The organism is Puia dinghuensis (genome assembly GCF_014642875.1).
Taxonomy (GTDB): Bacteria; Bacteroidota; Bacteroidia; order Chitinophagales; family Chitinophagaceae; genus Puia; species Puia dinghuensis.
The window spans coordinates 456,071-512,585 of sequence record NZ_BMJC01000002.1 but is presented as its reverse complement, the minus strand read 5'-3'; the positions used below and the strand labels follow the sequence as shown (position 1 = coordinate 512,585).

Below are 56,515 nucleotides of genomic sequence, written 5' to 3'. Positions count from 1 at the left end.
GGTCCTCGAACCCGGCACCCTGTTGGCCCTCCGCAGCGAACTGGAAGCCATTAAACCCATGAAAGCCGTTTTCGACAAGTCCTACATACAGAACCTCGACGGTACGCATACCAAACAGGGGGCTACAAAAATGGCGCTGGCAAAGGCCCTCATGGACGACATCATCAGCTTCCGGGATACCCGCGGCTGCGATCGTCTCGTCATGGTCTGGTGTGGCAGCACGGAAAAATATACCGAAGTGGCCGATGTGCACGAGTCCCTTGCCGCCTTCGAAAAAGGCCTGAAAGAGAATGATCCGCGCATTGCCCCCAGCATGATCTACGCCTATGCTGCCCTCAAATTGGGCGTACCCTTCCTCAATGGTGCACCCAACCTGACGGTGGATATACCCGCTTTGGTCGAATTGGCCGCCCAGACCCGGACACCCATCGGCGGCAAGGACTTCAAAACCGGTCAGACCCTGATGAAGACCATCCTGGCCCCCGGCCTACAGGCCCGCGCCCTCGGTGTAAAAGGCTGGTTCTCTACCAATATCCTCGGCAACAGGGACGGGTATGTCCTCGACCAGCCGGACAACTTCCGTACAAAGGAAGTCTCCAAGCTCAGCGTCCTCGAAGACATCCTGAGGCCCGACCTCAGCCCCGAACTCTACAACGACCTCTATCATAAAATCCGCATAGAATACTATCCCCCCCACCGCGATAACAAGGAAAGCTGGGATAATATCGACATCTTCGGCTGGCTCGGTTATTCCATGCAGATAAAGATCAATTTTCTCTGTCGTGACTCCATCCTGGCCGCTCCCCTCGTGCTCGATCTCGCCCTCTTTGGCGACCTCGCAAAAAGGGCCGGCCTCAGCGGGGTACAGGAATGGCTGTCCTTTTATTTTAAATCACCTCAAACCGCACCCGGCTTCCGGCCCGAGCATGACATCTTCAAGCAATTGACCGTCCTGCAAAATGCCCTCCGTAAGCTGATGGGTGAAGAGTTGGTGAATCCGGAAGGTCTCACCTACGCGGAAGAAGAAATTACGGCCTGATGGGGTTGGTCCATAGACTCATTTCCACTTGCCTGGGAATAGGCTATACTCCAAAAGGCGGAGGATCACTGGCCGCTGCCCTCTGTTGTATAGTCTGGTATTTTGCCTGGCCAGGTGGAAATGAACATTTTAGAAATGGAGTATTCCAGGTGCTGGTCACAGCCTTCATCCTGGTCATCGGGGCCTGGAGCGCTGGAAAAATGGAAAGGGAATGGGGGGAAGACAGCTACCGGATTGTCATAGATGAAATAGCCGGCATGAGTCTGACCCTCTGTTTCGTACCCCATCGCTGGCAATATATGGTGATAGGCTTTCTGCTTTTTAGATTTTTTGACATTGCGAAGCCATTAGGCATCCGAAAGATGGAAGGATTGGGCGGCGGCTGGGGCGTCATGATGGACGATATGCTGGCAGGAGTATACTCCAGCCTGCTGCTTCAGATAGTCGTATTGATCAAGCCATGGTAGTTATGATTACGTTCACGAAAGCACAGATATCGTCCCTTTTGGCCACCGGAGTCGACTTCCTGGTAACCTTCCTGCTGATCAGGCTGGCAGGTGTACCCATCGTAGCCGGTGGTGCAACGGGAACCATCTGCGGCGGTGTAACCCATTTCATGGTCAGCCGCAATTGGGTATTCAACGCACAGGAAGGCAAATGGGCGGCACAACTCAACCGGTATGTGCTGGTCTGGATCGGCAACTTCCTACTCAACGTATCCGGCCTTTGGCTGATCACCCATTACACCGGGATCACAGGGATGCTTGCCAAGGTTATCGTCGCCGTGACGGTAGCCGTTTGTTATAACTATGTACTACAGAAGAGATTTGTTTTTAAATAATAGCAAGGATGATACAGACTGGATGTAGATTAAAAGGATGGATTTTACTTTTATTGATCATGGCCGTCAGTTGGCGAAGCCGGGCACAGGATATTACCTTACATGGGATTGTCAAAGACTCTGCAACACAGGCGCCCATCGGCAACGCCAGCATTGCCATAAATGGGCTGCGGGGCGGCGCCCGCTCCAACAGCGAAGGCCGTTTCCGCATACCCGCCACCCAACATGCGGTGACCATCACCGTTACCAGCGTTGGCTACAACGCGCAGACAGTGCACCTTGATTCCGTTCCCGGCTACGAGATTACCTTTACCCTCAGCCGGCAATACAAACAATTGCAAAAGGCCCTGGTCCTCAACAAAAAGCAGCGCTACCGCAACAAGGGCAACCCCGCGGTCGAACTCATCCGGCAGGTGATCGAGCACAAGGACTCCAACCGGATGGAAGCATACACCTATGCCACCTACCAGAAATATGAGAAGCTGGTGGTTTCCGTCGATAAGGTGAATGACAAGATCTCGAAGAACGGTATCCTCCGGCCATATCACTTTCTCATCGAGAACAGTGATACGACCAAGCTGGAAGGTCGTAGGCTTTCCCCGGTGTACCTCGAAGAGACCTATTCCGATAACTATTATCGCAAGAGCCCGGAGAAGACCAAATCCATCGTCACCGGCAAACGCGCCGTGGACTATGGCGAACTCATCGACATGAAGGGGATCAGCATCTACCTCAACCGGCTGTACCAGGACTTCAATGTTTACGACAATAATATCTCCGTCTTCACCAACCTCTTTCTCAGCCCTATTGCCCCTTCGGCGCCCACCTTTTACATGTACTTCATCGACGATACCACAATGGTGGACAGCCAGAAGCTCGTCCGGCTCAGCTTCCGCCCCCGCAATCCCGAAGACCTGCTTTTTCGCGGAACAATGTGGATCACCCTCGATGGCCACTATGCTATCCAGAAACTGCGCCTGCTGGTGAGTAAGAGCATCAACTTCAACTTCGTCCGCTCGATGAATATCAACCAGGACTTTACCCGGCAGGCCGACGGCCGCTACCTGTTGACAAAAAGCGATGTGCTGGGGGATTTCGGCATCACGCAGCAGGGGACGGGCCTCTATGGCGAACGCGAGGTCTCCTTTGTCAATTTTTCCACTAATAAGCCCCTGCCGGACAGCCTTTTCAAAGGACCGTCCACTGAGATACTCGACAGCGCTGAAAGCCAGAATGATTCCTTCTGGGTGGCCCATCGCGTCGATACGCTGACGAATTTCGAATCCAAGGTCTATGCCAACGTGGACAGCCTGCGGCGCATGAAATCCTTCCGCCGCCTCATGGACTGGAGCACCTTCCTCATTGCAGGGTATAAACAGGCCGGTCCGTTCGAATTGGGCCCCGCGAGCACCTTCTACAGCTTCAACCCTGTCGAAGGCTTCCGGCTTCGCTTCGGCGGGAGGACCACCGTCCATTTCAGTAAGCGCTATTACACGGAAGCCTATGCCGCGTATGGATTTAAGGACAAACAATGGAAGTATTTCTTAAGTGGGACTTATTCCCTAAATAATAAATCTATCTATGGCTTCCCGCAGCACTATGTCCGCGTATCCTATCAGCGGGAGACCCAGATCCCCGGTCAGCAGTTGCAATTCGTCCAGGAAGATAACTTCCTACTTTCCTTCAAGCGCGGCAACAATGACAAGTGGCTTTACAACAACAACTTTCGCATCCAATATGTAAGGGAGTTGCGCGATCACCTGTCCTATGACTTTGGATTCCGTTGGTGGAAACAGTTCCCGGCGGGTACGATATCGTATATCGCGGGTAATGGCACCGACACTATCCGGAGCATCACCACCAGCGAGATCTCGGGTGGCATCCGCTGGGCGCCCCACGAACAGTTCTATATCGGGAAGCTCTACCGCGTACCCATTTTCAATAAATATCCCATCATCGCGCTGCAGTGGACGGCCGGTTTCAAGAACCTGTTCGGTGGCCAGTACAATTACCAAAACATCGATCTCAATTTCTTCAAACGCTTCTACGAATCCTTTTTAGGGTACACCGACATCACCACCGACTTCGGCTATATCATCGGCAAAGTGCCCTTCCCCCTCCTGGATGTTCATCACGCCAACCAGACCTTTGCCTACCAGATGGAGTCTTATAACCTCATGAACTTCCTGGAATTTGTCAGCGACCATTATGCAGCGGTCAATATCGACCACTATTTCAACGGATTCTTCTTCAATAAGATACCGCTGATGAAGAAATTGAAATGGCGGGAGGTGATCGAGGCCAAGATCCTGTTCGGCGGCATCCGCAATGAGAACAACCCGGTGATCCACCCCGAACTGATCAAATATCCCCTCACCAACGGCCAGACCGAGACCTTCTCCCTTAGTAATACCCCTTACGTGGAAGCAGGCTTTGGCATTGCCAATATCTTCAAAATTATACGCGTGGATTTCATCAAGCGGTTTACCTATCTTAACCACCCGGATATCCCCACATGGGGCATTCGGGCGCGGACCAAATTCGATTTTTAAGTAAATTTGAAAAATGTGTCGCAACTAAGAGGAGCCACGATCTATGAGCACACGAAAAAAACTACAACTCGGCATTTATAAGGTCATCAATCCCCTGGTGAGATTGCTGATCCGGATGGGGCTGACACCCAACATGGTCACCACTATCGGGCTGATCCTTAACATCGGCGTCGCCATCATCTTCATAAGCGGGGCCGAAGAAGGCCGCCGGGGCGATCTCTCTTATATCGGCTGGGCCGGCGCCCTCATCCTATTTGCCGGACTCTTCGATATGCTCGACGGCCAGGTGGCCCGGCTCGGCAACATGAGCTCTACCTTCGGCGCGCTCTATGACTCCGTGCTCGATCGCTACAGCGAACTCATCCTCTTCCTCGGCATTTGCTATTACCTCGTCGCGCATCACTATTTCATCAGCAGCCTCTTCGCCTTTATTGCGCTCATCGGCAGCATAATGGTCAGCTATACACGCGCCCGCGCCGAAGGTCTCGGCATCGAATGTAAGGATGGCCTCATGCAGCGGCCCGAACGTGTCATCGTCATTGGTGTCTCCGCCCTCGCCTGTGGCATCGCTTCGCGGTGGATGGGCGGCGACTATAAGATACCCTGGCCCAATGCCCGCTTCCCTATCTTCGAAACAATTTCGATTTTCACCATCCCGCTTACCATCCTGGCCTTTCTTGCCAACATCACGGCTATCGGCCGTTTACGGGATGCAAAAAAGGCCCTCGAAGCAAGAGCTGCCGCAGCCGCTGCACCCGCGGCGGGCAGCGCCGCCGCCCCTCATGATGGCATGGCTACTCCCACCGGCGCCACTACGGCTATCCCGGCTCAGAAAAAATCTTCACTTCCCGGCGCAACGGTGGTGGTTATTCTTATCGTTTCACTCATCGGCTTGCCGGGCAGTGCACAACCTGCATCGGCCACGGCATCTGTCCCGGCGGCGCCGGCGATCGCATCGGCCACTCCGAACACCGCAGGTGTCGTTCACCCCAGACCCGCCGTCATCAACGACCCGGTCGACACCTTCCCGGTACCGCCCGTCAACGCCAACTCCTTGTTTTATCTGCAACGTACGCCCAATACGAATACTATCATTTGCGAGCTCAATCAAAAAGACGGGGTCCTCGACAAGGATGAGCCTGTTCGGGTCTTGTGGCTCCGCTACACCGAACAAGGGCAGCGGCAGGATCTCAACTGGATCCAGCGTCACTTCGCCTATGGACTTAAAGAACGCGACCTCGGCAATGGCATATACGAGCTGCGTTTCGTTTCCTACAAAAAAATACCGATGTATCTGATGCGATCGCCCGTCGACAATAAACGCCACGTCTATGCCACCATCGACGGCCGGCAGGCGATACTCAAGCGTGTCTATATCCGCATCGACCCCGGTGGAACCTTCTGGTCTCCCAATGTAAAATACCTGGAGCTAAAAGGCACTGATCCACAAACCGGCAAAGAACTCATCCAACGGTTTAATGTCTAGTGCTCATGGACACCACAATGGACTCTCCTGGCCCCCGGCCGCTCACCGGCACCCCGCTTACGCTTCGCACCGCACTGACAGCCGTTGGCATCTCTGTGCTCTACCTTGTTCTTGCTGCTTCGTTGCTCGGATTCAAAACCGATCAACTCATCCTGGTCGGATTATTTAATATCCTCTTCTTTCTGTCCGACCCCACTCGCCGCTTTATTCTTGGTTTCACCGTTTTCATCATATTCTGGGTGCTTTTCGATTCCATGAAACTCTTTCCCAATTACAGGTACAATACCGTCCACATTGAAGACCTCTACCATCTCGAAAAGAGCCTCTTCGGCATAAAAGGCGCTGACGGCGCCATCCGTACGCCAAACGAATTTTGGTATCTGCACCGCCAGACCTTTCCCGACATCCTCGCCGGCTGTTTCTATCTCTGCTGGATACCCCTGCCATTGGCCTTCGCCGGCTATCTGTTCTATAAGAACAAGGAAGCCTTTTTCCAATTTGCACTAAGCTTTCTCATCGTCAACTTCGTTGGCTTCATCGTTTATTATGTCTGTCCGGCGGCGCCACCCTGGTATGTTCAGCAATACGGTTTTGCCTTCAACGCCCATACCCCCGGAAATACCGCGGGGCTTGGCCGCTGGGACGACTACTTCCATGTTCACGTCTTTTCGGGGCTCTACGCAAAAAGTTCGAATGTCTTTGCAGCCATGCCGTCCTTGCACGCCGCCTACCCACTCACCGTATTGTATTATGGGATAAAATATCGCTTGCGATGGGCAAACGCCCTTTTCGCCGTGATCATGACCGGCATCTGGTTCGCAGCCGTCTATACCAGCCACCATTATGTGCTCGACGTCCTCGCAGGCGTCACCTGTGGGATCATCGGCATCGGCCTCTTTCAGTATATGTATAGGAAGATCGGGTGGTTCACCCGAATGGTAAAGCGATGGATATTGGCTGTTACTCCCCGCTCTGCCGGGACTCCAGAAGCTAGCGCTTCCCAATCCCCTCGACCATGATGTCTACTATGGAATCTATCTGCAGGTCAAGCTGTGGGCTCCGGTTCTGCCCTACCATCAGCGGTACGGCAAGCCCCCGGAAACTGCTTACCATCAAGTAAGCGATGAGTTCGATATTGTCTTCGTTGATCTTCTTGAATTCGCCGTTAGAGACCCCTTCCGCCAGTATCTCTTTTACCAGCTCTACATGCGTGGTGTCGAACTTACTTTTCATTTCAACCATAACGCAATGCAATTCAGCAATTTCACTCTTCAATGCATCGCTTAGGTTACACAGTTGGCTCAGCTTTTCCAGGCGGCACCGGCAATAAGCCTTTAGCTTCTCCTTACTGGTGCTGGCTTCGCGTAGCGATTGTTGGATTTCGTCCAGCAATTCGTCCATTTCAGCATAGATCACTGCCTCGAAAATATCCTCCTTGCTCGGATAATAATAGTAAAGCGAACTCTTCGCCTTGCCCAAGCTACGGGCAATGTCGCCCATGGTCGTTTTCTTGAACCCCGATTTCTTGAAAAGGACCCTGGCCGTATCGACGATCTCCCGCACTATGATCTCATCCCGTTGAAGCGTTTCAGCCATAATGGCAAATTTACACGTTTTACTTCCCCGATTCGGTTAATGGCTCGTGAATCTTGGATTGCTGCGAGACAATATTTACATTTGTCTCACCCTGCACCCTGGATAAGACAACCGCTTCATTCTTCCATTCAACCCCTGTAAAACATGAGCATTCAACTTAACTGCATTCTTCTCATCGATGACGATGAACCAACCAACTTTCTGAATAAGCTGACCCTGGAACAAGCTGGCTGTGCACGCCAGATCCACGTCGCCCAAAGCGGCCAGGAAGCACTCGACTACCTGCGGAACGCCAATCCCCGGCCCGATCTCATTTTCCTGGATATCAATATGCCGGCCATGGATGGCTGGGAGTTTCTGGAAAGATATCGTAACCTGCCGGCTGCAAAGAAGGCCGACATCGTCCTGATCATGCTCACGACATCACTCAACCCCGACGATGAAATACGTACCCGCTCGATCCCCGAAGTCTCGGGCTTCGAGAACAAGCCACTGAGCCACGATCAGCTCGGCAACCTCCTGAAAAAATATTTCAGCAAAAACTAACCGGTCTGGCTATGCGCGTCAGATGCCTGAATGCAAATAGTCCTTCAGATGGGTTATGGTCTCCTCATGGGTCAGTATGGTCTCTCGCACCACATCGTTGATGGAAACGATGCCACATAACACATCCTTCTCAAACACCGGCAGATACCGGATGTTTTTGTCGGACATTAATTGCATACAGAATTCCACCGTGTCGCTTGGCTTGACGGCAGGGAAATCCTTTGACATGATCTCCGACACCGGCGTGTCGGTGGAGGACTTGCCTTTCAGGATCACCTTCCGGGAATAATCTCTCTCGGTCATGATCCCAAGGTATTCGTTCCCCTCCAGCACCAGCACCGATCCGATGTTCTGGTCGGCCATGATCCGCAGGGCTTCCAGAACGGTAGTTTGGGGGCCTACAGAAGTGATGCGGGCTCCCTTGTGAGAAAGTATATCAGCGACTTTTTTCATACAGCCTGATTTTTGGTGAGGAATCTTTTTATCGTTTTTTTCAATTTAACAAAAAAAGACATAAGATTCGCCAGTTTCATAACATTTTATTCTACGGGACCCTCGTCCCTGGCCCATTCACCTATATTTGCAGCTTCAACCATCCTCAATGCGCACCGTCCTTCTCATTACCCTCCTGGCTCTCAATCTTGTACCCGCTTCGCTCCCGGCCCAGACCCCGCCGCCCGCCATCGTACTCGATCAACTGGGCTTCTATCCCGACGCTCCCAAATACGCCGTTGTCACGGGTGTCGCCGCGAAAGATGTATTTTATATCGTCTCGGTTGCCAATAATACCCCTTCCTGGCAAGGGCGTGTCGACACCGTGTTCTTTGGCCGGCTAGGCCCGTCGACACCTTCCGCCAATTCTTCGATGATCACCCGGCTTGCGGACTTCAGCGCTTTCCATCGTCCCGGCGTCTATCGGGTCATCGTCCCGGGCTTCCCTAATTCCTATCCCTTCACCATCGGCCCGAATGTTTTCACCCAGCTGACCGCGGCCGCGTTAAAAGGTTATTACTACCAGCGATCGGCCATGACCCTTACTCCTGGCTATGCAGGGCTCTGGAGCCGGCCCGCCGGTCACCCCGATACAGTGGTGCTTGTTCATCCTTCCGCCGCATCGACGCTGCGGCCTGCCGGCACTGTCATCTCTTGCCCGGGCGGCTGGTATGATGCCGGCGATTACAACAAATACATCGTCAACTCCGGCATCACCATGGGCACCCTCTTCGATGCATGGGAAGACTTCCCGGAATACTTTGATACCCTTCATTCCAACATCCCGCCCCTCCCAATGCCGCCCAACGCCGCAGGCGCCCGCGACGCCCATGACTCCCGTGACGCCACCTCCCGCCTCCCCGATCTCCTCAACGAGTCTATTTATAACCTGCGCTGGATGCTGACTATGCAGGACCCGGCCGATGGCGGCGTCTATCACAAATGCACAAACGCAGCTTTCGATAGCATGGTCATGCCGGGTGTCACAAAAACTCCGCGTTATGTAGTGCAGAAAAGCACCGCCGCCACCCTCGACTTTGCCGCCGTCACCGCACAGGCTGCCCGCATTTTTGCAAAGTATCGCCGTCAACTGCCCGGCCTGGCCGACTCCTGTCGCCGCGCTGCCATAGCGGCCTGGCAATGGGCGCACCAACACCCCGATGTCCTCTATGACCAGGATGCGATGAATAAGAACTTTACGCCTGCTGTCACCACCGGAGCCTATGGTGACCGTCACCTGGAAGATGAATGGTTTTGGGCCGCGGCCGAACTGCTCGTCACAACGTCCGACGCCCAGTACCTTCTTGCCGTTCGCGGCCAGCTCAACACTCCCTTGTCCCTGCCTTCCTGGTCCAACGTCGCCATGATGGGCGACTATTCCTTGCTGCATCATCGGGCTACGCTTCCAAATACCCTGCAGCCGGCTCTCGACAGCATAAAACAACAATTGCTGCAAATGGCAGATGCATATGTGAACCGACTGCCTGCCACCGCTTTTCATACCGTGATGGGCGAGAAAGTCAGCGATTTTGTCTGGGGAAGTAATTCAGTGGCTGCCAACCAGGGCATGTTGCTCATCAACGCGTGGTTGCAGCAACACGACCGCAAGTATCTTGATGCAGCGCTCACCAATCTCGACTATATCCTCGGGCGCAATGCCCTCAACGAATGCTTCGTCACTGGCCTAGGCAGCCATTCTACCATGCATCCGCATCACCGTCCTTCCGTCGCCGACGGCATCGACGCGCCCGTACCCGGCCTCCTTGCCGGTGGACCCAACCCCGGCCGGCAGGACCATCAAACGTACGCTTACACCGAACCTGAAACTGCTTATACCGACCAGAGCGGCGCCTTCGCCTCCAACGAGATCGCCATCAACTGGAATGCCCCACTGGTCTATCTCGCCGGAGCTATCGAAGCCCTGCAGGCAAATTTCCTCAGGTGATAATCATTATCTTCGCTTAACATAAACCTCGCTCCTATGCTCAAGAACTTCATCACCATCGCCTGGCGCAACATCCGGAAGCACAAGGCCTATGCCGCCATCAACATTCTCGGTCTTTCCCTCGGCGTCGCCTGCAGCATCCTCATTTTTGTTCTGGTTCATTACCATCTCAGCTTCGACACCTTCCACGCAAACAAAGATCGCATCTACCGCATCGTAACCGAATTCCACGACGAAGTCGCCGACTATTCCCAGGGCACACCCACACCCCTCGGCAAAGCCTTCCGCAAGGACTACGACTATGCCGAAAAGACCGCCCGTGTCATCAATTATGGCGACGCACTCGTCACTTTCCAAAACGCCGGCGTCACAAAAAAATTCCTCGAACAGCCAGGCATCTCTTATGCAGAACCCGACTATTTCGACATCTTCAACTTTCCACTCGTTGAAGGGGATAAGGCTACGGTCCTGCACGCTCCTGGTGAGGCCCTCATCACCGAAAAGCTCGCAAAAAAATACTTCGGTGATGCAAACACCGCGATGGGAAAGACCATCCGTATAAATAACGGCGCCGATTTTCACATCACCGGCATCCTGCGGGATATCCCTGTCAATACCGATAGGCGGGAAGAGATATACCTTTCCTATGACAACCTGAAAGACCGCAGCGCCAAACTCGCCGGTGACAGCAGCTGGGGAAGCGTCTACAGCCAGGCCATGTGCTTCACGCGGCTTAGGCCAACCGTCACCGCGGCTCAGGTGAACCGGGGGCTTGCCGTCGTGGGTAAAAAATACCAGAAGGGTAGGGACGCCCAGACCACTATTTTCCGGCTGCAACCCCTTGCCGACATTCACTTCAACCCCACCTTCGACGGAACAGCGGATAAAAAATATCTCTGGGCCCTGTCCTTTATCGGCCTGTTCATCCTCATCACCGCTTGTGTCAACTTCATCAATCTTGCTACCGCCCAGGCCCTGAACCGCAGCACCGAGGTCGGTATCCGTAAAGTGCTCGGTGGCCTGCGCAGCCAGCTCTTCTGGCAGTTCATCGCCGAGACGGCCCTCATCGCCCTCTTCGCCGTGGTCATCGGTTATGCCCTTGCAGGCGCTATCCTTCCCGCCCTCAACGATCTATTCAAAACTACGATCGATCTCACCTTCCTCACCGACCCGGCTGCCATCGGCTTCTGTGTTGCATTGCTGCTTGTCGTCATCTTCCTGTCGGGCTCCTATCCCGGTCTCGTCCTGTCGCGTTTTCAGCCGGTGCAGGCGCTAAAAAGCCGCCTCTTGCAGCATCAGGTTGGCGGCTTTTCTCTCCGCCGCATCCTCGTCGTTACCCAGTTCGCCATCTCCCAGATGCTGATCATCGGGGTCATCGTCGTCGCCGGTCAGTTGCATTACGTACAGACCACGGATCTCGGCTTCAATAAGGAAGCCATTGTCCTGCTTCCCGTGCCTGTCAATGACGCGGTGAAGATCAATACCCTGCGTACTCGTATCCGCGAAACAGCGGGTGTCGATAAGCTCTCTTTCTGCGCCAATCCACCGGCTACCGAATCCAACAGCTCGACAAATATTCATTTTGACAATCGAAAAGAAGACGAACACTGGGAAGTAAGCAAAAAACCCGCCGATATCGATTATCTGTCTACCTTTGGTTTGCACCTTGTGGCCGGTCGCAATTTTTTCCCTGCCGACTCGAATCGCGAATACCTGGTCAACGAAACCATGGTCAGAAGGTTGAACCTTTCTTCTCCATCCGAGGCCGTCGGAAAACAAATGAGCATTCAAGGAAAACCCGGCCCCATCGTTGGTGTCGTCAGGGATTTCAATAACTTCTCCCTGCATTCCGACATCCTCCCCATTTGCATCTTCCCAAGCGCCCGCGACTACGCCACCTGTGCGGTGAAGCTCGACCCCGCGCATATCCATACCGATCTTATTGCCATGGAAAAGATATGGAACGAAACCTTCCCTGACTATCTGTATTCCTATACCTTCCTCGACGACAAAATCGCTAAATTTTATGAGAGCGATATCTCCCTTCTGCGGATGATCGAAGGCTTCGCGGCCATCGCGGTCTTCATCGGCTGTCTAGGGTTATACGGTCTCACCTCTTTTATGGCCGTGCGCAAGACAAAGGAGATCGGGGTTCGCAAGGTGCTCGGTGCAGGCATCCCTGGTATCCTCTGGCTCTTTGGCCGCGAATTCACCCGGCTCGTCATCATCGCCTTTGTCATAGCCGCACCGGCCGCTTGGTGGGTGATGCACAATTACCTGCAGGATTTTAAATACCGGATACCGATAGGCCCTGGAATCTTCCTGCTCTCCATTGCAGCGACTGCGACGATCGTCGTATTCACCGTCAGCTACCAGTCTATCCGCACTGCTCTGGCCAACCCCGTGAGGGCTTTACGTAGCGAATAGAGGACCACGGGCCAAAACAAAAAAGCCCCTGCCGAAGCAGGGGCCTTTCAACTATTTACAGCAGCAGCGGCTACAGCGGCCGCACCCAGATATTTCTGAAACTGATGGGCTCACTCTTATCTCCATGCGCCTGCAACTTGATAGGAGAGGGGCCGTGAGCCTTATAATAGGGCTTTCCGATATAGCGTGTCTGGCCCTTCAGCTCAAAATGGTTCTGCACCAGCACGCCATTGAGAAAGGCTGTCACTTTCGCTGGTGAAGCAAGGCTGCCATCGGCATTGAAGACCGGCGCTGTCCACACCACGTCATAACTCTGCCATTCCCCGGGCTTCCGGCAGGGATTGGCCAGCGGGATGCTCTGCTTATAGACAGCACCTACTTGTCCATTCGTATAGGTCTTGTTATTGTAGTTATCCAATATCTGCAACTCATAACCCTCATCGCCTTTACCTGTCGACGCCAGGAAAAGCCCGCTGTTACCCCTCGCCTGGTCTTCTCCCGTAATATCGCTGGGAATGCGGTACTCCAGATGCAGCTGATAATTGGTAAAAGCCTGTTTGGTCTGGATATTGCCCGCCTTTTTATTGACGGTGAGGATACCTTTGTCAACGATCCAGTCGGCAGGGGCTCCATCGGAGACCCGCACCCAGGCATCTTCATTTTTCCCGTCGAAGAGGATAACGGCATCGGAAGGCGGCGCCCCCACGGTCGTAGCAGGAGTCACGACGGGCGGGACAGGACTGTAAACTTCCGTGGCACGGTGATCAGTAGAGTCGTACTGTGCCATCACCAGGGTGCTACCGACCAGCAGGCTCATCGGCAAAAGGACGAGCGCTTTTGTAAAGGAGGGAGAAGCAAAATGGGTCATAAAGCAAATAATGTTAAGAATGAACGGCCAATTTAGGATAAATTTTTAATTTACAGGTACAATAAAACCTTCCCTCACATGCAACGGCTTGTCATGCTTTCCCTCTCCCTGCTGGCTATGTCCTCCTTTCTTACTATCGCGGCTCAATCTCCGGCTCCCCGTGTCAAGGTCGCAAACGGCATCCTCGAGGGCGTCACAGAAGCCAGCGGCGTCCGATCTTTCAAAGGCATCCCCTTTGCCGCTCCGCCCGTCGGCAATCTGAGATGGCGGGAGCCCCAACCCGCCGCCAACTGGGAAGGCGTGCGCAGAGCCGATCATTTCGCCGCCAGGGGTATGCAACTGCCCGTCTTTGCCGACATGCAATTCCGTTCAGCAGGAATGAGTGAAGATTGTCTCTATTTGAATGTGTGGATGCCTGCCGATGCCGGCGCCGGGAAGAAATTACTTCCCGTGCTGGTCTATTTCTTTGGCGGTGGCTTTGTCGGCGGCGACGGCTCGGAATACCGGTATGACGGTGAGAGCATGGCGACAAAAGGCATCGTCGCCATCACCGTTACGTATCGCCTTGGCATCTTTGGCTTTTTTGCCCATCCCGAACTCACCAGGGAATCCCCGCATCACGCCTCCGGCAACTATGCTCTTCTCGACCAGGCCGCAGCCCTGAAATGGGTGCAACAAAATATAAAGGCCTTTGGCGGCGATCCAAAAAGAGTGACCATTGCCGGCGAGTCCGCAGGTTCTATTGCCGTTTCTGCTCAAATGGCCTCGCCCTTGTCGAAAGACCTTATCGCCGGGGCGATAGGGGAGAGCGGCTCCATTCTCGGAGCGTTGTCGGCGATCCCCCTCGATCGTGCCGAACAAAACGGTGAGGCGTTCGCAAAAGCCTGCGGCGCAAATTCCCTGGCCGACCTGCGGGCGATGACCGCAGAACAAGTGCTCGATGCAGTAAAAAAAGGAAACCCCTTCCGCTTCCCGCCTGATATCGATGGTTACTTCTTCCCACAAGGCCCCTATGCTATTTATGCAGCAGGCATGCAGGCGCATGTGCCCTTACTGGTCGGCTGGAATTCCGAAGAGTCAAATTATCGGGCAATAATCGGCAACGATGCACCCACCCTCGATAACTACGATAAAGCGATAAAGAAATTGTATGGCACAGGCGCCGATTCCGTCCTGCAGGTCTATCATCCCGCATCCGACGACGAGGTACAGGCCGTCGCGACAGCCCTCGCCTCCGATCGCTTCATCGCCTTCAGCACCTGGAAATGGGCCGATCTACAGATAAAGACGGGGGGCGGCAAATCCGTCTATCGGTATTTCTACGAGCGGCCGCGCCCCGGGGCAACAGGCGCCTCCCACTCCGCCGAGATCGAATATGCCATGGGCAACCTCCCCACAAACAAAGTCTATGCGTGGACTCCGGACGACTATAAGGTCTCGGCTACCATGCAAGCCTATTTCGCCAGCTTCATAAAAACGGGCAACCCCAATGGCCCCGGCCTCCCCGAATGGCCAGCAGCCAATACTTCAGGCGACCCCGTCATGCACATCAACGTCGACAGCAAAGCCCAGCCCGCAGTGCATCAGGATCGCTATTTGTTCATGGACAGTCGTGTAAAAAGGGAATAAAATATACGGTCGGAGCCGGCTTGGCGGATGGCCGGGGCCTGAGCGCCCGCGGTTGGCGGTTATTCGTCAAATGTATTGCCCCAACCTGCATCCTTCAGCTTCTCTGCCTTACCCAGCACCTCTTGCTCCATCTGTTTCTTATACGCGGAAACCCGGAAACTCACCTCGGGATCAAAAGCGCCAATGATCGAACCGGCGAGAATACCCGCATTCTTCGCTCCATTCAGCGCAACCGTAGCCACCGGCACACCGCTGGGCATCTGCAGCATCGACAATATCGAATCCCATCCGTCGATGGAGTTGGAGGACTTCACCGGTACCCCGATCACCGGCAGCGTTGTCAGCGAGGCGATCATTCCCGGCAGATGGGCCGCGCCACCGGCTCCCGCAATGATCACCTTTAATCCGCGCTCTGCTGCCCGGGTGGCATATTGCACCATCCGCAATGGTGTCCGGTGCGCCGACACCACTGTCAGCTCAAAAGGAATGCTAAGCTCTTCCATAATATCGGCAGCGCCCTTCATCACCGTCAGATCGCTGTCGCTGCCCATTATAATTCCTACCAAAGGTTTACTCATATTCGTTTTTGTTAATGGCCCCCGCTCGTCATTGCCGCGGCATCCCGGGCATCCCGCGCATCTTCCGCCCTTTTCTCCACCGCTAACTGTGCCGCAGCGTCCTTACTGATCACCTTCAACGTATGCTTTATCTTGTGCGCTTTATAAACGAGGTCTTGCTTCTCCTTGCTGATGATCGTAACATGTCCCATTTTCCTGCCGGCCTTTGTCTCTTTCTTCCCATAGATATGCACAAACACATTATCCATCTGCAACACCTCATCGAGCCCCTCATAATGCACCTCACCTTCGCATCCATCCGCACCTATCAGGTTGACGATGGCGCCAGGCAGGATAGCCTCCGTATTGCCGAGCGGATAACCCAATATCACCCGCCAGAGCATATCGAACTGTGAACTGTAATTTGCTTCTATCGTATGATGCCCGCTATTATGCACCCGCGGTGCGGTCTCATTGATATAGACCTCTCCTTGTTTGGTCACCAGCAGCTCAACGGCGAAGATCCCCGGACTCTTCAGCTCCTTCACGGCCCTCAGCGAGATGGCTTCCACCTTCCATAATATGCCTTGCTGCAAGTCTGCCGGGCTTATCTGGTAATCCAACAAATTCAACCGCTGGTCGAAGACCATGTCCACCGGCGGATAGATCGCCGTTTCACCCTTATCGCTGATGGCGATGATCTGTGCGATCTCCTTGTCGACAGCGATCATCTTCTCCAATACCCCCGGCTGATCGAAACCCTTCTCCACATCCTCTTTTGTTTGGATCACCTGTACCCCCTTGCCATCATAACCACCCTTCCCGACTTTGTGCACAGCCGGAAGAAAGTCCAGCCTGCTCCTGACTCCATCAAGGTTTTGGGTGATGATATATTCCGCCGTCGGAATACTATGCTCCGTATAAAATTGCTTTTGGGTGATCTTGTTCTTTATCGTTCGCAAAGCCGAGGGCCTTGGATAGATCTTCACCCCCTCTACTTCCAGCTTTTCAAGCGCATCTTCGTTCACCGATTCGATCTCGATCGTCAGCGCATCTAACCCTTTCCCAAATTGGTAAACATCGTCGAAACTGCGGATATCGCCTTTTATAAAATGATGGCAAAGATGGGCTGCCGGGCAATCCTCATCATTCTCCATGACGTAGGTCTCGACAGGGTAGTTGGCCGCTGCCTGCAACAACATCCTTCCCAATTGGCCTCCGCCTAAGATACCTACTTTAATCATGTGTGATTTTTGTGATTATTTCGTCGAAGATAGACAAAACTCAATTCCCAATACCTAAAACCCTTCCCCTTAGCGTAAAAACACTCGCAGTCCATCGAAAAAATACGGTTTTTTGCTTCGTCGATGGTTCGATGTCTAATGGTAAACACGGATTTGCCTGAAAATTAATCCCTTTTGAATCTTTCCTTGTCCGCAAAATTTCCGGCTTCATCCAACCCCGTTGACAAATGTCAAAATTAGTTCTAACTTTACTTGCAATAATCATGCGCCCTGACTATTCGCATAAAATTTTCGGCGACAAGCGATTGCATCATTTCTTCCTGAGAGAAGCGCTTACCCGCACCCGCCCCTGACTAACCCACGCCCCCCATGCTCTGCTCCTGAACCGATGTCTAACCTTATCTATATTTCTTAATTATCATAAAATAAGTTTTACCATGTCTATTGCACCCGCTACAGACGCCCGCAAGCCGGCTGCAACATCGGATTTCCTGCCTCTCCAGGGCACCGACTATGTTGAATTCTATGTAGGCAACGCCAAACAAGCCGCACATTATTATAAATCCGCTTTTGGGTTCCAGTCCATCGCTTATAGCGGCCCGGAAACCGGTAATAAGGATAAGGTCAGCTATGTCGTCCGCCAGAACAAGCTCACCTTTGTCTTTACGACGGCCCTCCGGCCGGGACATCCCGTTGCGGAACACACCAACTTGCACGGTGACGGGGTAAAAGTGATCGCCCTGCGCGTCGATGATGCCACCAGCGCCTGGCGTGAGACAACATCCCGTGGAGGGAAAAGTTGTATGGAGCCCACGACCATCGCCGATAAATGGGGGGATGTAACCCTCAGCGGCATTCACACCTATGGTGACACCGTCCACCTGTTTATCGAACGCAAGAATTACCGCGGCGCCTTTATGCCGGGGTTCCGCGAGTGGCGTACCCACTACAATCCTGCTTCCACCGGTCTGCTCTATGTCGACCACTGCGTCGGCAACGTCGGTTGGAACCAGATGAACCCCTGGGTCAGCTTCTATGAGAAAGTGATGGGCTTCACCAACATCCTTTCTTTTGACGACAAGGACATCTCAACGGAATACTCCGCCCTCATGAGTAAGGTGATGAGCAACGGCAATGGCTTTGTAAAATTCCCGATCAACGAGCCGGCTGAAGGGAAAAAGAAATCCCAGGTCGAAGAATACCTCGAGTTCTATAAAGGGGAAGGCGTACAACATGTCGCACTGGCCACCGCCGATATCGTGGATACCGTCACTCAACTGCGGGATAGAGGCGTGGAATTCCTGCAGGTTCCCACCAGCTACTATGACGAACTGCCCGGCCGGGTCGGCGCCATCGACGAAGACCTCGAACCCCTGAAACAGCTCGGCATCCTGGTCGATCGTGACGAGGAAGGCTATCTGCTACAGATATTTACAAAGCCCGTGGAAGACCGGCCTACTGTGTTCTTCGAGATCATCCAGCGCAAGGGCGCCAAAAGCTTCGGCAAGGGCAATTTCAAAGCCTTGTTCGAAGCCATCGAGCGCGAACAGTCTGCAAGAGGAAACCTGTAGCCGGCTGCCCGGATTATTTGGATTTTTGTCAATACGAAAACCTATATAAACGTTAATAAAGACCTGCTCATATTATAAAATATGGCAGGTTTTTTGTTTATTGTGATAGCTTTGCAGAGGACAAAAATCCCATAACCCGGGACAAAACCGTGGCGGACCCAATTTTTACCCTATTGTATGTATGTAAAAAATCACTTTGTCGCGCTGGTTCTGGTGGCTCTCGCAGGTTTACTGTCTGCCCGCAAGCTTTCCGCTCAAAACTCCGCTTCACAGGTTCATTTTATTGACTACCAAAGGTCGATTCCTAAGGTAGGGGAGATGCTTCGCCGTAAGGAAGACACCCTCATGAAGCAGTTCAGGGAAAAAGGCCTCGCCTGGCCCGCCCGCTTCGTCTATATCCGCAGCTTCAAGTATGATAGTCAGCTGGAGGTATGGGTCAAGAATTCCAAGGAAGAAAAATACCGGTTATTCAAGTCGTATAAGATTTGCGCCATGGCCGGAACCCTGGGGCCTAAACGATATTCCGGTGATTATCAGGTTCCTGAGGGATTCTATTATATAAATGAGTTTAACCCGAAGAGTGAATATCATTTATCGCTGGGACTTAATTACCCGAATGCTTCGGATAGGATTCTTAGTGATTCCCTTCAGCCAGGTAAGGATATCTATATCCATGGCAGCTGCGTGACCACCGGCTGTATCCCTATCACTGACGGCCAAATTGAGGAGCTGTATATCCTGGCCGCTCATGCCAAAGACCTGGGTGAGGATTTCATCCCCGTCCACATCTTCCCGGTGAACTTCAACAACTCCCACAGCGTCGACTATCTCAACAAATACTTACAAACCTTCTCCGAATACACCCCCTTCGCCAAGAGCATGCGCAACGCCTTCCTCTACTTCGAGAAATACCGCGAGGTTCCCTTCGTTATGGTCAACGGGAAAGGCGAATATGTCACCGAGGAAGTGGCTCCTAACGAGGCCGAGGTAAAGATCGCCGATGTAGAGCCCGTGGCCGCCGCCGCCAAAAAGAGACCGGCTGCCACCCGGCCGCAGCGCATCAACCCCATCCCGGACGACCAGATCGCCCGATCGGTTGACCACCTGCCCGTCTACCCCGGCGGCAACGATGCCTTCCAGGACTTTCTCAACCGGCTGGGTAAAGAAGAAGTAAAGGACCTCACCCAGGGCCAGACAAAGGCCTTTATCATGGTCGAATATGTTATCGACTCCGTCGGTAAACCCGTCTATGCAAAGGTGATCCGCGGCGGCAACGACGATCTCAACACCAAGGTCGAAGACGCTTTCCTCGGTATGCCCCAATGGGCCCCCGCCGCCCACCTCGGCGCCCGCGTCCCCATCCGCCTCAAACAGACTGTCATGATTGGGGCGAATTAAGGCCTGCTCTCCTGCCTCCGGGGGGCCATCAGCGCATTAGCACTTGAACAGTCTCCCACGTCTGCTGACGCAACACTTCCTGCCGATGGGCCGTCAGGCGCTGCAACACATCTGCATTATAATGTCGTATCGTCAATAGCGTAAGTCCCCGTTCGACCTGTACTTCAAAAAGATCGGCAGCCGCCAACGCCAACCGCTCGATACGCGCCGGCCGGTCGTCAAGGCACACCTGGATGCTTACCGCTCCGCTCTGGATAAGATTGGGCTTCACCCGCACCTGACCCAAAAGGTCGTACAACCGCGCCATGCCCGTCTCGCCGACAAAGGAGAAATCAGTTGAATGCAGCTGTACCAGCACCTGGTCGTGCTTTAGCACGATGATGGGCGGCAACCCATGCACCGACTTATTATGAATGACAGTGCCAGGCAGGCTAGCGTCGAGAAAGCATTTGACATACAACGGGATACCCTTGTTCTGCAACGGCTTTATCGTCTTGGGGTGAATCACCTGTGCCCCATAATAGGCCATTTCGATCACCTCGTCATAGTTGAGTTCGGGCAGGATGACGGCGTCGGGGAACTGCTTGGGATCGGCATTCATCACTCCTACCACATCCTTCCAGATGGTTTGGCCCTCCGCATCCACCAGGTTGGCGAATACCGCTGCCGTATAGTCACTGCCTTCCCGGCCCAGCGTTGTGCTTTCATTATCCGAGGTGGCGCCGATGAATCCCTGGGTCACGATGAGATCATCCTCCCCGAACAACGGTAACACTTCCTCCTTCACCTTCCTTCCCGTCACTTCCCAGTCGATGACCGCATCACGGAAATTGGCGTCCGTCCGGAAAATGTCACGCACATCGATCCATTGATTGCCGATGCCCGACTCGGCCAGATAGGCGCTGACGATGGAAGTAGACAATAACTCCCCAATGCATACCACCTGATCGTAATAATAATCAAAATCCCGCACCGGTTTATCGTGCAACAGCCACTCCGCCTCCGTAAAGAAATCCCGCAGCTGCGCTTCCAGCGCCAGATAGTTCTGTACTAACAAGTATTTCGCTGTCGTCAGATGGCTATCCTTCACCTGCTGAAAGAGCCGCAGTGCTTCTTCCTTATGCCCTTCGTAAAAGGCCTCCGCCACTTTCTCCAGGGCATTGGTCGTCTTGCCCATCGCGGAGACAACTACCAGTATTTTTTCACCAGGGTATTGGCGGAGGATGGCCGGCAGCTGCCGGATACGGTCGACACTATTGACGCTGGCCCCGCCGAATTTGAAAATTTTCATTGCGCAAATATAAGGGATTGGCAGTCCATGGGTTCGTCGGCTGACCTCCGGCATCGTTGTCGTAGATTCCGGCCCTCAAATTTGCTAAAACGCGCTAAATATCGATCGCCCCCCTTACTTTTGCGGGATAAACCCGTTGCCATCATGAACGTAAACAGAAAAGTACTCACCCTCGACGAATTCACCCTCCAGCAACTGCGCAACTTTCCCAACGCCACCGGCGAATTGAGCAACCTTCTCCGGGATATCGGCCTTGCCGCCAAACGCATCAATGTAGAGGTGAACAAAGCCGGACTGGTGGATATCCTGGGGGACGCCGGCACGGTCAACGTTCAGGGCGAAGACGTGAAAAAGCTCGACGTCTATGCGAACGATCAGTTTATGGGAGTGCTGCGGCATGGCATCAGCTGCGCCGGTATCGGCAGCGAGGAACTGGATGACAGCGTCATCTTCGATGACGAGATCAGCAACAACTCCAAATACGTTTGTCTTTTCGATCCCCTCGACGGCAGCGGCAACATCGACGTCAACGTCTCCATCGGCACCATCTTTGGCGTCTACCGCCGCATCAGCGAGAAAGGCAAACCCTGTACAAAGGCCGACTTCCTCCAACCGGGCCGCAACCAGGTGGCGGCGGGGTATATTGTATATGGATCTTCCACGATGATGGTGTATGCAACGCGCAGGGGAGTCAATGGATTTACGCTTGATCCCTCTATCGGAGAATTTACCCTCAGCCATCCGAATATCAAATGCCCCGAGTCCGGCAAGATATATTCCGTCAACCACGGCAACTTCTTCCAATATGACGAGCGTGTACAGGGGTATATCGACTGCTGCCAGAAAAAGAACAAGGATAACGGTGGACCATATACGCAGCGCTACATCGGCAGTATGGTCTCCGACGTACACCGCAACCTGATCAAAGGCGGCATCTTCATGTATCCCGGGACGGCATCCCGGCCGGGCGGCAAGCTCCGGCTGTTGTATGAATGCAACCCTTTCGCTTTTATCACCGAAGTAGCCGGCGGAAAGGCTACGGACGGTAAACAGCGTATCCTCGACGTTCAGCCCACCACGCTGCACCAGCGCAGTCCCTTCTTTGTCGGCAGCCGCCTGATGATGGAAGAGTTGGAGACTTACCTCAGTGGGGAGGTTCCCAGCCCTTTTTCACCCGCCAGAAAGTGATGTCCCTTCGGTGGCGGAAGCCAAGGTGTTCGTATAAGCGCAGCGCCCTGCTGTTGGCCTTCGACACATGTAGAAAGGGAGTGATACCCGCGGCCCGCTGCCGGCGGCAGAGATGCGCCATCAACTGCTGTGCATAACCGCGACCTGTATATTCGGGCAGTGTGCATACCGCGCTCAATTCGCTAAAGGCGGTGAGGCGCATGCGTTCGCCCGCCATGGCCACCAGCCGGCCTTCCTGGCGGATGCCATAGTACTCGCCAAGCTGCCGGCTGTCGGGATGATAGTAGCCGGGTTGTACACGGGTGATCAGTTGGAACATTTCAGTCTTGTCAGCCTCGCCCAACAGGACGATCTCTTCTTGTGTGGCGGGAGAGATAGTCAGATTCTCCGGTGCGATGAGTTGTGCGCAGGGAAGCTCTACCTCGAGGGTCCAGTGGGTGGGCAATACGGGCAGATCACCGATGAGATAGAAGGATTCGCCTTGCGTGATCAGCGGATCGAGGTCAGATGCTTCGCGGCCCGGAGCGAGGGCCGCAAAGGGCAGGATGTTGCGCCGGTATCGTTTTGCTTCTCCTGTTCCCAATGCGAACGGGGATTGCTCCGTGGTCAGTGCCGACCATGCGGGGTTGTCCAATAGTGATCCCACGTACTTATTGTTTTGTTATCTTGTCGAGCAACGGGCTAAAATTGAGGGTTTTGACTACATCAGGCGGCAGGCCGTATCGTTCGCCAAGCCACGCGGCATCGTTATACGTAAGCCAGACGGTGGCATTGTCGTGTGTCCAGGCCAGCAGCTTCAGCGGCAGATCGAGAGCGGCGAGGGGATACACCTGCATGACGGGTGTGCCGGCCAGCGGGTTACCGAAGATGAGCAGTTCGGTTGGTGACAGATCGAGGCCCACTTTCCGGGCTTCCGCCTGCTGATCGATTCGCGCAAAGACATGCACGTTTTTGGCGGCCAGCAGCTCCTGAAACTTGTCAAGCGACTCTTTGACGCTGTACAGGCTTTGCCTGGTGATGACACCATTGCTTTTCTCCATGGAGGGTTGCGTTTTTGCAAAGATGGCATTATTTCTGCTTTTTCCTGGACATGTTCGCTTTGTCTCCTTTCCGGTTATTGTTCGGGGCTGTAGTTGTCTTTTTTATCACCGCCTTTCGGCCGGCGCCCCATTCCGCTTCGATGTCTGCCGATATCTTACGGCTTGTCAATCAACACCGGCGTTCGATCGGGCTGCGGCCCCTGGAAGCCAACTCCTACATGTCTTCCGTTGCGCTGGAGCACAGCCGCGACATGTTGTCGGGCAGGACGCCTTTTGGTCACGACGGCTTTCGCAACCGCGTCGATCGCATACGCAAAAAACTGGGCCCGGTGTCGCTGGCGGGGGAAAATGTCGCCTCCGGTCCCATGTCGGCCCGTGAAGTGGTTGACGGCTGGTTGCACAGTCCCGGTCACCGCCGCAATATCGAAGGTGATTTCCGATACACCGGCATCGGCCTCGCTTTTGGCCGTGACGGCAATATCTTCTTTACGCAGATTTTTGCCAAATAAGCAAATAATGTAACTTGCCGGACATGGCAAGCAAAACGATCATTTCTGTTAATAATCTCACAAAAAAATATGGTGACTTCGAAGCTGTCAAAGGCATCAGCTTCGAAGTAAAGGAAGGCGAGATCTTTGGGTTGCTTGGGCCCAACGGCGCCGGGAAGTCCACCACGCTGGAGATCATCGAGACCCTGCGCGACAAGACTAGTGGAAAGGTCATCGTCGACGGTTTCGATCTGGACAAGGACCCTGGCGAGATAAAGAAGATCATCGGCGTACAACTGCAGACCTCCGGCTATTATCCCGGCCTCAACCTCAGTGAATTGATCGAGCTGTTTGGCGGGTTGTACAACCAGGAAGTTCATCCGCTCGAACTGCTCGATCTCGTGAACCTGCGCGACAAGGCCAAGGCAAAATTCAAGGAGCTGAGCGGCGGTCAGAAACAGCGGTTTTCCATCGCTACCACACTCATCAACCGGCCCCGCATCATCTTCCTCGACGAACCGACGACAGGCCTAGATCCGCAGGCCCGCCGCAATCTCTGGGAGCTGGTAAAGGAGATTCGCGCCAAGGGGACGACGGTGATCATCACGACGCACTATATGGATGAGGCCGAGATTCTCTGCGACCGCGTCGCCATCATCGACTCGGGGAAGATCATTGCGCTCGAGACTCCCGACAGGCTCATCGACAATCTCGTCGCGGGTGGTTTTGAACGACCAAAGGAGGTGAAGAAGGCCAACCTGGAGGATGTTTTTATCCATCTCACCGGTCATACGCTGCGGCCGGAGAACTGAAATCAATTTTTAGCATATGAGCACCACTACAGCTGACTTGCGTTATCCGATAGGGCATTATCAACCCAAGCCCTACTCCGAGCACCAGAAACAGGAATGGCTCAACGACATCAAATTCCTGCCCCAGGCGCTGGAAAATGCCATTCACAACCTCGACGAAGCCCAGTTGCAGACGCCTTACCGCGATGGGGGCTGGACGGTGCAACAGTTGGTGCATCACGTGGCCGACAGCCATATGAATGCCTTTTGCCGGTTCAGGCTTGGACTGACGGAGGAGAAACCCGCCATCCGCCCCTACAATGAAAAGGCCTGGGTGATGCTTAATGATGTACAGATTATCCCGATCAATGTTTCCATCACGCTGCTCTATGCGCTGCACACCCGCTGGTATGCAACGATCAGCGATCTGACGATAAAGGAGTGGGAAAGGGAAGTCTACCACCCCGAGGCCGATAAGGTGATGACGCTTTGGTACCTGCTTGGCAGCTATGCCTGGCATTCCCGGCATCATGTTGCTCATATCACTGCCCTGCGCGAACGGAATAATTGGTAAACAGGCCCTATGAAAGATCTCAGTTGGAAGACGCTATCCTCGGAATATCTCTTTAAAGAATCCTGGTTCACTTTACGCAGCGATACCTGCGAGACGCAGGAAGGGAAGATTATTTCCCCTTATTATGTCTACGAATTCCCTACCTGGGTCATCGCCGTTGCGCTGACGGCCGATGGGCGCTTCATCCTGGAGCGGCAATACCGGCATGCCCTCGATGTCACCGACTTCGAGCTGCCGGGGGGCTGTGTGGACGACACCGACGCCACGCTGGAAGCCGCCCTCCGACGGGAGTTGCTCGAAGAGACGGGCTACGGCTTTGACGCTGTCGAATACCTGGGCAAGACCTCGGCCAACCCATCGACCAACAACAACTGGGCGCATTTCTTTCTCGCCACCGGCGGGCAGAAGGTGCAGGAGCAGCACCTGGATTTCAACGAAGAAATAGAAGTATATCTTTATACATTGGATGAGCTGAAGCAGCTGCTCAGCAATAACGGTCTCGTACAGAGTATGCATGTTACGGCGCTGTTTTATGCGCTGATGCGATTGGGGCATTTGCAATGGTGAACGAATATTTTCGTGCATTGATTGTTCGGAAATGGACACTGGGGTCACGGGTATGGATATTTAGGTATTGATTATCAATGGACTGGCATTCCGGCATTCTCTTGGCAGTCAAAACCAAAACCAATGCTATGCTCCGGCACTATATCCGCATCGCTCTCCGCAACCTGGCCAAACAAAAGATCCTGACGTTCGTCAATGTCGCCGGTCTTTCGCTCGGTATGGCCTGTTTCAGTCTTATCCTTCTTTTCGCTGTCAGCGAATTCAGCTTTGATAAATTCAACAAACGCGCCGGGCAGATCTATCGCGTGGAGGAAAGATATACCCGGGATGACGGGCGGGAGGCGGGTATTGGCGAGCTCGGTGTGGCGCTGGCCCCCGCGATGAAAAAAGCCTTCCCCGACGTGGAGGAGGCCGTCCGGCTTTCGAACGGTCGCAAAATGTACATGGGAGGGTATAACGACGTCGTTCAGCTGAATATGGTCTATGCGGACCCAGGTTTTTTATCGATGTTCTCCTTCCCCTTGTTGTATGGGAATAAGAAAGCGTTGCAGGACCCCTATGCCGTCGTCATCACCCGTAGCAGGGCCCGGCAATTATTCGGGACGGAGGATGCAGTGGGCAAGACCCTCCCAATAAAGACGGACAGCGAATTCCATCTGTTTTCCGTCACAGCCGTCGCCGAAGACATGCCGCTGAATACCAGCATCTCCTTTGATGTGCTGGGCAACTATCAATATTTGGAGATAACCGATACCGATCGCGTCACGTCATCCGCCCACTGGACCAGGACCTACGGCGATCAGACCTTTGTCCTGTTGCGGCCCGGCAGCCGCCTGCCGCAGCAGCGTGAAAGCCTGTTGAAATTCCGCTTGCCGCATTTCCCCGAAGAAGTGGACGCCTGGCGCAAGACGAAAAGGATGCCCGCCCGCTATGTGTTGCAACCGTTGCTGAGTCTTCACACCGACACCAGCGTCGACGGGGGATCCGATACGGTCGATCCAAAGAATATCTGGATCTTGCTCGGCATCGCCGCGGGTATCGTGCTCATCGCCTCCATCAATTTTACTACGCTGGCTATCGCCCGCAGCGCCGGTCGCGCCCGGGAAGTGGGAGTGCGCAAGGTCGTGGGCGGACTGCGGCGGCAATTGATCGCCCAATTCCTGACGGAGTCGGTGTTGCTGAGTGTCCTTTCCTCCTTCCTGGGCTGGCTGCTGGCGTCCGCCCTGCTGCCCTGGTTTAGCCAGTTGGCCGGGCGGCCCCTGGAGTTTACGACCAGCCTGTTCCCGCAGCTCAGCTGGATGCTCGCGGGGCTGACCCTGCTGGTGGGCGTGTTGGCGGGTTCCTACCCAGCGCTGGTGTTGTCGGGGTTCAACACGGTGGAAGTGTTGAAGGCAAAGATCAGGCTTGGCGGCTCCAACCTTTTTACCCGTAGCCTGGTGACGGTTCAGTTTGTGTTGTCCATCGGGCTGATCATCGCCACCGTCGTCATGCTCCGGCAGGTGAACTATCTGCGAACAAAAGATCTGGGGCTTATTAAAGAGAATACTATCGTCGTGCACACGAGGAATATCGACGCCACTGCTGCCTATCCCTTGTTCCGTCAGACGCTGGCTTCCCGGAATGAAGTGCTGGGCGTCGCCGCTTCGGCCATCGGGCTTGGCGAAGGCCAGGGTCAGATGGGAGGCATGTATGACTTCAGCGGGAAATTAGCCGGGGTGATCGAATATCCCGTCGATGAAAACTTTCTGCCGGTGATGGGGTTGCAATTGATCGCAGGGAGGAATTTCGATCGCAGCATTACGTCAGATACGGTGAGCAATATCATCGTCAATGAGACCTTGGTGCATGCCGATCTGGGACTGGAGCCGCAACAGGCCATCGGGCAGCAGATAAAGACGGGGGTACCACCGGGATCGCATGCTCCCTTGCAATACAAGACTATCATCGGTGTCGTCCGGGATTTCAATTTCGAGCCGCTCAACAAAAAAGTACGGGCACAGCTCTTCGAGATGCCTGTCCGATTCAAGCCGGCGTGTTTCTTTGTCCATCTGCGGGCCGGTGATCCGACGCCGGTGCTGGACAAGATGGCGGCCACCTGGAAGACCATCAGCCCGGATATCCCGTTTAGTTATAGTTTCCTCGATGAGGACCTTGACCGCTTCTACAAGTCGGAAACGCGTTGGGGGAATATCATCGCCTGTGCGGGCGGCATCTCCATCTTTCTTGCGTGTATGGGCCTCTTTGGGCTGGCTTCCCTTTCCGCCGCCAACCGGGTGAAGGAGATCGGCATCCGCAAGATACTTGGCGCTACGGCGGCGGATATCGTCGGGCTGCTCACCGGCGGATTTCTGCGGTTGGTGGTCTTGGCTGCCGTCATCGCTTCGCCGATCGCCTGGATGATCATGAACAGATGGCTGCGGGATTTTGCCTACCGCATCGATGTGGGATGGTGGGTCTTTGGCGTGACGGCGCTGATGGCGATGGGCATAGCGTTTTTGACCATCGGGCTGCAGGCTTTCCGGACGGCACGGGCCAATCCCGTAAAGAGTCTGAGAGTTGAATAGGGCGGCGCCGCCGCAAGTTATACTTCGGCGACTATGAATACGCTGCCGCATACCACTACGAGATCGCGGGGGCGGGCATGTGATTTGGCGGCCGAGAGCGCCGCGGTCACCGTTGGGTAGGCGTGGCCTTGCAGCCCTATAGCGCCGGCCTGTGCGGCAAGCTCTTCTTCGGGCAGCGCGCGGGGTATCTGGGCGCGGGTGAAATAATAGCGGGCCTGACGGGGAAGGAGGGGGAGTACGGTGTCGAGGGCCTTATCTTTTACCATTCCCAATACTATATGTAATTCTTCATGATCGGTGAGTTCTATCTGTCGCACTAACTGGCGGATGCCATCGGCATTATGTGCGACGTCGAGGATGATATCCGGGTGTTCGTGAACGATCTCCCAGCGGCCATGCAGTCCCGTTAGCTTCTTCACCTGGCGAAGGGCGCGGGTGACGGTCTTTTGTTCGAGCTTCCAGCCTTTTTCTGCGAGTACATGTACGGCTTCCAGCACGGTGACGAGGTTCTTCAGCTGATAGATGCCGGCAAGATCGAGGGTATAGTAGTCCTTGTCGTCGGCGATGGGGGAGGTAGCTACTTCCGCCACCAGGGTGTGGCGCTGGTATTTCCAGTCGCCGATATAGCGGTGCTGGTCGGCAAAGCGGATCGGTGCTTCTTCCTCATGCGCGCGTTGGCTAAAGATGGGCGCTGTCTCGGGCTGATTCTCCCCTACGACCACCGGTACGCCTTTCTTTATGATGCCCGCTTTTTCGAAGGCGATGGCCGCCAGGGTATCGCCCAGCAGGTTCATATGATCGTAACCGATGTTGGTGATGATCGACAGTTCGGGAGTAATGATATTGGTGCTGTCGAGGCGGCCGCCAAGCCCGACCTCTACGATGGCGATGTCCACCTTCTCCTGTGCAAAGTAGTCGAAGGCCATTACAACGGTGATCTCGAAAAAGGACGGGTCCATCTGTTCGGACAGCGGCTTAATACGGCTGACGAAGTCGACCACAAAGTCCTCGCTGATCATTTCCCCGTTGATGCGTATGCGTTCGCGAAAATCCTTCAGATGGGGGGAGGTGTAGAGGCCCGTCTTGTAACCCGCTTCCTGGAAGATGGCCGCCAGCATATGGCTTGTTGAGCCTTTGCCGTTGGTACCGGCGATGTGTATGCTGCGGAAACGGCGTTCGGGGTTGCCGATAAAATCGGTGAGCTGCCAGGTGTTGGTGAGATCCTTCCGGTAGGCTGCGGCTCCGATGCGGCTATACATGGGGAGCTTCGCGAAGAGGTATTCGACTGTCTGTGCGTAATCCATAGGGGAGCAAAGATAGAGAAATTGCGCTGCTACGCGAGTGCTTCTGATGGAGCGAGGGCTCTAACCGTGCACCTTGAAGTTGAAGACGATGGTGCCTGTCGATTCGTCGCTGCCGGGGCTGAATTTTACCATCCGGGCCTTGCGTTCGGCGATCTCCTTATAATTGGTGGCGCTTGTCGTGGAGCCACGTGGGGTGTACTGCGCGTCGGTGACGTTGCCGTTAGCGTCGACGGTGATATCAACAGCAACCTTGGCGTTTTCGTTGAAGTCATCGGTGAAGGAAGGAGTGCGGACGATGTGACGGCCACCCAGTCCGCGGGAGATAGCGACTCCGCCGCTGCCATGACCTCCGCCGGTGTAGTTGTTGGAGTTGGGGTTGCCGCCGGGTGAGCCCTGGTCGCCGCGGCCACCGGCGATACCCTGATTGCCGCCGGGTTTGAAGTCGTCGGCGGCATTACCACCCGTTCCGGTACCGTTGACTCCATGGAATACCGCTTTGGGCCGGGGTGCCGGTTTTTCAGGGAGGGTCTCGGGTACTTTCACCGGTTTCACCTTTGCCTTTGTAATTTCTTTATCGGGTATTTTGGTCGCGTTGGGTTTTGTCACGATTGCCTTCTTCACCACCGGCGCGTCCTCTTTGTTGTTGTCGTCCGTCTCCACATCCTTTACGGGTTCTTTCTCCACAACGGCTTGTTTTGGCGGAGTATATTTTTCCTTATCCTCGGCAGAGGGCTGGCCCGGCAGATAGGGTTGATCGGTTCCAAGACCCTTGTCGCTGTTGCCTAAGTTGACCTCGATGCCTTCTTCCACCGGAGGTGCCGGCTCAGACGGCAGTGTCCAGCCCACGTAGATGAGGGCGAGCAGAAGGAGCACACAGACGATGGCGGTGTAGCCACCGGCCTTGAAGTTTTTTTCGGATTCGAAGCTATCGGGCCTTTCGGTCATAGTTGCCTTTTCTACTGCAATTTACCAATATTCTCATGGATAACGTAGCGGAGTGGGGTGGGATTGCCCCAACCTGCCTTGCTAAAATGTTAAAAATGTGGAAGATGGCTGCTTCGGTGACCGTTGTGGCGCCGGTGACGGCGATACTTCATGGGGTAATGGATGTCATAAGCCATTTCGTAGCCTGCGTTGGCGACGAAGTCTTTGCGCTTTTGCTGATTGCGCCTGCCGAGCAGATAGATGGTGACGCCTGCGGCCAGGGCGGTAGTAAGGGCTGTCAGGGCGATGACTTGTGCTTTCTTCATACCAATTTTTCTTTTCCCTACAGAAATGCAAGCCAAGTGCCAAAGTTATTAGAGTTATTAGCCGATGCGATGGTAGATCCAGGCCGGCATCCATTTGCCCAATTTGGCGACGAGCCACCAGCGGCGGGTGATATAGACCCGCCATTTCTTTTTTTCGATGGCCCGGACGATCTGGCGGGCGGCTTTTTCGGCGGGGGCAACCCAGAACCTGCCGGGACCCTTCGCCATCTTGGTATCTACAAATCCCGGTTGTACATCGGTGAGATGGAGGGGGATCTGCAAGTGTCTTGCCTTTATATGCAATCCTTCGAAGTAGGTGCTCTGGAAAGCCTTTGATGCACTGTAGGCGGGGGAGTGGCGGTTGCCGCGGACGGAGGCGATGGAGGAGAGCGTGACGAGATGGCCATGGCCTTGTGCCGTGAACACGCCCCACCCGAAATGGATCGTCTCCAGAAAACCATTGACGTTGACATCCACCGTCGCCTTGTCGATCTCCCAGTCGAGGCTCTCGGTGAGTTCGCCCCAGCCCGCGCTGTAGACCAGGATGTCGAGTCCGCCCATTTTGCGCACCATCGATTCGAGGTGGGACGTGGAGCCGGGCGTCGTGGCGTCAAAGCATTCAGTGATGACATAATTGGGATACTCCAGCTGCAGGGAATAGAGCAGCTCCTGCCGCCTTCCTGTTGCGCCGACAAGATGGCCTGCGCCAGCATAGATCCGGGCCATTTCCCGGCCGATGCCCGATGTTGCGCCGACTATGATGATCTTTAGCATAGGGCTAATGTAATAAAAAACCTGTGTGAGCGCTAAGCCCTAGTGGGCAAAATCTGCCTCATAGCGGCCGCGGATGCGCTCCATCGGCGGGTTGAAATAGCCAAACTTCAACTGCGGGAATTCGTCAGCGATGAGCTCCATCAGCTGTTTTATTCCCATAAACTCTCCTGTCTCGCCCATGCCGATCTTCCCCAGATACCAATCGGGATCGATGTTGAAGTTTCGCCATTGGATCATCGTCAGGCCGGTGTCGCGGATGAGCCGCCGCAGCGCCTCGTATTCTTCTTCACTGTCCGTCATCCCGGGGAAGACGAAGTAGTTGATCGAGGCCCAGCCGCCAAAGCTGCGGACGACCTTCAGGCTTTCGACGATGTCTTCGAACCGGTAGTTGTTGGGCCGGTAGTAGGCTTCATAGATGGGTGCGCGGGCGGAGTTCATGCTTACGCGTATCGAGTCCAATCCAGCTTCGCACAATGTGCGCACTGCCGCGGGTTTGCTGCCGTTGGTGTTGATGTTAATGCTGCCGCGGGGGGTATGTTTGCGGATTGCGATGATCGAGTCGCGGATGGTCTCCCACATCAGCAGGGGTTCGCCTTCACAGCCCTGGCCAAAGCTCACGATGGGGAAGGGCGCACTTTGGAGATGGGGAACGGTGAATTCGACGATCTCTTCGGCCAGCGGTTTGAAGGTAAGCCGGTCTTGCGTCGAGGGGATCGTCTCCTCCTGTGGCTGGAAAGAAATACAGCCGATGCAATTCGCATTACACGCGGGCGATGTAGGTATGGGGCATTCCCAGCGGCCCATGAAGAAATTGCGCGCCGCGGGGCAGTGGTAGGTGAGGCAACAGGTTGTAGCCAGGTGTTTTACCAGGCGGTTGTGCGGGTAGGCCTTTAGCAGGCGATCGACGCCGTTGTTGATGATATCCCAGTCATAGCCCGCGCAGTCCTGGCGGATGTCCTGTTCGATGCGGACGGCCGGGACGAAGAACTTTCCGCCCTGCCAGCCTGCGGCGGTATAGCAGAACAGCGGAAGGGTCGGTGCGTCGGGGGCCGTCTCATAGGCCGCGAGGTAGAGACCGGTATGGGCAGGGGGGATGAAGGCGGCTACGGCCCAGCCTTTGTCGCAAAGCCGCATCTCGCCGGTGAGGACGTCGATGCCGATTCCTCTACGGCCGGGCAGTTCGTATAAGGAGCCGCCATCGGGCAGGGGGATCCATTCTTCCGCGGGCACGGGGAGGGCGTCCCAGCCGCTGCGGCCGGTGACATAGAGAGAGGTATCTTCGAAGATGTTCCCCTTTCCGTCGGAATAGAGGATATACGGTGATTCCGAAAGCATCCGCGAAATTACGGAATGTCGGGGACTTGCGAGGCAGTGCGGCGATCCACGGGGCCGGGCTGGGGGCGGCGGGCGAGATTGCGGCGGTGTGGGGCGGCGGCGGGCGATCGGGCTATGGCTGCCCCAGGTAGAAGCGGCAGAAGGCCTTGATATGCTCCAACTGGTCGAAGTTGAGGTTGACGCGCAGGTCGAAGCGGAGTTCGCCGGTGTCCTCGGAGGTGGAGATATCGATGCTGTCGTAGGCGGCGTTGACATTATTGATATGGGTCCAGTAGAGGAAGCGGCTTTCGGGGACGTCGGGGATGGTGATGCCGGTATGATGAAAGGAAAGTGTTTCCGTCCGCCGGAGGGCGCGCTCGCAGTAGAAGAGGTATCCATAACCGATGGAGAGCAGGTAGTGGACGATGCCGGTGAGCTCGTTGCCGGCGATGACCATGAGTGTCCCGATGCCAAAGAAGAAGACGATCTCTACCAGCCGGAAGAAGAGGTTGACGCGGGGAGCCTGTTGGAGCAGGTCGCGGCCAGCTATCACCAGCAGGAAGATGTCGAGGGAGATGAGCAGCAGGCACCAGAAATAGAGGGTATGGGTGCTTTCGCTGCGGAAATGGCTGATAGCGTGGGCCAGGATAAGGACACCGGCGAGGCTGTGGAGCCAGACACCGTTTCTTTTAAGCCGTTCGAAAGTAGGGGAAACGACGGGCAGAGAGATGGAATCCATAAGAGCAGTTTTCTAAGGGATGCAGGGACGACCATTTTCCATAAACCGCTTGTGGAAAATTTGCAGGCGGGGTCAGGGTGCCGGGCTGGGTGTGAAGGGTCAGGGGCAGGAGCGGGGTCAGGGTCAGGATTGGGCGGCTGCAAGACGGGTGCGGCAATAGGTGTTGAATTCTTCCTCGTCTGCATCATCTTCGTCGTCATCGTCTGCAACTTCCTTCTGTATCAGGCGGTTATTTTTAAAATCGAGGGTCAGCAGGCCGTCCTTGAGGATAACGTTATTAAAGACCGACCAGTCGAATTGTTGTTTGATGAGAGTGTTGATCACTACCCGATCGTGGTCGAAGCCGATCTCGAGCGGGCGTTTTGTCTGATATTCGAGGAAGGTGAGGATGAAGAAGAGGGCGCCGACCCATGGGGCGGGGGTGAGCAGCATCCAGCCCGCGGCCGCCAGCAATAACAGGTAGCGATAACGGACCTTGTTGGTGGGCATACGTTGCCGGGCTATGCCAGTAACGACAAGACCCAGTACCATGGCGGCTGCCACGACGATGTTCAGCCAGGCATCGCTTGGACCACCGAAAGCCCAGCCGTTGCCATTGCCACCGTGTACAGCGTTGATCCGAAAGAGCCGGATGCCGATGAAGGCGAAGCATAATGCCGAGAAGAAACAGAGCAGGCCGCTGAGAATATCCGTCGCCCGTTCGCCGTGCTTTTTGAGGATGACTACGTACTGATAGCGCATAATAAGAAAAAGAAGAGGCAGTAGTTATGAATTGCTCGCCACCAGCAAATTACTCAATTTCCACAAGATGCGGGCGCCGACATTGGCGTCCCATTCGGTGTCACCCACGCCGATCTCCACCAGATCGAAGCCGATGAACTGACGGCCGCTCTGGATGATCTTGCGGATAAGATAGAACACTTGTTCGGCCTCGAAACCGCCTTGTACGGGTGTACCGGTGTGGGGGCAGAGCTTGGGGTCGAGGCCGTCGATGTCCAGGCTGAGGTAGACCTTCTCCGGCAGATGGCTCACGATCTCTTCCGCGATATGTTTCCAGGTCTGACCTTCATAGCCGCGTTCTTTGATGTCCCGATCGAAATAAGTGATGACCTTATAGTCGCTGTTTTGAATAAATTCCCATTCGTCGAGGGAGTAGTCGCGGACTCCTGCCTGCACCAGCCTTTTTAGTTGAGGTATTTCCTGTAAGGCATTGTACATCACGCTGGCGTGGGAGTATACAAAATCTTCGTAGGACTTGCGCAGATCGCAGTGGGCGTCGATCTGGAGGATGCCGAAGTCGCCGTGTTTTTCGGCGATGGCTTTGAAATAGCCCAGGGGAGTACTATGGTCGCCGCCGAGGAGTCCGACGAGTTTGCCTTGATCGAGCAGTTGTTTTGTTTGTTCGTAGACCCATTTGTTGAGATGGGCGCTGCCTTCATTTATTTCCTTTAGCGACTTGCACATGAAGCTGTTCTTTTCGATGGCTTCGTCCTTCGAGGTATAGTTGATATAGAGTTCGGCTTCTTTGCGGAGATAGTCACTCTTCATGAGGACCTTCTTGTCGGGTTGTCGCATATAGACGCCCTGCCGCCAGGCGTCGCCGGTCTCGGCGTCGAAGAGGTCGACCTGCATGCTGGCGCGGAAGACGTGTTCGCAGGCCCTGGAGGTGCCCGCGCCATAGCTCACCGTGACTTCCCAGGGGACGGGGAGGATAACGAGGCGGGCATCTTCTTCCGGGAAGGGTAAGCCAAAGATATTATTCCTGGGGTTGCTTGGACCGTTGGAATCGAATTGCGATAGATCAGTCATGGCAGGGCGCAAGTTAGTTAAAATCCCAGCGCCAGCAGTACAGCTTCCTTTTTGCTGCGGGAGACGGGTACGGTAGCGCCGTTGTCAAGGAGCAGGAAGCCGCCATCTTCGCGGACCCAACTGCGGACGAAGCGTTTGTTGACGAGATGGGATTGATGACAGCGGATGAAACCGTAGTCTTTCAAGAGCGGTTCGTATTCATACATCGGTTTGGAAACCAATAATTTCTCGCCGTTGTCCAAATAGAAATAGCAGTAGTTGTTGTCGGATTCACAGCGGATGATCTGCCGGGTGTAGAGAAAGCGGGTTTCTTTCAGGGTGGTGAGGGCGATGCGGTGTTCGTCCTTGAAGGGCTGGCGTTGCAGCAGGTGCAAAAGATTTTCGAGCCGGCTGTTCTGCTGCTTTTCGTTGTGGCGAAGGGTTGCTTTGCGGACGGCTTCCTGCAGTTCGGTGACATCTATCGGCTTTAGCAGATAGTCCACCGCCGCGAATTTCACCGCCTGGATGCCGTAGTGATCATAGGCGGTGACGAAGATGAGCTGGAAGTCGTGGCGGGGTAGTTGCTGTAACAGATCGAGACCGCTGGCGCCGGGCATCTGGATATCGAGGAAGACGAGATTTGGCTGCCGGGTGACGATGAGCTCTTTTCCTTCTGCTGCATCAAGGGCAGTCCCGAGGATCTCCACGTCAGGGCAGTATTGGGCCAGCAGCCGGGCCAGGTTGGCGAGGTTGGGTGCTTCGTCGTCGATGAGCACTGCGGTTATGTTCATGTCCACCAGTTAGTGAATTGAAAGCGTACGGTTGCGCCGGCGCCGGGGCTGGAAGTGATGGTCATGTTGATCGGTTGATCTTTCAGCAACTGGTTAAGGAGGCGGATCCTTTCACTTGTGAGCCGGAGACCATAACCCGTTGTCGCGACCGTGGTATCCCAACCCCTGCCGTTGTCGGTTACCTGTGCGATGAAATTAGCATTTTCCCGGGAGAAGTGGATTTGGATGAGGCCGGCTTGTAGTAAACCCGAAACGCCATGTTTGACTGCATTCTCCACGATGGGCTGAAGAAGGAAGGCGGGGATGCCGGTGTCGGGAAGGCCAGGTGCAGTAGTGATGGTGTAGCGGAAACCAAATCGAAGTTGTTCGAGGTGACAATAGCTGTCGAGGATGCGTATCTCCCGCTGCAGATCGGTGAGATCGTTGTCGCCGCCGGTGCGTTTGGTGCTGAGGGTACTGCCATCACTGAAGGTACTGCCGTCACTGAGGGTACGGTCGTGGCTGCCCGTGTGGTCGGCGCTGACGGCGAGGCTGTCGCGGAGCAGGCTGCCGAACTCCGAAAGATAGCGGTTGGCGGTGTCGATCTCCTTCTTGTTGACAAGCCCCTGGATGGAGTTGAGGGCGTTGAAGATGAAATGTGGGTTCAACTGTGAGCGGATGTAGCCGAGTTCGAGGTTTAGCTTTTCGCGGGCGGCCTGTTCACGGCGGGTCTTTCGCCGCTGGCGCAGGAAGATGAAGGCCAGGATGACGGCGCCGATGGAGAGGACCAGCATGGCGCCGAGCAGGAATTTGAACAACCGGGTCTCGTACCAGGCAGGGCGGATAGTAAAGGAATAGGCAGAAACGTTGTGCCGCTGGGCGCGAAGCCGCAACTGCAGGGTATACTTTCCGGGCGGGAGGTTTTGTAGAAAGACGATGTTGTTGTCGAAGTCGTTGGGCTTCCAGGCACTGTCGACCTGGCCATTGCGAAGCAGCTGGTATTCGACGGCCTGCCGTTGGTAGACTTCGGCATCGATGAAAAAGATGAGCGTGTTGTCGCCGGGTTGCAGTTGCAGTTTGCCCTGGTAGAGCTGCTCCAAACGAAGGTTCATGGCCGAGTCTGGCTTCCAGCTCCCATACTCGTGTTTGCCGGCGACAAAGCTTTTGAGGTTTTGTGCGGTATAGATGCCCGATAGGGTGGGGCGGGCGTTGGTCCAGTAGACGACTGCGGAGGATTGGATGGTCTTTGTTGCTTTCTCGCGGATCTCGGCGAGCACCGAATGGCCCCAGGTGGTTTGGTAGCCGCCAAGAAAGCCGAAGATGGGTTTGAAGTCATTCAATTCCATTTTGGGCTCGGTGAAGCGAGTGATGGGGCTCCAGGGCACGTAGGTCAGCCAGCCATCGACGACGATGCGAAACTCATATTTATCCGCATTAGCGGGGTGGATACCCGGAGCAAGAAAGTAGACGTTGCCCGAGTCCATCGTGTTGGATGCGCCGATGTAGCGGGGGCGTTTTTCGTCCGGGATATAGAAGCTGTCTGCGAGGTGCAGCTTTTCGGATGTTGTGGAGAAATAGCTGGCGCCGCCATAGATGCCATTGTAAGGGATGGCGGTGACGAGCACGGGGTGGACGCCTTCTTTTCCGTTGCCCTGGAAGGAGGTGGAGTAGTTGTCCCAGTCGAGGTGTGCCGGGACGGTGTCGAGGGCCTGGGCCTGGGTTTGGGCTTGGGTGCGGAGGGCGACGGCGGCCAGGATGAGGAGTAGGGCTGTTTTTTTCATGGATTGAAGATCAGGGTTTTTGGTTTGCGGGAAGCGGGCAATGTGAATCCGGCGGGGGTGGGTGTGAATTTGGCAGGGGCGACCGGAGGGAGTCCGCCCGAAGGGCAATCATTGGCCCCAGTAGGTGCCGCAGGCGCCGGTGTGAGCAGGGAGGAATCTGGCGGGGCGGGTGACGCCTCCGCTGGGCCGACGCGGGGCAGCAGCAGGCGTGGGGCGGCTGGGTTGGGGGGGTGCTTTTTCCGGAAATTTTCCTTACTTACTAGTAAGTAAGTATATTTGCCGCGAAAATTAGGACAGGTGGGCTACAATTGGCAGAAAGATACGCGGCTCGAGATCATTGTACATGCCGACACGATGATTCGGAAGAAGGGTTTTAATGCCTTTAGCTATTCGGACATCTCCACCATTATGGATATCCGCAACGCGGCCATCCACTATTATTTCCCTACCAAGTCGTCCCTTGGAAGGGCGGTGATGCAGGAGGAAATGCTAAGGCTTACCTCGTTCAGGCGGCGGCATGCGCTTGCGGCTATCGGCGGGGAAGACCAGCTGAAGCATCTTGTTGCGGCCTTTTATTATAATGCCCGGGCGCACGCCATTTGCCTGATGGGAGCGCTCACCCCGGAATTTGCGACTTTTGACGAGGAGATGCAGGCGACGGTGCGGCGGCTATGCACGGCTATCCAGGAATGGGTGGCGGACTGTCTCGAGGAGGCGCGAACGGCGGGAAAGTTGAGGTTTGAGGGATCGGCGGAGGACAGGGCTGCGCTGGTGATATCGGCACTTCTGGCGTCGCTATTGCTGTCGCGGATCGAGGGGACGGAGCTTTTCGAGCGGATGCTCGACCGGATGCTTGAAGATTTGGGGGCGGACTGGCGTGTCCGCCAGCTGGAGAAGCCGGAGCCGGGCACACACATTTATTATTCCTTCACTTGAATAAAGAATTATGAACAGAGTAGTTGTTACTGGAATGGGCGCTATCACTCCGCTGGGAAATGATCCGGTTACGTTTTGGCAACAGCTGGTGGCCGGGGCGAGCGGCGCCGGGCCGATAACCCATTTTGACGCCAGCAAGTTCAAGACGCGGTTTGCCTGCGAGGTGCGGAATTTCGATCCCAGTGGCCTGCTCGACCGCAGTGAGCTGAAGCGTACCGATCTGTTTACGCAGTATGCTCTTGTCGCCGCCGACCAGGCGATAAAAGACTGCGGTATCGATTTCAAGGGGATGGACCCTTTCGACACGGGGGTCATCTGGGGTTCGGGCCAGGGAGGGATGGAGACCTTTGAAGAGCAGGTGAAGGAATATGCGGGTGGCGATGGAACGCCGCGTTTTAGTCCCTTCTTTGTGCCAAAACTGATCGCGAATATGGCCTCGGGGATGATCTCCATCCGGTATGGCTTTATGGGCATCAACTATACGACTGTCTCAGCCTGCAGCACGTCGAACACGGCCTTTATGGATGCGCTGAACTATATCCGGCTGGGCAAGGCGAAGGTGATCGTTGCCGGTGGTTCGGAAGCGCCTATCACGGCCGCGTCGATCGGCGGGTTTACGGCGATGAAGGCGATGTCGACGCGCAACGACGATCCACAGCACGCTTCCCGGCCTTTTGACATCGACCGGGATGGTTTTGTGATGGGGGAGGGAGCAGGTGCGCTCATCCTGGAAGAATATGAGCATGCCAAGGCCCGGGGCGCGCATATTTATGCCGAGCTGGCCGGGGCGGCGATGACGGCCGATGCCTATCATATGACCTCCACCCACCCGGAAGGGCTGGGAGCTTTTCGGGCGATGCAGGACGCATTGAAAGATGCAGGTGTCACACCAGCCGATGTCGACTACCTGAATGTCCATGCCACTTCGACTCCCGTGGGGGATATCAGCGAGGTGTTAGCCGTGACAAAGCTTTTCGGGGCAGCGCCGGCCAAACTTGTCATCAGCGCCACAAAGTCCATGACGGGGCATTTGCTGGGGGCGGCGGGCGCCATCGAGGCAATAGCCTGTCTGATGAGTATCCGGGACGGGATCATTCCACCAACGATCAATACCCAACACCTGGACCCGGCGGTTCCCGCGGGGCTGAATATCCTGCTGGGCGAGGCCCGGAAACAGCCGGTGAGCGTGGCGATGAGCAATACTTTCGGGTTTGGAGGCCACAACGGTATTGTCGTGTTCAAAAAGATGTAGGCAAGGGCAGATGGTGAGGGAAGGATCAGTAGGCAAGGGCCGGAAGGTATGGGGAAGGACCGGAGGAAGCCTATGGGTTAATAGCCGGAAGGTATGGGGAAGAGCTGGAGGAAGCCTATCGGCTAATAACCAGAATCTATGAGGGGGGAACTGTTTTTGGCCTAACTTTGCACCCTGTTATGAAGAAGATACACATCATCATACTGATTCTCATTGCCGCGTCGATCGCGGTGCTCGTCAGTTTCATGGGCAGCCTCACTACCTTCGAGACCATCGCCTCCGCCCGGCAGAAGAGCGGCAAGAACGTCACGATCATCGCACACATCGACAAGAGCCAACCGATAGAGTACGATCCGGCAAAGGACCCCAACTATCTCAGCTTTCATATCAGCGACACCCTTGGCAACACGGCGAAGGTGGTCTATCATTTCGAGAAACCCTATGACCTGGAGAAGGCCGAACGCATCACGCTAAAGGGGAAGATGGAAGGGGATGTCTTTGAGATTACCCGCAAAGACGGTATCCTGCTGAAATGTCCTTCCAAGTACAAGGACGATCCCAATAACGCGAAGCAAGCGCTGAGCCAAAATTAATATCCCCGACATGCAATACCTCGGCGAACATCTCTTGCCCGGCCGGCTTGGTCATTTCTTTGCCCTTCTTTCTTTTGCAGCTTCCTTTGTCGCCGTCATCGCTTATTTCAAGGCGACACAGGCGAAGCTTCCTGAAGAGCAGAACAGCTGGCGGCGGATGGGCCGCACCGCTTTTTATATCGATGTGGCGGCAGTGTTTGCCGTCCTGTTCACCATCCTCTATATTGTCTCTTCCCGGCTTTTTGAATACAATTTCGCGTGGGAGCACTCCAGCAAGGCGTTGAAATTCCAATACCTCTTAGCCTGTGTCTGGGAGGCGCAAGAAGGCAGCTTCCTGCTTTGGAATCTGTGGGTCTGCGTGCTGGGGCTTATTCTTATTCGCAAGGCGGACAAATGGGAATCACCGGTGATGACGGTGATGAGCTTTACCCAATTCTGTATTGCGACGATGATCATGGGTATCTATCTGTTTGGCAACAAGATTGGACTTAACCCTTTTATTCTCGTCCGGCAGACGGAGTTCGGGATGAGGGCGCCGATCTTTAGCCAGCCCGACTATCTCAGCATCCCGCAGATGCAGGACGGTCAGGGGCTCAACGCGCTGCTGCAAAACTATTGGATGGTCATCCATCCGCCCGTGCTCTTTCTCGGGTACTCGTCGACGGTGGTGCCGTTTGCCTATGCCATTGCAGGACTCTGGAAACGAGACTTTGGCGGCTGGACGAGGGCTGCATTGCCCTGGACGATCTTTTCTGCCTGCGTTCTGGGCACTGGTATTATGATGGGATCTGCCTGGGCGTATGAAGCGCTTAGTTTCGGCGGCTATTGGGGCTGGGACCCGGTGGAGAACGCTTCCCTGGTGCCCTGGCTGGTGATGGTGGCGGGGTTGCATACCCAGGTGATCTATAACGCTACGGGTCATTCGCTGCGGTCGACCTATTTCTTTTTGATCACCCAGTTCGTCCTGGTGCTGTATTCGACCTTCCTGACGCGGAGCGGCATCCTTGGCGACCTGTCGGTGCATGCATTTGTGGATTCGGGGATGAACGTGCAGTTGGCCTCTTTTGTGCTCGTCTTTCTTCTGCCGGCCTATGCGTTGTTCATAGCCAGATACAAACAGATACCGCATATAGTAAAGGAAGAGGCTACGGATTCCAGGGAGTTTTGGATGTTCATCGGTTCGCTGATCCTCTTCCTGTCTGCGGCCTATATCATCATCTTCACTTCGTTGCCGGTGATCAACCTCGTCCGGGAAAAGAAGGTGAATACTGACGATGCGCTGTTTACCTACAACCGGATCGAGATCTTTATCGCCATCCTGATCGGGATCTTTACGGCCTTTGCGCAATACTTGAAATACAAGGGGACGGGCAAGGGGGTGCTGATGAAGAAGCTATGGCTGCCGACTGCCGTTGCGCTGGTGGTCTCCACCCTGGTGAGCATTTTTGGCGGTATCCACTATGACAAATATGGCGCGGGTTTCCTGGCAGCGATACACCTGGCGCTGTTTGCCGCGGTCTATACGGTGGTAGCCAATGCGGAGTATATCCGGGTAGGGTTGAAGGGTAATTTGCGGGCGGCCGGCGGTTCGGTTGCGCATATCGGTTTTGGGCTGATGCTGGTGGGTATCCTTATCTCTTCTTCACGCAAACAGGTGCTTTCCTATAATACTGCCGGGGTGACGTTCTCCAATCCGGACCCCAAGCAAGATCCGCTGGAAAATCTGACGCTGGTGAAGGGTGTCCGCACGGAGATGAATAAATACTGGGCTACCTATCTGGGTAATGACTCGCTTGACGAGCGCAGCCAGACCCGGTATTTCCATATCCATTTCCAGGACAAGCAAACGGCCGACCAATTCGATCTTTATCCCAACATGATGAAGAATACGAAGGGCCAGGAAGGCGGCTCACCCAACCCCGACAAATTCCATTACTGGAACAGGGATATCTTTACGTATATCAGCGCGCTGCCACCCGACGACAACCAGGATACGGCGCAATTCCTGCCTCAGGCATTGAAGCTGAAAGACACGGCCTTTTATTCGAAGGGGTATATTATCCTCGACTCGGTGGTGAAGGACCCGAATAACGACAAGTATCATTTTTCGCCCAACGATACGGCGCTGATGGCCAGCCTCACGGTCGTCAGCAGGGACAGCATGCGGTATAAGGCCTCGCCAGTGATCTTTATAAAAGATAACCAGCCGCATTTTCTTACCGACACCGTCTTTGCACAGGACCTTGCGCTGAGGTTTAACAAGATCACCACCGACCAGCGGATAGAATTGGGTATTAAGGAATCTTCGGAGATGGTGCCTTTTATTGCCCTGAAGGTGCTGGAATTTCCACAGATCAACATTCTTTGGATCGGGACGATCATTATGATCACTGGCTTCGTTATGAGTCTGTTGTGGCGGCGGCGCCAGGCTAAGGCCAAAATGTCAGTCCGGTGAGGGTTACCCTGAAGGGGTATAGGGTATTAAATAGTGAAGTTTTTTAGTAATTTTAAGGACTTGCTATGCGCCCTTCCGTCCGCAAATATTTGTTACCGCTATTCTTCCTCCTACCCTGGGTGGGCGCTTTTGCCCAGGGGCAACCTCCTGTCGACACTACGCTTCCTGCTAACATCCAACGGCCGGTATACGGGCCGAACGATACCATCATCGTTCCCGCCAAGATATATGGCAACGAGCTTCTTCCCGCCAACAGCATCGAATATACGTGGGTGCACGCGCCGATGACACCGGCTATGCGTCGCCGATTCGAGGAATGGACAAGGCTTCGCAACGCGGTGTATGTGACCTATCCTTATGCCCGCCGGGCGGGGTTGATCATGAATGAGATGAATGCAAAGATCGCGCTGCTGAATACCGAAGGGGAGCGACATGCTTATATCCTGTCGCGTGAGAAGGAATTGAAGAAAGAGTTTACTCAGCCGCTGGAGCAGCTTTCCATTTACCAGGGGAAGATATTGATGAAGCTGATCAACCGGCAGACAGGGAATAACTGTTACAATATCATCAAAGAATACAAGGGCGGGTTTACGGCGCGTTTCTGGCAGACCGTGGCTTTTTTCTTTGGCAGCAGTCTCAAGCAGCCTTATGACCCCAAGGGGGATGATCAGAACATCGAAGTTATTGTGCAGGAGGTGGAAAGGATGTACCACAGTTAGGGGCCTGGCGATGGCGCGGCGAGTTATTGCTGCGGCTGGCCCAATAAGATTACATGTGCAGCGATGGCCCACCAGCGGCCATTTCTTTTTTCGTAGACATCGAGGTAGTCGGTCACACCGGTGGATTCTTTTCCATCCACCCGGGTGACAAAGCTGGCCCTGGCGTGGATGAGGCCGATGTTGCCGTAGATCTGCACTTCGGCGGTGTCGACTTTCGACGAAACGACGGGTTGGCCGAGGTTGGCCAGCACATCGGCTTTGGTGAATTTTTTGCCGGCGGGGTTGATGAGGATGAAGTCGTCGGCGAAGATGCGGCGAAAGGTGGCGGGGTCTTGTACCACGTAGTTGTGGATCCAGTCGGCATTGAGCTGTTTGATGGCGGCGATGTCGGCGGATTGGGCTCTCGTAGTAAGAAAGGCGGCGGCGGCGAGGATGAGGGTGAAAAGCTTTTTCATGGCAAGGTTTTATTGTGGTGTGCGATTGGCTTACAAGCGCGTTATTTTATCGATGAGGCCCGTGGTCGAGAAACCCGGGACGATGGGATTTATGACGACGCGGCCGCCGGCAGCCAGCACTTCTTTTGCCCCGACTATCTGTTCGAGGGTGTAGTCCCCGCCTTTTACGAGAACATCGGGAGTAACGAGATTTATCAGTTGGAGCGGGGTGTCTTCGTCGAAGATGATGACGGCATCCACCATGAGCAGCGAAGCCAGCACGGTGGCGCGCGATTCCTGGTTGTTGATGGGGCGGTCGTCGCCTTTCAACCTGCGGGTGCTTGCGTCGGAGTTGAGTCCTACGATGAGGATCTCGGCTTCCCGTGCGGCATCCGAGAGGGAGGCGATGTGGCCCCGGTGAAGGATGTCGAAACAGCCATTGGTGAAGGCGATGGTCTTGCCTAAAAGCCTCCAGCGGTGCAGCTGGTGCTGCAGGCCGGGAAGGTCATATATTTTCGTTGGGATGATCTGCGGGACCTTCATGAGCGATGATTTGATAGTGTAGTTTCTTATTGATACGGGGCAGCAGGATAAAACTGATCGTACCAAACAGGACAAAGCTAAGAAATTGTCCAAACCAGAGGAGCCAGCCCAGGGCAAGGCCAAAGGGAATGGCCGGAACATTATAAAAGGAGACGGTCTTCTGGATGAGCAGGGGATAGGCGCCGATGCCGCCCGGGGAGACGATCATGCCGACGCTTCCCATTGCCAGGACGCTGAGGGCGTCGATGATGGTGAGATGGCTGGTGGCGCCGATGGCGAAGAAGCCGAACCAGGTGCTGAACAGGTAGAGGCACCAGATGCCGATGGTATAGAAGAAGAACAGGGGTTTGTTCTTTACACCCTTTACGCTGGTGAGGCCGTGCCAGATGTTGATGATGATGTTGCGGACCTTTCCGACAGGGCCGATGTGGCTGAACTTATTGAGGAACCAGCGCCCGATGAAGAAGAGGACGGCGGCGACGGCGAGCAGCATGAGTATCTTTATATAAGAAGTCTGACCGCTGGCGGTGCGGAAGAGGGCGTCGAGCTTACCGGACGTTAGCGTATGGATGACATCGTACTGGAAGAAGAAGGTGAGGCCGAATACTATCACCAGGCATACAACGTCGAAGGCGCGTTCGGCAACAATGGTGCCCACCAGCTTGTCTGCGGGAACTTTTTCATAGCGGGCCAGGATAGTGCATTTGACTACTTCTCCGAGACGCGGGGCGCCCAGGTTGACGAAGTAGCCGATCATGACCCCAAGGAAACAATTGATGCGGGAAGTATTGTAGCCCATGGAATCGATAAGCTGTTTCCATCGCAGGGCGCGGAGCCAGTGGCTGGCCAGCAGCAGACCGAGGACGGGTACGAGCAGCCAGTAATTTGCCCGGTCGAGCGCGTCTTTCAACTGCGCCCATTCCTGGCTATGCATACCTTTCAAACTCAACCATACAAAAAACGCTGCCAGGGCAGCGAAAAAAATGTATTGAAGGAATACGAGAATTTTTTTCTTCATAGGGGGACAAGTTACAGTTTATTTCCTTCTTTCGGAAATATGACGCGGGGTTTGAACTGTTTTGCCTCTTCAAAATCCATATGCGCATACGAAATGATGATGATGATGTCGCCCACTGCACCCTGCCTTGCAGCGGGGCCGTTGAGACAGCATGTTCCGGAACCTCTTTTTCCTTTGATGAGATAGGTTTCGATGCGTGAGCCATTGTTGACGTTGACGATCTGGACCTTTTCGTTCTCGATCATGTTTGCTGCATCCATCAGGTCTTCGTCGAGGGTGAGGCTGCCGACGTAGTTGAGATTGGCTTCCGTGATGGCGGCACGGTGAACTTTCGATTTGAGTATCTCTATATCCATAGTTTCATTTACAAATGGGGCACGAATGTATACAATTTTAGCTGACGAAATGTTTATAGCGACAGCTCCATGTTGTCTATCAGGCGCACCTCCCCCTGGAAGGCTGCGATGAGGGCGACGGCGCCGTCGGGTGAAGGGCCGGGGAGGGGTTCGAGGGTCCGGGCGTCGGCTACGGACACATAGTCCACCCGGAATCCGCCGGCTTCGAGGATATGGAGGGCGGCATCGATGAGGATAGGGATGGGTTGGGCGGGGTAGCCGGTCTTTATGGCGGTGAGGGCCCGGTAGATGGCGGTGGCGTTGGCGCGCTGGTCGGGTGTCAGCCTGACGTTGCGACTGCTCATGGCGAGGCCATCGGCTTCCCGGAGGATGGGGCAGCGGTGGAGGGTGGTGGGCAGGCCGATCGTCTCCAGCAGCCGTTGTACGACCATACATTGCTGGTAATCCTTGCTGCCCATAAAGAGGTGGTCGGGGCGTACCATTTCCAGCAGCCGGCGCATGACCTGGCAGACTCCCTGAAAATGACCGGGCCGGTATTTGCCTTCGAGCAGGGTTTCAAGAGGTCCCAGGTCATAGGTTTCAAGGCCCGTGGTTCCCTGGGGGTACATTTCGGCGACATCGGGCAGGAAAAGGACGTCGACACCTGCTTTTTCGAGCATGGGGATATCTTTTTCCAGCGTCACCGGGTATTTCTGAAAATCTTTTGGATCATTAAACTGTGTGGGGTTGACAAAGATGCTGCAAACCGTTAGGGCTGTACTCTTTTTTGATATAGTAATAAGTGAAATATGTCCGGCATGCAAGGCGCCCAAGGTGGGGACAAAACCGATGGTTTGGCCCGCCTTCCGCTGGTGTTCCAGCCAGGAACCGAGGTCGCCGGCTCTTTTGAATAATATCATGATTTTTTGGGTTTTAGGCTCCGAAACCAGTGTCAGTACCGATTTTGCAATAAAAATTGTACCTTTGCAAACTATTTGTTTACATGTTGGTAACGACTAGTTAAGGTTCCTCTCAACAATTATTGAATAAAAATAATGCTACAAAAAAAGCGAATTTTATTTATTGCCAACGAAATGTCGCCTTATTTAGAGCTGACAGAATTTGCGGAGATTGTTAATAAGCTGGCAATTAAATCAAATGACAATGGGTTCGAGGTGCGCTGTATAATGCCGAGATTTGGGGTAGTGAACGAAAGGAGGCACCGGCTTCATGAAGTGGTTCGCCTTTCCGGGATCAATGTTTCGGTGGACAACGATGACTTCCCCCTGCAGATCAAAGTAGCTTCTCTTCCCAATGCCCGGCTCCAGGTTTATTTTCTCGACAACGAAGACCTTTTCAAGCGGAAATTCATCTTTCACGACGAAAACGATAAATGGTTTGAAGACAATGGCCTGCGCACGGTTTTCTATTGCAAGGGCGCGCTTGAGACCGTTAAAAAATTTGGCTGGCCGCCGGACGTCATCCATTGCAGTGGCTGGATGACGGGATTGATCCCGCTGTATCTTAAGACCGTGTATAAGAAAGAGCCCGTTTTTGCACATAGCAAATGTGTCTTTACCATCGGACAGCCCACCTTTAAAGAGAAGTTGGGGGGGGATTTCCTCAAAATAGCCAACATTCACGCCAACATAAAGGAGAAGGACCTCGAACCTTATAAGGAGGCCAATAATACGGCGCTTTTCCGGGGCGGCGCTACGTATGCCGACGCCATCACCTTTGGCGCAGAAAAGGTGGACAAGAAGCTTGTCGACGAGTTTGGCAAGATTCGCGGCCGGAAGGTTCTTTCCTACAATGCGGAATCTGATTTAACAGATTATTTGCAGTTGTACATGGACCTAAGTAAATAAGCTATTATCTTTGCGCGTCATTTATTGGATAATCCATTAATATTCATCAAACCTTTTAAAAAAAATGCCTTATTTATTCACTTCTGAGAGCGTTAGTGAAGGACACCCGGATAAAGTGGCCGACCAGATCTCTGATGCATTGATCGATCATTTCCTGGCTTTCGACCCCCAGTCCAAGGTCGCTTGTGAAACGTTGGTGACCACCGGTCAGGTTGTTTTGGCCGGGGAAGTAAAATCTAAGGCTTACCTCGATGTACAGGATATTGCCCGGAGCGTTATCCGCCGGATTGGTTATACCAAGAGCGAATATATGTTCGAAGCCAATTCCTGTGGTATTTTCTCCGCCATCCATGAGCAGTCCTCCGATATCAACCAGGGTGTTGACAAGAAGAAGAAGGAAGAGCAGGGTGCAGGCGACCAGGGGATGATGTTTGGCTATGCCAGCAACGAGACCGAAGACTATATGCCGCTGGCGCTCGACCTGGCACATAAAATATTGCTGGAGCTTGCCGCGCTGCGTCGTGAGAACAAGCAGATCAAATACCTGCGTCCCGACGCCAAGAGCCAGGTTACCCTGGAATATGATGACAACAACAAACCGGTGAGGATCGACGCGATCGTGGTATCCACGCAGCACGACGATTTCGACACCGAAGCCAAAATGCAGGCAAAGATCAAAAAAGATATTATCGAGATACTGATCCCCCGTGTGAAGGCAAAATATAAGAAGTACGCACGGCTCTTCAATGATCAGATAAAGTATCACATCAACCCTACGGGCAAATTCGTCATTGGCGGTCCGCATGGTGACACTGGCCTCACCGGCCGGAAGATCATCGTTGACACCTATGGCGGCAAGGGTGCGCATGGCGGTGGCGCTTTTAGCGGGAAAGATCCTTCCAAGGTTGACCGTAGCGCGGCTTATGCTACCCGGCATATCGCGAAGAATCTCGTTGCTGCGGGTGTAGCCGATGAGGTGCTGGTACAGGTGTCCTATGCCATCGGTGTGGCTCAGCCGACGAGCATCAACGTCAACACCTTTGGTACGGCCAAGGTGAAGCTGAGTGACGGCCAGATCGCCAAGAAGGTGATGGACCTGTTCGACATGCGGCCTTACTTTATCGAGACTCGCCTTAAGCTGCGCAATCCCATCTATAGCGAAACTGCTGCTTATGGTCATATGGGCCGTCAGCCGCAGGTGATAGAAAAGACCTTTGTCTCCCCCGACGGGAAGGAGGTGAAGCGGAAGGTGGAGCTGTTCACCTGGGAGAAGCTTGATTATGTCCCCAAGGTGAAGAAGGCGTTTGGGTTGAAATAAAAGAATTTTCGAGGTTGGAACCTCCCCTTTGGGGAGGTTCTTTATTTTTGGAGTATGAAGAATCCCTGGACTGTTTTAGCCGAACGACCGGTATACGACAATAAATGGATCGGCGTGACGGAATACGATGTGTTAAATCCCTCGGGTGGGAAAGGCATCTATGGTAAGGTTCATTTCAAGGGCCTGGCTATCGGCATCCTTCCACTGGATGAGGAAGGGTATACCTGGCTGGTGGGGCAATACCGGTTTCCACTGGACGCGTATAGCTGGGAGATACCCGAAGGAGGCGGCGACTTCGCGGTGTCGCCTATCGAGTCGGCCAGGCGGGAATTGAAGGAGGAGACGGGGCTGGTGGCCAAGGAGTATACGCTGATACAGGAAATGCATTTATCCAATTCCGTGAGCGACGAACGGGCGTTTATCTTTCTGGCCCGGGGCTTGCACCAGGAAGAGGCTACGCCGGAGGAGACGGAGCAGCTTGTCGTGCGGCGGGTGGCATTCGACGAAGCCTTCGAGATGGTGTTGCGGGGAGAGATCACCGATTCGATAGCGGTGGCGGGAATATTAAAAGTGAAACTAATGTTGATGAGCGGAGCGTTGAAAATATGATAAAGCAAAGCAAATTGATCATCGGTCGCCAGCCCCTTATCGAGACCATTCGATCGGGCCGGGCTATCGACAAGATATTGTTACAGCGGAATACGGCGGGGGAATCCATTGCGGAGATAAGGCAGCTGGCGCGGGAATACAATATCCCGGTGCAGGTGGTGCCGGTGGAGAAGCTGGGATCGCTGACAAAGGCCAACCACCAGGGGGTCATCGCCTTTGCGGGACTGGTGCAATATATGGACCTCCAGCAGGTGATCGACCATGTGGTAGGGACGGGCGCGATGCCGCTATTCGTGATGCTGGACGGGGTCACCGACGTACGGAATATCGGGGCCATCGCCCGTAGTGCGCTTTGTTGCGGTGCGCAGGCGCTGATCATCCCCGATAAAGGGGTGGGGGCCTTGAACGAAGAGGCGATGAAGTCCTCTGCCGGCGCCCTGGAGCGGATCCAGGTGTGTCGCGTACCCAGTCTGCTCAAGGCGGTGGATACACTGCATCTCAACGGGATCAAGGTTTTTACGAGCGAGATGAAGGCAGAGGCGCGGGTTTTCGAACTTCCGCTGGCCGAACCTTGTTGTATTGTGATGGGGAGCGAGGATAAGGGTGTGCAGCCGTATATTCATAAGGCCGCGGATGCCTTTTTTACGATCCCGATGGCAGGGGATTTTGATTCTTTTAACGTTTCGGTAGCAGCCGGAATTATTTTGTACGAGGCGATGAAACAACGATTGCTATGAGCCAAAAAATGGATCAGCAGGCGGGCGCGTCGGGCGGGAGGGTAGCGCTTGTCGAATGTCCGCGCGATGCCATGCAAGGCTGGCCGCATATTATTCCCACGGTGAAGAAGATCGATTATCTGAATACGCTCTTGCGCGTTGGGTTCGACGTGCTGGATTTCGGAAGTTTTGTCTCGCCGAAGGCCATACCCCAGATGGCGGATACGGCCCGGGTGCTGGCGGGTTTGGACTTGAAAGGGGTGAAGACGAAGCTGCTTGCGATAGTGGCGAACTTCAGGGGGGCGGAGGAAGCGGCAGAGTATGACGCCATCAGTTATCTCGGGTTCCCTTTTTCCGTGTCGGAGACTTTCCAGTTGCGCAATACCAATAAGACCATTGAAGGCAGCTTTGCCACGGTGGAAGAGATGCAGGCGCTTTGTGCCGAGCGGCAGAAAGAGCTGGTGGTCTATCTGTCTATGGGGTTCGGCAATCCTTATGGTGATCCGTGGAATGAAGCCGTGGTGTATGAGTGGGCGGCGGCGCTGGCGAAGCTTGGCGTGAAGACCTTGTCGGTGGCCGATACGGTAGGGCTGGCAACGCCGGAGCATGTGTTTGGGGTGACGAGCTATCTGATACGCGAGCTGCCGCAGTGTAGCATCGGGGTGCATCTGCATTCGACGCATCACAACCGCAAGGCCAAGATCGATGCGGCGCTCGAGGCGGGCTGTCGACGGTTTGACGGGGCGTTGAAGGGCATCGGAGGGTGTCCCATGGCGGGGGATGAGCTGGTGGGGAATATGGATACGGAGTGGTTAGTCGGCTATTTTCATCAAAAGCATTTATTGGGTACGCTGGATGAGGTGGCGCTTAGAGAGAGTTTGCGGCTGGCGGGGGAGATATTCATTTGATCATGGAGTTTCAATTACCGATATCGTTACCGTCCTTGCCTGTGCCGATAAAGTATGGGGACAGGATATTGCTTACCGGCAGTTGCTTTACGGAGCATATCGGGAATGCCCTGGGCGAATGGAAGTTCGATGTGCTACAGAATCCCAATGGGATACTCTTTGATCCGAAGAGTGTGGCGTCGAGCCTGATCTCTTACGTGGAGGCGAAGGTTTATGGAGAGGGTGATCTGTTCTATCTGAACGAGCTGTGGCAGAGCTGGCAGCATCATAGTATTTTTTCGGGCGTAGATAAGGCCGACGTGTTGCGGGGGATCAATGCTTCGCAACAGCGGGCGCATGCGTTTTTGCAGCATGCGGACTGGCTGGTCATTACGCTGGGGAGTGCTTTTTCTTATCGGTTGGTGGAGAATGGGTCGGCCGGTGGCGAATGGGGGCAAGCGGGGCTTGCTGTTGCCAACTGTCACCGGGCGCCGGCGCAGAGCTTTCAGAAGCATTTAATGACGATAGAGGAGATCAATTCGGCATTTGACAGCTGTTTGTATCAATTGTTCTATTTCAACCCGGGGTTGAAGGTGCTGTTTACCATCAGCCCGGTGCGGCATATCCGCGATGGGGTGGTGGACAACAACCGCAGCAAGGCGCGGCTTATCGAGGCGGTGCATCATCTCGTGAATAAATTCGACCGCCTTTGGTATTTTCCCGCGTATGAGCTGGTGATCGACGTACTGCGGGACTATCGCTTTTACGATGTGGATATGGTGCATCCCAACTATCCGGCGACGCAATTCGTGCTGGAGAAGTTTGTACAGCAATGTCTCGATGCGGGGTCGAGGGAATTGCTGGAAGAGGTGAAGAAGATCGTCATCGCCCGGAAGCACAAGCCCTTTCAGCCCTCGACGCAGGCGCACCGGCGGTTCTTACAGGATCAGTATCAGCGGGCTGCCGCTCTGGCGGAAAGATATCCTTTTCTTAACCTTGAAGAGGAGATGCGCTATTTTTCGGGAGAGTAATTTTGCCTTCCACAACTACTATATTTATGACAAAGGCGCTGATCGGCATTGCCCTGCTTTGCGGGGTTCTTCCCGGCTTTTCCCAGGGACCACGTCCTTCCTCTATCGCCCGGGATATTGAAGCCAACCGGGTGAGGTTGCCAAATGGATGGTCGCTGACACCGGTGGGCAAGAGTCTTCCGCTGGGTGATCTTCCGCTAAACATCGCGCTCAGTCCAAAATATGCTGCCGTCACCAACAACGGCCAGAGCATACAATCCATTCAATTATTCGACGTCCGTGCGGGCAAACAGCTGGACAGTGTGGAGGTCGGCACTGCCTGGGGCGGCATCGTTTTCAGCGCTGACGAAAAATCGTTATATGTCTCCGGCGGTAATGACAATTGGATCATCCGGTATGCCATCCGCGACGGCAGGCTGAAGAAAGCCGACACCATCGTGCTTGGGGCCCGACTACCTAATAAGGTGTCGCCCACGGGTATCGTGCTTGACGACAAACGGTCGCTCTTATATACGGTGACAAAGGAGGACAACAGCCTTTATGTAGTGGACCTGCGGACAAAAAAGATCGTCCGCCGCTTGCCGTTGGGGGGCGAAGGGTACACCTGTCTTTTGTCGCCGGATAAAAAAGAATTATATATCAGCATCTGGGGGGAGAAGAAGATACTGGTATATGACACCCAAGCGAATGGGTTTACCGACAGCATAGCGGTGGGTGATCATCCCAATGACCTTTGTCTTTCGCACAACGGCAGGATGCTTTATGTCGCCAATGCAAGCGATAACAGTGTCTCTGTAATCGATATCCGGGCGCGGACGGTGACCGAGACGCTGAATGCCGCCTTGTATCCCGCTTCGCGTGAGGGTTCTACCACTAATGGCGTGGCGCTTAGCGACGATGACAAGACGCTTTTTGTCGCCAATGCGGATAACAATTGCCTGGCGGTGTTTGATGTTTCCAAACCGGGCGAAAGTACATCGAAGGGGTATATTCCTACGGGCTGGTATCCCACCTGTGTGCGGGTGACGGGCAAACAATTGTATGTAGCCAACGGAAAGGGTTTTTCCTCCTTTGCCAATCCCCGCGGACCGAATCCTATCGATGTCCGGCAGCGGGTCTTTCTCCACCAGGGGGACAGTCTCCGGTCGGGAAGGGTACGCGAGCAATACATCGGCGGGGGATTGCTGATGGGTTCGCTGAGCATCATCGATATTCCTACGGATGAGCAGCTGCTTGGTTACAGCCAGGCTGTTTTTCACAACACCCCGTACAACAAGGCGACCGAGCTCACCGCTGTCGAGGCCGGCGAGCCGAATAACCCCATTCCAGCGAGGGTTGGCGCGACTTCACCTATTAAATATGTATTCTACATCATCAAGGAGAACCGCACTTACGACCAGGTGTTGGGTGATCTGCCCGAGGGCAATGGGGATACGAGCCTTGTGCTTTTTGGCGAGAAAGTGACGCCCAACCTGCATTCGCTGGCCCGGGAGTTTGTGCTGTTGGATAATTTCTATGTCGACGGGGAGGTCAGTGCGGATGGACACAACTGGTGCATGGGGGCCTATGCGACGGATTATATGGAAAAGATATGGCCTTCTTCCTATGGTCATCGTGGTGGCGAGATCTATTCCCGGAAGACGACGCTTAACCAGCGGTATATCTGGGATCAGGCGAAGGAGGCGGGTGTGAGTTACCGCACGTATGGCGAATTTGTGCGGAGCGGGAAGCCGGCGATACCTTCGTTGGCGGGACATTTCGACCCGGCATTCCGGGATTTCGACCTGCATTACACCGATACGGGACGGGAGCGGGAATGGGAGCGGGAGTTCGACTCGCTGCTGGCGGCTGGGGCTGTCCCGGCCTTTAACAGCGTCCGCCTGGGCACGGACCATACCGAGGGGACGGCGGCTGGCCGGCCTACGCCTTTTGCGCATGTTGCCGACAATGATCTGGCGGTGGGCATGCTTATCGAACATCTCAGCAGGAGTTCCATCTGGAAAGAGAGTGCGGTCTTTATCCTGGAGGATGATGCGCAGAATGGTCCCGACCATGTCGACGCCCATCGTTCGCCCGCCTATATTGCCGGTGGATTTGTGAAGCGGCATTTTGTCGATCATACGATGTATACCACTTCTTCGATGTTGCATACGATGGAGCTGATCCTGGGGATGCAGCCGATGAGCCAGTATGATGCGGCGGCGAACACCATGTGGCGGAGTTTCACCCCGGAAGCGAATCTGACGGCATTTGCCACGTTGCCCGAACAGGTGAATCTCAACGATGTGAACCCGAGCAAGGGCGGACTGCAGGGCATGGCAAAGGGGTTGGATTTTTCGAAGGAAGACCTGGTTGCGGATGCCATCATGAATACCATGTTGTGGAAGGCGGTGCATGGCGAGGGGGCCCGGGTTCCGGCGCCGGTGCGGGCTGCGTTTGTCAAGGCGGCAGGCGTAGACAGGGATTAAAGCGATGGCGGGGGCGAGATATGGATTAGCATCCTATCTTTACAGGCATGGCTAAGAGTTTTGCTACCCAGGCGGAGGCGATATTGGACTTTTATCAGCATTTGCGGCCGCGTTTCGCGATGGGTGATGGCATCTCCATCATGAATCCGTATAAGGAAGCGGCGACGTGGGGGCTGACCACGCAGTTTTACCGGAAGTTTTACAGTGATGACAGGCCGCGGAGCTTTATTTTCGGCATCAACCCGGGGCGACATGGTGCGGGGGTGACGGGTGTACCTTTTACCGATCCGATAAGGCTGGCTGAGGAATGCAGGATCCCGAACGAGATGAAGCGAAAGGCGGAGCTGTCCTCGGAGTTTGTCTATGCGATGATCGATGGTTATGGTGGAGTAGATGCTTTTTACGGGGATTTCTTTTTTACGGCGATGTCGCCGCTGGGGTTTGTGCGGAATGGGAAGAACCTGAATTACTACGACGATAAGGAGCTACTACGGGATTTCGAGCCATTTATGCTACAGTGTATCCGGCGGCAGCTGGAGACGATGCCCACGACGCGGGAGCGCTGCTTTTGCCTGGGGGAGGGGGAGAATTTCAAGTATTTCAGCAAGATCAATCAGCGGCATGGGTTTTTCAAGGAGATAGTGCCGTTGCCGCATCCGCGGTGGGTGATGCAATACCGGCGCAAGCGGGTGGGAGAGTTTGTGGAGTTGTATTTGCAGCGGTTTGGGGTAGAGGGATAGTGGCGCGGTTGGGCGGTGACGGGAGGCCGCTAGTGAATCCGATCGCCGCGGACTTCGAGCGAGCGCATTATGTCTGCTTCATAGTCCAGCCATTCCTTCCAGCGGCGTCGGACGGTTTCCTTTTCGATGTAGAATTCTGCGAGTTCGATGAAGAGATGATAGTGACCGGCTTCGCTTTC

The 56,515-nt window shown here is 54.6% G+C and carries 55 protein-coding genes (2 of these 55 cut by a window edge); 31 read left to right on the top strand and 24 right to left on the bottom strand.

Annotated features, from left to right (window positions below; genetic code table 11):
• The 6 genes in view from IEY39_RS10400 to IEY39_RS10370 are tightly spaced (at most 59 nt apart) and all read left to right on the top strand, a layout consistent with a single transcriptional unit that may run on beyond the window.
• Positions 1–1,039 carry the 3' portion of an inositol-3-phosphate synthase gene (locus IEY39_RS10400; protein WP_188931162.1) on the top strand. Its footprint begins 281 nt before the window's first position, so only the last 1,039 of its 1,320 coding nucleotides appear in the window; its start codon lies beyond the left edge, outside the window; its stop codon occupies positions 1,037–1,039.
• Complete coding sequence (locus tag IEY39_RS10395) at positions 1,039–1,506, top strand: phosphatidylglycerophosphatase A family protein (protein WP_188931160.1); 468 nt, start codon at positions 1,039–1,041, stop codon at positions 1,504–1,506. Before IEY39_RS10400 ends, IEY39_RS10395 begins: the two co-directional genes overlap by 1 nt.
• A 2-nt stretch (positions 1,507–1,508) precedes the next feature.
• Positions 1,509–1,880, top strand: coding sequence for a GtrA family protein (locus IEY39_RS10390; RefSeq protein ID WP_188931158.1), 372 nt, complete (start codon positions 1,509–1,511; stop codon positions 1,878–1,880).
• A gap of 59 nt (positions 1,881–1,939) precedes the next feature.
• Positions 1,940–4,432, top strand: a complete 2,493-nt coding sequence (locus tag IEY39_RS10385; protein WP_229688862.1) for a DUF5686 family protein — start codon at positions 1,940–1,942, stop codon at positions 4,430–4,432.
• Positions 4,433–4,475: 43 nt separating this feature from the next.
• Positions 4,476–5,918 carry a DUF4833 domain-containing protein gene (locus tag IEY39_RS29770; RefSeq protein ID WP_229688861.1) on the top strand — a complete coding sequence of 481 codons (1,443 nt, stop codon included), beginning with the start codon at positions 4,476–4,478 and terminating at the stop codon, positions 5,916–5,918.
• A 5-nt stretch (positions 5,919–5,923) separates the two neighbouring features.
• Positions 5,924–6,937 (top strand): phosphatase PAP2 family protein, encoded by a 1,014-nt coding sequence (locus IEY39_RS10370; protein ID WP_229688860.1) that lies wholly within the window; start codon positions 5,924–5,926, stop codon positions 6,935–6,937.
• On the opposite strand, the gene IEY39_RS10365 is transcribed toward IEY39_RS10370, so the two are convergent.
• A complete protein-coding gene (locus IEY39_RS10365) occupies positions 6,909–7,514 on the bottom strand; it encodes a TetR/AcrR family transcriptional regulator (protein ID WP_188931154.1) in 606 nt (201 codons plus the stop codon). The two genes, IEY39_RS10370 and IEY39_RS10365, sit on opposite strands and share 29 nt — an antisense overlap.
• A gap of 144 nt (positions 7,515–7,658) precedes the next feature.
• Here IEY39_RS10365 and IEY39_RS10360 point away from each other — a divergent pair, with 144 nt between their 5' ends.
• Positions 7,659–8,060 (top strand): response regulator, encoded by a 402-nt coding sequence (locus tag IEY39_RS10360; protein ID WP_188931152.1) that lies wholly within the window; start codon positions 7,659–7,661, stop codon positions 8,058–8,060.
• 18 nt (positions 8,061–8,078) lie between these two features.
• Here the strand turns inward: IEY39_RS10360 and IEY39_RS10355 are convergent, their stop codons facing one another.
• Positions 8,079–8,513, bottom strand: a complete 435-nt coding sequence (locus IEY39_RS10355) for a CBS domain-containing protein (RefSeq protein ID WP_188931150.1) — start codon at positions 8,511–8,513, stop codon at positions 8,079–8,081.
• A 148-nt stretch (positions 8,514–8,661) separates the two neighbouring features.
• Here IEY39_RS10355 and IEY39_RS10350 point away from each other — a divergent pair, with 148 nt between their 5' ends.
• Positions 8,662–10,497 carry a glycoside hydrolase family 9 protein gene (locus tag IEY39_RS10350; protein ID WP_188931148.1) on the top strand — a complete coding sequence of 612 codons (1,836 nt, stop codon included), beginning with the start codon at positions 8,662–8,664 and terminating at the stop codon, positions 10,495–10,497.
• 36 nt (positions 10,498–10,533) lie between these two features.
• Positions 10,534–12,924 carry an ABC transporter permease gene (locus tag IEY39_RS10345; protein ID WP_188931146.1) on the top strand — a complete coding sequence of 797 codons (2,391 nt, stop codon included), beginning with the start codon at positions 10,534–10,536 and terminating at the stop codon, positions 12,922–12,924.
• A gap of 70 nt (positions 12,925–12,994) precedes the next feature.
• Here IEY39_RS10345 and IEY39_RS10340 read toward each other — a convergent pair whose 3' ends face one another.
• On the bottom strand, positions 12,995–13,792 hold the full coding sequence (locus IEY39_RS10340; protein WP_229688859.1) for a 3-keto-disaccharide hydrolase: 798 nt from the start codon (positions 13,790–13,792) through the stop codon (positions 12,995–12,997).
• Positions 13,793–13,870: 78 nt separating this feature from the next.
• Here IEY39_RS10340 and IEY39_RS10335 point away from each other — a divergent pair, with 78 nt between their 5' ends.
• Positions 13,871–15,421 carry a carboxylesterase/lipase family protein gene (locus IEY39_RS10335; RefSeq protein ID WP_188931144.1) on the top strand — a complete coding sequence of 517 codons (1,551 nt, stop codon included), beginning with the start codon at positions 13,871–13,873 and terminating at the stop codon, positions 15,419–15,421.
• 59 nt (positions 15,422–15,480) lie between these two features.
• Here IEY39_RS10335 and purE read toward each other — a convergent pair whose 3' ends face one another.
• Together purE and IEY39_RS10325 are read right to left on the bottom strand one after the other, a co-directional pair.
• Entirely contained in the window at positions 15,481–15,999 is a 519-nt protein-coding gene (purE, locus tag IEY39_RS10330) for a 5-(carboxyamino)imidazole ribonucleotide mutase (RefSeq protein ID WP_188931141.1), read from the bottom strand.
• Between the two features lie 11 nt (positions 16,000–16,010).
• Positions 16,011–17,222 carry a 5-(carboxyamino)imidazole ribonucleotide synthase gene (locus tag IEY39_RS10325; RefSeq protein ID WP_188931140.1) on the bottom strand — a complete coding sequence of 404 codons (1,212 nt, stop codon included), beginning with the start codon at positions 17,220–17,222 and terminating at the stop codon, positions 16,011–16,013.
• A 437-nt stretch (positions 17,223–17,659) separates the two neighbouring features.
• On the opposite strand from IEY39_RS10325, the gene hppD reads away from it, so the two are divergent.
• A complete protein-coding gene (gene hppD / locus IEY39_RS10320; protein WP_188931139.1) occupies positions 17,660–18,793 on the top strand; it encodes a 4-hydroxyphenylpyruvate dioxygenase in 1,134 nt (377 codons plus the stop codon).
• Positions 18,794–18,970: 177 nt separating this feature from the next.
• Complete coding sequence (locus IEY39_RS10315) at positions 18,971–20,191, top strand: L,D-transpeptidase family protein (RefSeq protein ID WP_188931138.1); 1,221 nt, start codon at positions 18,971–18,973, stop codon at positions 20,189–20,191.
• Positions 20,192–20,219: 28 nt separating this feature from the next.
• Here the strand turns inward: IEY39_RS10315 and IEY39_RS10310 are convergent, their stop codons facing one another.
• On the bottom strand, positions 20,220–21,482 hold the full coding sequence (locus tag IEY39_RS10310) for an aspartate kinase (protein WP_188931137.1): 1,263 nt from the start codon (positions 21,480–21,482) through the stop codon (positions 20,220–20,222).
• 144 nt (positions 21,483–21,626) lie between these two features.
• Between IEY39_RS10310 and fbp the strand changes: the two genes are divergently transcribed.
• Entirely contained in the window at positions 21,627–22,670 is a 1,044-nt protein-coding gene (gene fbp, locus IEY39_RS10305) for a class 1 fructose-bisphosphatase (protein ID WP_188931136.1), read from the top strand.
• Here fbp and IEY39_RS10300 read toward each other — a convergent pair.
• Together IEY39_RS10300 and IEY39_RS10295 are read right to left on the bottom strand one after the other, a co-directional pair.
• Entirely contained in the window at positions 22,627–23,316 is a 690-nt protein-coding gene (locus tag IEY39_RS10300) for a GNAT family N-acetyltransferase (RefSeq protein ID WP_188931134.1), read from the bottom strand. The genes fbp and IEY39_RS10300 overlap by 44 nt on opposite strands.
• A 4-nt stretch (positions 23,317–23,320) precedes the next feature.
• The gene (locus IEY39_RS10295) at positions 23,321–23,710 is read right to left on the bottom strand and encodes a DUF302 domain-containing protein (protein ID WP_188931132.1); all 390 of its coding nucleotides are present in this window, start codon (positions 23,708–23,710) and stop codon (positions 23,321–23,323) included.
• 50 nt (positions 23,711–23,760) lie between these two features.
• Between IEY39_RS10295 and IEY39_RS10290 the strand changes: the two genes are divergently transcribed.
• The 5 genes from IEY39_RS10290 (at position 23,761) to IEY39_RS10270 (ending at position 28,694) form a co-directional block, all read left to right on the top strand.
• Positions 23,761–24,219, top strand: coding sequence for a CAP domain-containing protein (locus IEY39_RS10290; protein ID WP_188931130.1), 459 nt, complete (start codon positions 23,761–23,763; stop codon positions 24,217–24,219).
• Between the two features lie 23 nt (positions 24,220–24,242).
• Positions 24,243–25,010, top strand: coding sequence for an ABC transporter ATP-binding protein (locus IEY39_RS10285; protein WP_188931128.1), 768 nt, complete (start codon positions 24,243–24,245; stop codon positions 25,008–25,010).
• A 16-nt stretch (positions 25,011–25,026) separates the two neighbouring features.
• Positions 25,027–25,563 carry a YfiT family bacillithiol transferase gene (locus IEY39_RS10280; protein WP_188931126.1) on the top strand — a complete coding sequence of 179 codons (537 nt, stop codon included), beginning with the start codon at positions 25,027–25,029 and terminating at the stop codon, positions 25,561–25,563.
• 9 nt (positions 25,564–25,572) lie between these two features.
• Positions 25,573–26,130, top strand: coding sequence for an NUDIX hydrolase (locus tag IEY39_RS10275; RefSeq protein ID WP_188931124.1), 558 nt, complete (start codon positions 25,573–25,575; stop codon positions 26,128–26,130).
• 128 nt (positions 26,131–26,258) lie between these two features.
• Positions 26,259–28,694 (top strand): ABC transporter permease, encoded by a 2,436-nt coding sequence (locus IEY39_RS10270; RefSeq protein WP_188931122.1) that lies wholly within the window; start codon positions 26,259–26,261, stop codon positions 28,692–28,694.
• Positions 28,695–28,711: 17 nt separating this feature from the next.
• On the opposite strand, the gene IEY39_RS10265 is transcribed toward IEY39_RS10270, so the two are convergent.
• The 10 genes from IEY39_RS10265 to IEY39_RS10220 form a co-directional block, all read right to left on the bottom strand.
• On the bottom strand, positions 28,712–29,998 hold the full coding sequence (locus tag IEY39_RS10265) for a bifunctional folylpolyglutamate synthase/dihydrofolate synthase (RefSeq protein WP_188931120.1): 1,287 nt from the start codon (positions 29,996–29,998) through the stop codon (positions 28,712–28,714).
• 60 nt (positions 29,999–30,058) lie between these two features.
• Positions 30,059–30,943, bottom strand: a complete 885-nt coding sequence (locus tag IEY39_RS10260) for a hypothetical protein (protein ID WP_188931118.1) — start codon at positions 30,941–30,943, stop codon at positions 30,059–30,061.
• A gap of 89 nt (positions 30,944–31,032) precedes the next feature.
• The gene (locus IEY39_RS10255) at positions 31,033–31,248 is read right to left on the bottom strand and encodes a hypothetical protein (RefSeq protein WP_188931116.1); all 216 of its coding nucleotides are present in this window, start codon (positions 31,246–31,248) and stop codon (positions 31,033–31,035) included.
• A 57-nt stretch (positions 31,249–31,305) separates the two neighbouring features.
• The gene (locus IEY39_RS10250) at positions 31,306–32,022 is read right to left on the bottom strand and encodes an SDR family NAD(P)-dependent oxidoreductase (protein WP_188931115.1); all 717 of its coding nucleotides are present in this window, start codon (positions 32,020–32,022) and stop codon (positions 31,306–31,308) included.
• Positions 32,023–32,061: 39 nt separating this feature from the next.
• Complete coding sequence (locus IEY39_RS10245) at positions 32,062–33,357, bottom strand: radical SAM family protein (RefSeq protein ID WP_188931113.1); 1,296 nt, start codon at positions 33,355–33,357, stop codon at positions 32,062–32,064.
• A gap of 112 nt (positions 33,358–33,469) precedes the next feature.
• Positions 33,470–34,075, bottom strand: a complete 606-nt coding sequence (locus IEY39_RS10240; protein WP_188931111.1) for a hypothetical protein — start codon at positions 34,073–34,075, stop codon at positions 33,470–33,472.
• 123 nt (positions 34,076–34,198) lie between these two features.
• A complete protein-coding gene (locus IEY39_RS10235; RefSeq protein ID WP_188931109.1) occupies positions 34,199–34,816 on the bottom strand; it encodes a hypothetical protein in 618 nt (205 codons plus the stop codon).
• A 24-nt stretch (positions 34,817–34,840) separates the two neighbouring features.
• Positions 34,841–35,884 (bottom strand): agmatinase family protein, encoded by a 1,044-nt coding sequence (locus IEY39_RS10230; protein ID WP_188931107.1) that lies wholly within the window; start codon positions 35,882–35,884, stop codon positions 34,841–34,843.
• Between the two features lie 17 nt (positions 35,885–35,901).
• Positions 35,902–36,654 carry a LytR/AlgR family response regulator transcription factor gene (locus IEY39_RS10225; RefSeq protein ID WP_188931105.1) on the bottom strand — a complete coding sequence of 251 codons (753 nt, stop codon included), beginning with the start codon at positions 36,652–36,654 and terminating at the stop codon, positions 35,902–35,904.
• Positions 36,651–38,414 carry a sensor histidine kinase gene (locus tag IEY39_RS10220; RefSeq protein WP_188931103.1) on the bottom strand — a complete coding sequence of 588 codons (1,764 nt, stop codon included), beginning with the start codon at positions 38,412–38,414 and terminating at the stop codon, positions 36,651–36,653. The genes IEY39_RS10225 and IEY39_RS10220 overlap by 4 nt, the downstream gene beginning before the upstream one ends.
• Before the next feature lie 276 nt (positions 38,415–38,690).
• On the opposite strand from IEY39_RS10220, the gene IEY39_RS10215 reads away from it, so the two are divergent.
• The 5 genes from IEY39_RS10215 to IEY39_RS10195 all read left to right on the top strand — a co-directional run bounded on the left by IEY39_RS10215 (position 38,691) and on the right by IEY39_RS10195 (position 44,369).
• Entirely contained in the window at positions 38,691–39,350 is a 660-nt protein-coding gene (locus IEY39_RS10215; RefSeq protein ID WP_188931101.1) for a TetR/AcrR family transcriptional regulator, read from the top strand.
• 10 nt (positions 39,351–39,360) lie between these two features.
• Positions 39,361–40,602, top strand: coding sequence for a beta-ketoacyl-ACP synthase II (gene fabF, locus IEY39_RS10210; RefSeq protein ID WP_188931098.1), 1,242 nt, complete (start codon positions 39,361–39,363; stop codon positions 40,600–40,602).
• Between the two features lie 179 nt (positions 40,603–40,781).
• Positions 40,782–41,195 (top strand): cytochrome c maturation protein CcmE domain-containing protein, encoded by a 414-nt coding sequence (locus tag IEY39_RS10205; protein ID WP_188931096.1) that lies wholly within the window; start codon positions 40,782–40,784, stop codon positions 41,193–41,195.
• 10 nt (positions 41,196–41,205) lie between these two features.
• Positions 41,206–43,650 (top strand): cytochrome c biogenesis protein CcsA, encoded by a 2,445-nt coding sequence (gene ccsA, locus IEY39_RS10200; protein ID WP_188931094.1) that lies wholly within the window; start codon positions 41,206–41,208, stop codon positions 43,648–43,650.
• Positions 43,651–43,715: 65 nt separating this feature from the next.
• Positions 43,716–44,369: a DUF4294 domain-containing protein gene (locus tag IEY39_RS10195; RefSeq protein WP_188931092.1), complete on the top strand. Its 654-nt coding sequence runs from the start codon at positions 43,716–43,718 to the stop codon at positions 44,367–44,369.
• 23 nt (positions 44,370–44,392) lie between these two features.
• On the opposite strand, the gene IEY39_RS10190 is transcribed toward IEY39_RS10195, so the two are convergent.
• The 5 genes from IEY39_RS10190 to panC are packed head-to-tail and all read right to left on the bottom strand — an operon-like array spanning position 44,393 to position 47,619.
• Positions 44,393–44,824, bottom strand: a complete 432-nt coding sequence (locus IEY39_RS10190) for a nuclear transport factor 2 family protein (RefSeq protein ID WP_188931091.1) — start codon at positions 44,822–44,824, stop codon at positions 44,393–44,395.
• A 30-nt stretch (positions 44,825–44,854) separates the two neighbouring features.
• The gene (gene rfaE2 / locus IEY39_RS10185; protein ID WP_188931089.1) at positions 44,855–45,346 is read right to left on the bottom strand and encodes a D-glycero-beta-D-manno-heptose 1-phosphate adenylyltransferase; all 492 of its coding nucleotides are present in this window, start codon (positions 45,344–45,346) and stop codon (positions 44,855–44,857) included.
• Entirely contained in the window at positions 45,309–46,364 is a 1,056-nt protein-coding gene (locus IEY39_RS10180; RefSeq protein WP_188931087.1) for a lysylphosphatidylglycerol synthase transmembrane domain-containing protein, read from the bottom strand. The genes rfaE2 and IEY39_RS10180 overlap by 38 nt, the downstream gene beginning before the upstream one ends.
• A gap of 11 nt (positions 46,365–46,375) precedes the next feature.
• The gene (gene panD, locus IEY39_RS10175; RefSeq protein ID WP_188931085.1) at positions 46,376–46,720 is read right to left on the bottom strand and encodes an aspartate 1-decarboxylase; all 345 of its coding nucleotides are present in this window, start codon (positions 46,718–46,720) and stop codon (positions 46,376–46,378) included.
• A gap of 53 nt (positions 46,721–46,773) precedes the next feature.
• Positions 46,774–47,619: a pantoate--beta-alanine ligase gene (gene panC / locus IEY39_RS10170; RefSeq protein ID WP_188931083.1), complete on the bottom strand. Its 846-nt coding sequence runs from the start codon at positions 47,617–47,619 to the stop codon at positions 46,774–46,776.
• Positions 47,620–47,754: 135 nt separating this feature from the next.
• Here panC and IEY39_RS10165 point away from each other — a divergent pair, with 135 nt between their 5' ends.
• The 8 genes from IEY39_RS10165 to IEY39_RS10130 all read left to right on the top strand — a co-directional run bounded on the left by IEY39_RS10165 (position 47,755) and on the right by IEY39_RS10130 (position 56,336).
• Entirely contained in the window at positions 47,755–48,567 is an 813-nt protein-coding gene (locus IEY39_RS10165) for a glycogen/starch synthase (protein WP_188931081.1), read from the top strand.
• A 64-nt stretch (positions 48,568–48,631) separates the two neighbouring features.
• Entirely contained in the window at positions 48,632–49,885 is a 1,254-nt protein-coding gene (metK, locus tag IEY39_RS10160; protein ID WP_188931079.1) for a methionine adenosyltransferase, read from the top strand.
• 54 nt (positions 49,886–49,939) lie between these two features.
• Complete coding sequence (locus IEY39_RS10155) at positions 49,940–50,494, top strand: NUDIX domain-containing protein (RefSeq protein WP_188931077.1); 555 nt, start codon at positions 49,940–49,942, stop codon at positions 50,492–50,494.
• Positions 50,491–51,231: a 23S rRNA (guanosine(2251)-2'-O)-methyltransferase RlmB gene (rlmB, locus tag IEY39_RS10150; RefSeq protein ID WP_188931075.1), complete on the top strand. Its 741-nt coding sequence runs from the start codon at positions 50,491–50,493 to the stop codon at positions 51,229–51,231. Before IEY39_RS10155 ends, rlmB begins: the two co-directional genes overlap by 4 nt.
• Positions 51,228–52,118, top strand: a complete 891-nt coding sequence (locus IEY39_RS10145) for a hydroxymethylglutaryl-CoA lyase (protein WP_229688857.1) — start codon at positions 51,228–51,230, stop codon at positions 52,116–52,118. The genes rlmB and IEY39_RS10145 overlap by 4 nt, the downstream gene beginning before the upstream one ends.
• Positions 52,119–52,120: 2 nt before the next feature.
• The gene (locus IEY39_RS10140; RefSeq protein WP_188931073.1) at positions 52,121–53,128 is read left to right on the top strand and encodes a GSCFA domain-containing protein; all 1,008 of its coding nucleotides are present in this window, start codon (positions 52,121–52,123) and stop codon (positions 53,126–53,128) included.
• A 26-nt stretch (positions 53,129–53,154) separates the two neighbouring features.
• Positions 53,155–55,596, top strand: a complete 2,442-nt coding sequence (locus tag IEY39_RS10135; protein WP_188931072.1) for a bifunctional YncE family protein/alkaline phosphatase family protein — start codon at positions 53,155–53,157, stop codon at positions 55,594–55,596.
• 47 nt (positions 55,597–55,643) lie between these two features.
• On the top strand, positions 55,644–56,336 hold the full coding sequence (locus IEY39_RS10130) for a uracil-DNA glycosylase family protein (protein ID WP_188931071.1): 693 nt from the start codon (positions 55,644–55,646) through the stop codon (positions 56,334–56,336).
• Positions 56,337–56,365: 29 nt separating this feature from the next.
• Here IEY39_RS10130 and IEY39_RS10125 read toward each other — a convergent pair whose 3' ends face one another.
• Positions 56,366–56,515, bottom strand: partial view of a MiaE family protein gene (locus IEY39_RS10125; RefSeq protein WP_188931070.1) — the 3' portion only. The gene runs 459 nt beyond the window's last position; 150 of the gene's 609 nt are visible here — the last part of the coding sequence; its start codon lies beyond the right edge, outside the window — the gene reads right to left on this strand; its stop codon occupies positions 56,366–56,368.

What these genes read in the sequence shown, in the direction of transcription:
- IEY39_RS10395 (WP_188931160.1), top strand. Translation starts at nt 1,039, where the DNA reads ATGGGGTTGGTCCATAGACTCATTTCCACTTGCCTGGGAATAGGCTAT.
- IEY39_RS10390 (WP_188931158.1), top strand. Translation starts at nt 1,509, where the DNA reads ATGATTACGTTCACGAAAGCACAGATATCGTCCCTTTTGGCCACCGGA.
- IEY39_RS10385 (WP_229688862.1), top strand. Translation starts at nt 1,940, where the DNA reads ATGGCCGTCAGTTGGCGAAGCCGGGCACAGGATATTACCTTACATGGG.
- IEY39_RS29770 (WP_229688861.1), top strand. Translation starts at nt 4,476, where the DNA reads ATGAGCACACGAAAAAAACTACAACTCGGCATTTATAAGGTCATCAAT.
- IEY39_RS10370 (WP_229688860.1), top strand. Translation starts at nt 5,924, where the DNA reads ATGGACACCACAATGGACTCTCCTGGCCCCCGGCCGCTCACCGGCACC.
- IEY39_RS10365 (WP_188931154.1), bottom strand. Translation starts at nt 7,514, where the DNA reads ATGGCTGAAACGCTTCAACGGGATGAGATCATAGTGCGGGAGATCGTC.
- IEY39_RS10360 (WP_188931152.1), top strand. Translation starts at nt 7,659, where the DNA reads ATGAGCATTCAACTTAACTGCATTCTTCTCATCGATGACGATGAACCA.
- IEY39_RS10355 (WP_188931150.1), bottom strand. Translation starts at nt 8,513, where the DNA reads ATGAAAAAAGTCGCTGATATACTTTCTCACAAGGGAGCCCGCATCACT.
- IEY39_RS10350 (WP_188931148.1), top strand. Translation starts at nt 8,662, where the DNA reads ATGCGCACCGTCCTTCTCATTACCCTCCTGGCTCTCAATCTTGTACCC.
- IEY39_RS10345 (WP_188931146.1), top strand. Translation starts at nt 10,534, where the DNA reads ATGCTCAAGAACTTCATCACCATCGCCTGGCGCAACATCCGGAAGCAC.
- IEY39_RS10340 (WP_229688859.1), bottom strand. Translation starts at nt 13,792, where the DNA reads ATGACCCATTTTGCTTCTCCCTCCTTTACAAAAGCGCTCGTCCTTTTG.
- IEY39_RS10335 (WP_188931144.1), top strand. Translation starts at nt 13,871, where the DNA reads ATGCAACGGCTTGTCATGCTTTCCCTCTCCCTGCTGGCTATGTCCTCC.
- purE (WP_188931141.1), bottom strand. Translation starts at nt 15,999, where the DNA reads ATGAGTAAACCTTTGGTAGGAATTATAATGGGCAGCGACAGCGATCTG.
- IEY39_RS10325 (WP_188931140.1), bottom strand. Translation starts at nt 17,222, where the DNA reads ATGATTAAAGTAGGTATCTTAGGCGGAGGCCAATTGGGAAGGATGTTG.
- hppD (WP_188931139.1), top strand. Translation starts at nt 17,660, where the DNA reads ATGTCTATTGCACCCGCTACAGACGCCCGCAAGCCGGCTGCAACATCG.
- IEY39_RS10315 (WP_188931138.1), top strand. Translation starts at nt 18,971, where the DNA reads ATGTATGTAAAAAATCACTTTGTCGCGCTGGTTCTGGTGGCTCTCGCA.
- IEY39_RS10310 (WP_188931137.1), bottom strand. Translation starts at nt 21,482, where the DNA reads ATGAAAATTTTCAAATTCGGCGGGGCCAGCGTCAATAGTGTCGACCGT.
- fbp (WP_188931136.1), top strand. Translation starts at nt 21,627, where the DNA reads ATGAACGTAAACAGAAAAGTACTCACCCTCGACGAATTCACCCTCCAG.
- IEY39_RS10295 (WP_188931132.1), bottom strand. Translation starts at nt 23,710, where the DNA reads ATGGAGAAAAGCAATGGTGTCATCACCAGGCAAAGCCTGTACAGCGTC.
- IEY39_RS10290 (WP_188931130.1), top strand. Translation starts at nt 23,761, where the DNA reads ATGTTCGCTTTGTCTCCTTTCCGGTTATTGTTCGGGGCTGTAGTTGTC.
- IEY39_RS10285 (WP_188931128.1), top strand. Translation starts at nt 24,243, where the DNA reads ATGGCAAGCAAAACGATCATTTCTGTTAATAATCTCACAAAAAAATAT.
- IEY39_RS10280 (WP_188931126.1), top strand. Translation starts at nt 25,027, where the DNA reads ATGAGCACCACTACAGCTGACTTGCGTTATCCGATAGGGCATTATCAA.
- IEY39_RS10275 (WP_188931124.1), top strand. Translation starts at nt 25,573, where the DNA reads ATGAAAGATCTCAGTTGGAAGACGCTATCCTCGGAATATCTCTTTAAA.
- IEY39_RS10270 (WP_188931122.1), top strand. Translation starts at nt 26,259, where the DNA reads ATGCTCCGGCACTATATCCGCATCGCTCTCCGCAACCTGGCCAAACAA.
- IEY39_RS10265 (WP_188931120.1), bottom strand. Translation starts at nt 29,998, where the DNA reads ATGGATTACGCACAGACAGTCGAATACCTCTTCGCGAAGCTCCCCATG.
- IEY39_RS10260 (WP_188931118.1), bottom strand. Translation starts at nt 30,943, where the DNA reads ATGACCGAAAGGCCCGATAGCTTCGAATCCGAAAAAAACTTCAAGGCC.
- IEY39_RS10255 (WP_188931116.1), bottom strand. Translation starts at nt 31,248, where the DNA reads ATGAAGAAAGCACAAGTCATCGCCCTGACAGCCCTTACTACCGCCCTG.
- IEY39_RS10250 (WP_188931115.1), bottom strand. Translation starts at nt 32,022, where the DNA reads ATGCTAAAGATCATCATAGTCGGCGCAACATCGGGCATCGGCCGGGAA.
- IEY39_RS10245 (WP_188931113.1), bottom strand. Translation starts at nt 33,357, where the DNA reads ATGCTTTCGGAATCACCGTATATCCTCTATTCCGACGGAAAGGGGAAC.
- IEY39_RS10240 (WP_188931111.1), bottom strand. Translation starts at nt 34,075, where the DNA reads ATGGATTCCATCTCTCTGCCCGTCGTTTCCCCTACTTTCGAACGGCTT.
- IEY39_RS10235 (WP_188931109.1), bottom strand. Translation starts at nt 34,816, where the DNA reads ATGCGCTATCAGTACGTAGTCATCCTCAAAAAGCACGGCGAACGGGCG.
- IEY39_RS10230 (WP_188931107.1), bottom strand. Translation starts at nt 35,884, where the DNA reads ATGACTGATCTATCGCAATTCGATTCCAACGGTCCAAGCAACCCCAGG.
- IEY39_RS10225 (WP_188931105.1), bottom strand. Translation starts at nt 36,654, where the DNA reads ATGAACATAACCGCAGTGCTCATCGACGACGAAGCACCCAACCTCGCC.
- IEY39_RS10220 (WP_188931103.1), bottom strand. Translation starts at nt 38,414, where the DNA reads ATGAAAAAAACAGCCCTACTCCTCATCCTGGCCGCCGTCGCCCTCCGC.
- fabF (WP_188931098.1), top strand. Translation starts at nt 39,361, where the DNA reads ATGAACAGAGTAGTTGTTACTGGAATGGGCGCTATCACTCCGCTGGGA.
- IEY39_RS10205 (WP_188931096.1), top strand. Translation starts at nt 40,782, where the DNA reads ATGAAGAAGATACACATCATCATACTGATTCTCATTGCCGCGTCGATC.
- ccsA (WP_188931094.1), top strand. Translation starts at nt 41,206, where the DNA reads ATGCAATACCTCGGCGAACATCTCTTGCCCGGCCGGCTTGGTCATTTC.
- IEY39_RS10195 (WP_188931092.1), top strand. Translation starts at nt 43,716, where the DNA reads ATGCGCCCTTCCGTCCGCAAATATTTGTTACCGCTATTCTTCCTCCTA.
- IEY39_RS10190 (WP_188931091.1), bottom strand. Translation starts at nt 44,824, where the DNA reads ATGAAAAAGCTTTTCACCCTCATCCTCGCCGCCGCCGCCTTTCTTACT.
- rfaE2 (WP_188931089.1), bottom strand. Translation starts at nt 45,346, where the DNA reads ATGAAGGTCCCGCAGATCATCCCAACGAAAATATATGACCTTCCCGGC.
- IEY39_RS10180 (WP_188931087.1), bottom strand. Translation starts at nt 46,364, where the DNA reads ATGAAGAAAAAAATTCTCGTATTCCTTCAATACATTTTTTTCGCTGCC.
- panD (WP_188931085.1), bottom strand. Translation starts at nt 46,720, where the DNA reads ATGGATATAGAGATACTCAAATCGAAAGTTCACCGTGCCGCCATCACG.
- panC (WP_188931083.1), bottom strand. Translation starts at nt 47,619, where the DNA reads ATGATATTATTCAAAAGAGCCGGCGACCTCGGTTCCTGGCTGGAACAC.
- IEY39_RS10165 (WP_188931081.1), top strand. Translation starts at nt 47,755, where the DNA reads ATGCTACAAAAAAAGCGAATTTTATTTATTGCCAACGAAATGTCGCCT.
- metK (WP_188931079.1), top strand. Translation starts at nt 48,632, where the DNA reads ATGCCTTATTTATTCACTTCTGAGAGCGTTAGTGAAGGACACCCGGAT.
- IEY39_RS10155 (WP_188931077.1), top strand. Translation starts at nt 49,940, where the DNA reads ATGAAGAATCCCTGGACTGTTTTAGCCGAACGACCGGTATACGACAAT.
- rlmB (WP_188931075.1), top strand. Translation starts at nt 50,491, where the DNA reads ATGATAAAGCAAAGCAAATTGATCATCGGTCGCCAGCCCCTTATCGAG.
- IEY39_RS10145 (WP_229688857.1), top strand. Translation starts at nt 51,228, where the DNA reads ATGAGCCAAAAAATGGATCAGCAGGCGGGCGCGTCGGGCGGGAGGGTA.
- IEY39_RS10140 (WP_188931073.1), top strand. Translation starts at nt 52,121, where the DNA reads ATGGAGTTTCAATTACCGATATCGTTACCGTCCTTGCCTGTGCCGATA.
- IEY39_RS10135 (WP_188931072.1), top strand. Translation starts at nt 53,155, where the DNA reads ATGACAAAGGCGCTGATCGGCATTGCCCTGCTTTGCGGGGTTCTTCCC.
- IEY39_RS10130 (WP_188931071.1), top strand. Translation starts at nt 55,644, where the DNA reads ATGGCTAAGAGTTTTGCTACCCAGGCGGAGGCGATATTGGACTTTTAT.